The following is a 57526-nucleotide window of genomic DNA, read 5'->3' as shown; positions in this document are numbered from 1 at the left end:
TCTGGGGATCCTAGCCCTTTAGATCATCGAAGTCTCCCCCCTGTGCACATCGATGAGCGAAGCCCTGCTGAGCAAGTGGCTGCTGACCTATTTCCGCCAACGGCTGCCCTTTCCCAAAGAGTGGCTGCCCCAGGGGAGCTACTGGGTGGGGGGATCCCTGCGGGATGCCTATCTGGCTTGGCTGCGGGGCCAGGCTGGAGACTCCAAGGGGCCGGTGGATCTGGATTTAATGTGTCCGGCGGATCCCGTGGGGTGGGCGGCGGGGGTGGCGCGGCGGCTGAAGGCCGGCTTTGTGGTGCTGGATGCGGAGCGACAGATTGCCCGCATCGTGCTGGGCCAAGGAGGGGCTTCCACCCCCACAGCGGCGACGGTGGACGCGGCCCTGCAGGTGGGCCCCACCCCGGAGGCAGATCTGCGGCAGCGGGACTTCACCTGCAATGCCCTGGCTCTGGAACTGCAGGAGGGGCACCTGTTGGATCCCACGGGGGGGCGGGCAGACATTGAGCAGAGGTGTCTGCGCATGGTTCACCCCGACAACCTCAGTGCCGATCCGGTGCGGCTGTTGCGGGCCTATCGCCAGGCAGCTCAACTGGGGTTTGCGCTGGATCCGGCCACGGCAGAGGCGATTCGTCAGCGGGCCCCCCTTTTGGCCAGGGTGGCGGCAGAGCGGGTGCGGGCCGAGGTGGTGACCTTGTTGGAGACGGGGATCCCCGGCTTGGCCCACCTGCAGGTAGCGGTGGCGGCAGGTCTGCTAGCGGCTTGGCTGCCCCGCCTAGCGCCCCAGAGCCCCGGCTTTGCCCAGGCCCAAGCGGTGTGGCAATGGGCCGAGATCTGGCAGCTTCAGTATCCCCGCACTCTGGCGGAGCTGGCCCAGCCTTTGGCGGATCGGCGCGGCGGCCTGTTGGCAACGGTGTTGGCAGCCCTGCTGTGGGATCCGGCGGGCACCCCTGCCGAGACGGTGGAAGCCGAGCTGGAACGGCTGCGCTTTAGCCGCGCCGAGATGCGGGCCATCCAGAAGCTGCACCAGCTTCTACCCCTGTTGCAAACGCTTCTGACCCATTCCCCCACTCCCGGACAACAGTGGCGGCTCTATCACCAGGCGGGATCCCTCTTCGGCGGCCTGGCCCTGCTGGCAGCAGCCACCGGCAGCAGCCCCCAAGAGATAGAATCCTGGCTCCGGCGCTACGAAGATCCCCAGGATCCCCTGGCCCATTTGGTGCCCCTGCTGGATGGGAACGACCTGCTGCACAGCTTGGGTGCTAAACCCGGACCCTGGGTGGGCCAGTTGCTGCAGGCTCTACAGGAGGCGCAGGCCGCGGGGCAGATCCAAACCCGCGCCGAAGCCCTCTCTTTTGCCCGCCGCTGGCGTGAGAGGAGTTCCCAACCCTAGCCAAAGCGATAGCCGAAGCCGCGCACCGTCACCAAATACTCTGGGTTGCTGGGATCCAGCTCCAACTTTTCCCGCAGCCAGCGGATGTGGACGTCCACCGTTTTGCTGTCGCCCATGAAGTCGGATCCCCAGATGCGCTCCAAGAGCTGTTCCCGCGTCCAGACGCGGCGAGGGTTGGACATAAACAGCTCCAGCAGGCGGAACTCCTTAGGCGAGAAACTCACCTCCACTCCCCGCACCAAGACGCGACACTCTTGGGTAAACATGCAAATATCCCCGTAGCGGAGCACCGTGGCCTCGCTGGCGTGGGACTGCTGCCGACGGCGCAACACGGAGCGACAGCGGGCGATCAGCTCCCGCATGCCGAAGGGCTTGGTCAGGTAGTCGTCGGCTCCCAGCTCCAGGCCCACCACCCGGTCGGTCTCGCTGCTTTTGGCCGTCAGCATCAGGATGGGGATGGTGTTGCCCTCCCGGCGCAACAGCCGGCACAGATCCAAGCCGTTCAAGCCGGGCAGCATCAAATCCAAGATCATCAAATCCAGCCGTTCGGCCGTGTGAACCAGCTCCAGCGCTTGTCGACCATCGGCGGCCTGCAAAACTTGGTATCCCTGTTCTTCGAGAGCAACGGCAACGGTTTCTCGGATTGCATCCTCATCGTCCACCACCAGCAGAGTCTCCAGAAGGGGAGGAGCTTCCTTGACTTGAACTTCGGGAAGTTGACTGGTCATGGAAAGGGTTGCTTGCATGGCAGACTCCGTCTCGCTTGCGCGAACGGCCTCACAGGGGAAAAGCAGCAAAGTTCATCACCCTCAACAGCAGCCCCCCGCTAGGATATCAAACTTCTCAGGCTGGCCAATAGTGGGAAAAGAGGAGCCAAATGCTGGCCAAAAAGTAGAGACGGCGAGGGGGACGACAAGGGTTCCAGGGCGGGCCAGTTTAGGATGATTTAAGATCGGTGCGGAGCTCCATTCCTCTCGGCAACTGGCCCTCTTTCGACCTGGCTATGTCTGCCTCTCCTTCTGCACTCTGGGCCACTGGCGGAGCGATTTTACGGCTGTTGCGCTGGCATAAGCCGGCAGGGCGGCTGATCCTGATGATCCCGGCTTTGTGGGGGGCTTTTCTGGCCGGACGGGGAACGCCGCCTTGGCCGCTGGTGGGGATCCTGATTTTGGGCAGCTTGGCCACCAGCGGGGCGGGCTGTGTGATCAACGACCTCTGGGATCGGGATTTGGATCCCTTGGTGGAGCGCACCCGCAACCGCCCCTTGGCCAGCCGCGAACTGACCGTTGCCGTCGGCATCGTGATGGCGCTGCTGACCTTGGCCTGTGCGGCGGGGCTGGCGCTTTTTCTCAACCCGGTCAGCTTTGCCCTCTGCGTGGCGGCAGTGCCGGTGATCCTGCTCTATCCGGGGGCTAAGCGGGTGTTTCCCGTGCCCCAACTGGTGCTAGCCCTGGCCTGGGGATTTGCCGTGCTCATCAGTTGGACAGCGGTGAGCGGCCAAGATCCCCACACACCCCTGTGGGAGGAGGGGCTGGGCTGGCTGTGGCTGGCCACGGTGTTGTGGACGTTGGGGTTCGATACGGTCTATGCTCTATCGGATCGAGAGGACGACGAACGGGCCGGGATCCACTCCAGCGCCCGCTTTTTTGGGAGACAAACCCCAACGGCGGTGGGGCTGTTTTTCTTGGGCGCCGCCCTTGCCCTCTTGGGGGTGGGGATCAGCCTGCAGTTGCACGCGGTCTATTTCCTTAGCCTGGCAGTTGCCGCCGCTCTCTGGGGCCGGCAAACCTGGCAGCTTCACCAGGTCAATCCCCCTCCCACTCTCTACATGGCCATCTTCGGCCAAAACGTCCTCCAGGGCTTCATTCTCTTGGCAGGGATGATCGCCGGATCCCTGCTGGCCTGAGGAACCCTGGCTGGAGCTAGTTGGGATAGATGCGCAGGCGGCGGTTGGGCTCTTCGCCGAAGCTCTGGGCCCGCAGGTGATAGTGCTCCACTAGCTGGTGCTGCAGCTTGCGGATCAGAGGGGAGCGGGGCAGCAATTCCACCGGCTGGGACTTGGGAATGACGATCTGCTCTACCGCCAGCCGGGCCTCCTCCAAGGCTTCCGTTTCGTCGCCCGAGCTGGCCCGAATGAACAGCTCTAGGTCGGAATCGGAGCCGTCCTCGCTTTCGATGTTGAGGATGTGACGCAGGGCGCGGGCAAGGGCGATCAGGGTATTGGCCTTGACGGTGTGAATCGGGATTTGGCGGGCGTGGGCCAGTTGCTGGATCTTGGAGCGGCTGCGCACCTGGGATCGCAAAGCCAAAACAATATCTGCCTCATCCAGATCTTTGGTGACATCCGCCGACAGCTTCAAAGTCTGGATCACCTGCTCCAGATGGAAGCGGCTAACCCCGTAGGGATAGATCCTCAGCGGCCCATCCAGATCCCGTTGCCGTTCTGCCAGGGCAGCCGCAGCAGGTTCCTCCCAGTCGGCATCCTCTTCCGCCTCAGCCCTGGACTCTGCCTTGGGGCTGGCCATAACTTGAGGCTCAGCACGGGATCCCGCTGCTGCTGGCGGGACAGATTCCTCCCCCTTGGCCGAAGGCGAGCCAGATTCGCCGGGCTGGCGCAGACGAGTTTCACTTGGTTCTAGGGGCAGAGCTTCCATCCGCCCAGAACGGCGCCATCCCCCCCGCTCCCGTGTTGGGGACAGGGTGCTGCCGGCAGGGGGGGGCCACTGGGGCCCAGACAGGGTGGGGCGCTCGATCACCACTTGGCCGCGTTCGTCCAGGCTGCGCAGTTGCACCAGCGGCTCGCGGTTGCGCAGGAGGCGATCCACAGTGGCCGCCACATCTTCGTGGATGACCCAGCGATCCCGCTCCAGCATCTCCACCGCAATCTCAAACGTGGGGGGGGCCTTCCGCTCCAAGACGCTCTTCTGGCAGCCCCGCCGCCGCGCCTCTTCGTCTCCGAGCGTGACCGACTGGATCCCGCCAATTAGGTCGGAGAGGGTGGGGTTTTTGATCAGGTTGTCGATGCGGTTGCCGTGGGCAGTGGCCACCAGTTGCACCCCCCGTTCGGCGATGGTGCGGGAGGCCAGAGCCTCCAACTCGGTGCCGATCTCGTCGATCACCACCACTTCCGGCATGTGATTTTCCACCGCCTCGATCATCACCTTGTGCTGCAGCTCCGGGCTGGCCACCTGCATGCGCCTGGCCCGGCCAATCCCTGGGTGGGGCACGTCGCCATCGCCGGCAATTTCGTTGGAGGTATCGATGATGATGACCCGTTTGTGCAGCTCGTCCGCCAGCACGCGGGCAATTTCCCGTAGGGCGGTGGTTTTGCCCACCCCTGGGCGGCCCAGCAACAGCATCGAGCGGCCCTGCTCCACCAAATCGCGGATCATGCTGATGACGCCGATAACGCAACGCCCTACCCGACAGGTGAGGCCGATGATCGTGCCCTGGCGGTTGCGAATGGCGCTGATCCGGTGCAGAGTTGAGGCAATGCCGGCGCGGTTGTCGCCGCTAAACTCTCCCACTTGGCTGATGACCAGATCCAGGTCGGCGCGGGTGACCACCTCCTCCGAGAGGTAATCGGCAAAGCCGGGGAAGCGGGCTTCCGGGCGGCGGCCCAAATCCAGCACCACCTCTACCAGCCGATCCAACTGGGGATGCTGCTCCAGGCGCTGGCGGATGGAGGCGGGCAGAACGTCCAGCAGCTTGCCCAAATCGTCGTTGTAGAGGACTTGCCCGGGAAAAGAGGTGCGTTCGCTGGAGCGGTGCGGAGCACCTTCCCGATCCGCCGACGGGTTGAAGGGCTGTACTAAGAAACTCATGGTCGGGCAACGTTGTTAAACACTGGAAAAACAGGTTTGTCTGGGGGCCACCGCTCGTTGCTTCACTTGCTGCACCAACTGCTTGGCCACTGGGATCCCACCTGCCAATCCAGGCCCCCCCTCCAAGTAGGTGGCCACCAACTGTCGCGCATAGCTGCCGAAGGCCACCCCCGCCACCGGCCAACGGGGATCCAGCAGCGACACCGTTTGCCCATTGGTTCCTCCTGCCAACTGCACATAGCCGGGCAACCCCATGCTCAACACCTTTCGGGCCAACTTCAGAGTCGCCTTGCCGGCGCCAGCTCCAAGATCCCCGCTCATAGGCCGACCGTCCACCTGCCAGATCAACACCTCCGGCAAGGGATCCATCAAGGCCAGCAAATCCCGCAAATAGACCTCGAGGCCGGGACCATCGTTAAAGCTGATCGAGACGGCCCGCAGCCACCGCAGCCAGGGCTTTAGGGATCCCCACAATTGCGCGAATTGGCTCTGTCGACCGATACGGGTGTGGATTTCCACCGCCTCAACCCCCAGCTCTAGCAAGGACGGCAGGATCTCCGCCGCCGCAACCTGATAGCCTTGGGTGGCGATGCGTTGGTGGGGACACACCGGCTCACAGCGGCCACAGCCGTAACAGAGCTCTGCCCGGATGTGAACCTGGGTGGAAGTGCCTGCCCGGATCAGGGCGTGGGGCGGACAAACGGCTAGGCAGGGCTGCGGACAGTCGGCAGGACAGACGGGATCCGTCAGCACCGCCTTGCGAAAATGCACATCTTCGCCGTCGTTGACGCTGACCATCAACCAGGGGGACCCCACCTGGGGATCTTCTGCCTGGGCCCGCCGGATCCCTTCTTGGGCAGCTTGCACAATGGCTGGGTCAGCGGCGACGTCAATGCAATCGGCACCGGCAAGCGTGTAGAGGAAAGCTAACTCTCGAATCGACGGCAAGTGGTGGAAACTTGCGCCGCAGATCAGCTTAAACCAAGTACCCTGTTGCAGCGAGACGTTCGGCAAGGTCACAGGCACGGAAGGCCACCGGCAAGATGAGAGTCTGGGCTGCAGGCCGCCTACTTGAGATGGTAGCAAAGAATTTTCGAGGAATCTGAACAGATCCTCAGGCACTCTGCAGAGGTTGCCACCGAATTGACCGCTCTCGACCCAGCTCCACCACAAATTTCACGCCCTTATCTTCTTGGCTCAGCTTCACCAGGTAGGAGAGCTCTTGCCGGCTGAGCACATGCCCCTCGTAAAACCAAAACACCAATCCCTTGGCCTTTGGGGGCAAGGTGGCGCGGTACTGCTCGATCAACGAGGGGTAGAAATAGGTGCGCCGCTGCGATTTGCCCAGCGTGGCAGGCCGCACCCCATGGCTGGACGTCAGATAACTGGCCAGATCCCCAATCCCCTTGCTGGAAAGGGTGACTACCTCGTAGCCAGCTCCGCGCAGCCGCCGCAGGTAGTGCCCTTCCGATCCCCCTTCTGGGGTAACAAAGATGGCCAGAGCCCCACACTGCTCGAGCTGCTGCACAAACTTGGCGCCTGAGCCGACCAGCAACATGGCAATAACTCCGTCGTTTTCAGGGTTAGCAAAAGAATCCCCAGGCCAGCCCGCCTAGGCCGAACGGATCCCTTGCCTGTGCTCATTGTAGCGGGAGTATGTCCCCAGCCAGGGATAGAAGCTACAGATAGAACTCATAGAGAAGCTCGCCGACTCTTTGCCGCGCGGAAACTGCCGGCTTTGGCTGAGGGGTAGCCGACCAATGGTGAAGATACCCGTACCTTCGCCTTTGTGGGGAAGAAGACGTGAAGAAGAGTTAAGATACATACAAGCATCTGCTTGCAAGTCTCAGAAACAGCCGGACAGGGCAACTGGAGAGTCCGGCGGCGATGGCTTCACCCATGTCAGGACGGACAAACCGCTTATGCGACGAGGCAAGCTTTTGACTTGACAGTGGCCGGGTTCGTTACGGCACCCCTCAGCTTGACAGGAGAGCAACAGGCGATGGCTCAAGAAATCTATCCCGTTACCAAAACCGACGCTGAGTGGCGACAACTGCTCACCGAAGAGCAGTACTATGTGCTGCGCCAAGAGGGAACCGAGCCCCCCTTCCGCAACGCCTACTACGACAACAAGGCTCCAGGGATCTATGTCTGCGCTGGCTGTGGGCAGGAGCTCTTTTCCTCGGCAGCCAAATACGACAGTGGCACTGGTTGGCCCAGTTTTTGGGAGCCGATTGCTCCTCATGTGATCGGCACCAAGACGGATTGGAAGTTGCTTGTGCCTCGCACCGAGGTTCACTGCTCCAACTGTGGTGGTCACTTAGGGCACGTGTTTCGGGACGGTCCCCCACCAACGGGTCTGCGCTACTGCATCAACTCTGCTGCTCTGAAGTTCATCCCCGCCACCACCTGAGCCTCTCCTCAGGCAACGCTAGAATTGAGCCACCTGCCTGGGTGAACCTATGTCGGACTACACCTTTTTGGATGCTGCCTCGATTTTGCTGCGGGAGGGTCTGGAGGCGCTTTTGGTGCTGGTGGCTTTGCTGGCCCTTCTGCGCAAAAGTGGGCAGTCGGCCCCGCAGCGCTGGGTGTGGCTGGGGGGATCCATGGGTCTGCTGGCAGCGGTGATGCTCGCCTTGCTGGTGAAGTTGTTTTTCCAGCAGTTGCTGACCCACACCCGCCAAGAGGTACTGGAGGGGATGACTGGGCTGGTGGCAGCAGGTTTGCTGTTTTCGGTCAGCCTCTGGCTGCACCGGCGGGCCGCCCTTGCTTCCTGGCAGACCTTTGTGCAAGAACAAGCCCAGGCAGCGCTCGCCACAGGCCAGGTTTTTTCCCTAGCTTTCCTGGCCTTTGCAGCGGTGTTTCGCGAGGGGGCAGAAACGGTGTTGTTTTACGTGGGATTGGCCCCTTCCCTGGCGGCAAAAGATCTCTGGCTGGGGATCGGTCTGGGATCCCTGCTGCTGGTGGGGATGGCGGTCTTGCTGCTGCAGGTGGGGCTGAAGCTGCCCTTGGGGGCTTTTTTCCGGGGTTTAAGCCTGCTGATTTTTTACTTGGGCTTTAAGTTCCTGGGCAGCGGCCTCCATGCTTTGCAAGTGGCGGGCTGGCTTCCGATCACCCCCTTATCCGGGATCCCGAAGCTGCGCTGGTTGGGTTTGTATCCCACTTGGCAGACGCTGATCCCACAAATGGTGCTGCTGGGAACAGCCTTTGTCTTGTGGATGAGGCAATGGCGGCGGGCTGACTCTGCTCAAAAGCTTTCTCCGTGAGAAACTTTCTTTGCGAGCAGGGTACCTCCCACAACCCTCAAGTTCGAGGGGCTGGGGTTTCGAGGGTTGTTGCTCGAAGTAGCCGGCGATCCTCCCTCTTCCTGGGGTGAGCAAAGTGTCCCGGCTGGACTCAATTCTCGGTGCCCAGCTACGCATTCCGGCCCAGAAAGACGAAGCCCGCCAGCAGGGAGCTGGCAGGCCGCTGGATCTTGTCGGGGATCCCACTTGCGATCGCTGTCGATAAACCGAGACCGATCTGCAGGGTTACCAGAAATCAGGTGTCGTAAACACGGCACTCGACGGCGTCGGGGTTTTCAGCACAGTGCTGCTCAAGGCTGCTGGGAGCTTTGGGCTGGTGGCTGCGGGCTGCCAGCACTTCCTCAACAGCATCCCAAGCTGCACGGCAGTGAGGATCCCCTTCGCCGTACTCAGAACAGATGTTACGGGCGTTTTCCAGCTCTTTGGCAATGACTTCAGACAGTCCCATATTCTCAAGCTCCTTTCAACGAGATGGGGCCAGGGGCCCACGGGTATAATCTGCTGACGCAGATCCGCAGGGATCTAGCGCACTCGCGGATCAACAGGCAGAAACCTGCCGCTCCGCAGGGTAGATAAGTCCAGGATGATGCCTTGCTGCCAACCTATCGATCGCTGTGGATACATTACCATTCTAAGCAGCGACCGCCGGGGGTTGCAGCCACCCTTTTGCGATCTCTTCGGGATCAGCGGGGCTAAGACCTGAAGGCGCCAAACAGTTGTCCAAGCTGTTGCCGCACCTGCTCTGGGGATCCCTGATGGCGCACCTGTCCTTCGGAGAGGAAAATTGCTCCATCCGCCCATTCCAGCTCTGCCAGCCGATGGGTTACCCAGAGAGCGGTGATCCCCTCTTGATCCACCAGGCGGCGGATGCACCGCAGCAACTCCGCCTGGCTCTCGGGATCCAGCAGGGCTGTTGGCTCGTCCAAAAGCAGAACCTCGCTGCGCCGGGCCAGCGCCCCGGCGACTGCCACCCGTTGCTTCTGTCCACCGCTGAGGCCGTGGATGGGCCGGCGGATCAAGTGCCGCAAGCCCACCTGCTCCAAGGCCATTTCCACCCGCTCGGCAATCTCTTCCAACGTGAGGGGTTCTGCCCCCAAACCAAAGGCGACGTCTGCCCCTACCGTCGGCATGAACAGTTGGTGATCCGGGTTTTGAAACACGTGGCCCAGCCGCCCGCGCACCTCCAGGTGGCCCGCTAGGGGCTGAGGATGGGTGAGGGATCCGGACAACAGTTGCAATAGGGTAGACTTGCCGCTGCCGTTAGGCCCCAGCAGCATCCACAACTGGCCTTTGGGAATGACAAAGCTGCACTCCCGCAGAACCGGGGGACGCTCCGGCCAGGCAAAGGTCAGGCCCTCCACCCGAATGGCCGGCGGGGACTCCCTCTTGCCGCCGCGCAAGGACTCTGTCCCCCTCTCCGACATGAGAATCCCTCGCGAAGACCCGAAGAGCTGCTCTCAACCCTGCAACTGCGCCAAAAAGCCGGGACGAGTTCCTGGGGCACCAGGGCCACCCGACTTGGTGGTCATTTGCACGCCACACAGCTCGCCGGTGAGCAGGAACACCTTTTTGCCGGTGCGGTCACAGGTCAGCTCCAAGCTTTGGGGGGATCCGCTCTGGAGAGCGTTGACCACGCTTTGGTAGGCGCGGTTGGCCGCTTCCTCCTCTTTTTGGTGGACGACGATGGGGGCGGGATTCCCTTTCAAAAGCAATTCTAGGATATACATGGCTGACCGTTCGCGTAGTGGGCTGTGGACACCTGATCCCAGTATCGCAGGTTAAGGCGAGAGCTGGAGATCCCTGCCCTAGGGACAGGGGAAGGTGGGGGTGGGATCCCCTTCATTGAGACCGGCAAACCAGCTCGACAGGGCCGCCGGCAGGCAGAGGCCAGGGTTGCCCTCGATGTGGAGCCGTTCCAGCCGCGGCAGTTCTGCCAAAAAGCCGGGCAGCTCGCCCGTGAGCCGGTTACGGGCCAAGCGCAGATCCCGCAATTGCTTGAGTTGGGCCAGCTCCGGAGGCAGGGATCCGCTGAGGCGGTTGTCTGACAAGTAGAGGTTTTCCAGGTTGTGCAGTTGCCCCAGTTGGGGCGGAATGGGCCCAGAGAGCTGGTTGCGATCCAAAAACAGCCCCTTGAGGGAGCGCATCTGGCCCAGTTGGGCGGGAATGGCGCCGCTGAGCTGGTTGTTTTGCAAGCTGAGGTTTTCTAGGCGGCTGAGCCGGCCTAGCTCTGGGGGGATGGGGCCGGAGAGCTGGTTGTGATCCAAAAACAGGCCCCGCAGGTTGCGCAGTTGCCCTAGCTCCGGCGGAACGGGGCCGGAGAACTGGTTGTAGTCGAGAAAAAGCTGTTCCAACTCCCTCAACTGCCCCAGCTCGGCGGGGATGGGGCCAGAAAGCTGGTTGTAACTGAGAGACAAAGCCCGCAGGTGGTGGAATTGGCCAATCTCCGGCGGCAGGGATCCGCTCAGCCCGCGGCGATCCAACACCAACTGGACAAGGCACTGATCCCCATCAAACAGAGCCACTTCCTCCACCACCACCTCAGGCCGGCCCATCGCAGCCAAGACTTGCCGTAGGAGGAGAGGATCCCGCTCCCGACAAGAGGCGAAAGACCAGGCCATCGTCCCCCAGCTCAGCCAAGCCCCAATGGCCAGCAAGAGCAAAATCCGAGCTTGTCTTTTGACTGATCCCATTGCCCCTTCCCGGCCAACGTCTTAAGGGAGCATAACTCCCCTCCAGATCCTTGCCAACTACTTACTAGCTGGGGGAAGGGGCAACAGTTCTTCCAGAGCAGGGCGCCAGGCAGGAGCTAGGATTGGCTGCCTTGAGAGCGCTGGATCACCTCAGCTTCGCTTAGAGGGGTAGGGGCGTGGAAAGACAGGCACCAGGGAGTTTGGATTTTGCAGGGCGGGTGAAGCTGCTGCGAGGAGAGATAAAACTGTCCCACCTTTAAGACAGCCACATCTTCTCCGCTTCCTCCCCGCTGGGCAATTTGCTCGCGCACTACCTCAATGGCTGCCGGAGACGTGACTCGGCCAAAAAACTGGGTGGAGCAGTTGGCGATGACGTTGTGGTCGATGCTCTTGGGTGCTTGGGTAGCAAAAATGAGACCCAAGCCGTATTTGCGCGCTTGGGCGGCCAGGCGCAGCAGGCTCTGCTTGCAGGGGGTAGTCCCCTGGGAGGGCACAAAGTCTTTGGCCTCGTCGATGACCAGCAGCCCGCGCACTGGCGCTTCCGGCGGGGCGGGGTTTTTCTTGATCCAGGTAAACAGCGCCATGGCCAGTTGATTGAGAAATTGCTGCTGTTCCCCCAGGGTGGGAAGGCCCACCAAGTTGACAACCGACACCCGGGTTTTGCCGTAGTCTGAGCCCAGCCCCAACAAGATGGCCGGATCCAACGCCATCCCCTGTTGATGGAGCAACTTGTTGTTAACCATGGCAGCCTTGAGGAGATTAGCCATCTGCAGCGCCAGTTGCGGCGCCTTGCTGATACCGGCTCCTGCTTCCGGAGGCAGGTCCGCAAGGAACTCGGCAAAGTCAGCTAGAGATCCCGGCTGGTGGGTGGCAAAGTATTTCAAAGCTGCCTTGAGAACCCCCCGCTTCAGCTCGTCGCTGACGGTCTTGCCGGGGGCCACGATCTCCTGGAGGGCGCCCCAGGCCATGTCGACGGCCTGATCCAGCTCTTCGGGATCACCGGCCAGCGCAGCAAAGTCCGGCAGGGGGGCGAGGGTGAGGGGGTTGCCCGCCGCCAGCCCAGGGGTCCAAACCACCACCTCGGTTTGGGCAAAGTAGCGCTCTGCCTTGGCTTGATCCTCCTCTGTCCAGCCTTCGGGAGCGGCAGGCCAGGGATCCCCCAGCCGGGCCAAGTCGTTGGCTGCATCGATGACGATGGAAGGGATCCCCTGCAAGGCTGCCTCTTCCACCATTCGCCTCAAGAGCACCGTTTTCCCCGAGCCGCTGCCAGCCAAAATCACAGTGTGCCGCACCAGCTCTGGGACGGGCAGAAAGACCGGATCCCCTTCTCGATTGGCCACCCAACGCCGCCCGACCAACAAACCCGTTAGGTGCAGATCCTGCTTGGCTTGAGGGGCCTTGCCGTTCTCTACCCTAGAAAGTGAGAAATCCCCTTTTTTGGCAGGCTCAACTTTTGGAGTTTCCTGCGCAGGGATCCCTTCCTTCAGCCAGGCGAGGAGCTTGGCCAGACCCGAATCCGGCTCGGCGGCTGCCAGTTGGGCAAGGGGCTGCCGCTCGGCCAGCCAGTCCGTAAAACCGGGCCTGGATTGGAGCTGCTCTAGGGCCAGCAGAACCCTGATTTCCTCCTCGCTGGGCCGCCAGTGGATCCCACCCTCCTCAAGGAACTTTTGCCACAGTTTCTGAGTACGTTCGCCTCCTGGTAGGGAGGTAGTGCGCACCACTACCAACTTGCGAAATCGCAGGGCCGCGTCGATCCCGGCTGCCGTTCTAGCAGCTACTAAGCGAGTTTGGAAAGATCTAGGATTAGTTGATTGAATAGCTGTAAAACAAAGGTGCCTTTCCCGCTCGTTTGCCTCGTAGAAGATTAGCCGCAAGCGAGAATGCAGAGGCAAGAAACCTCTGGATCCAGGGAAGTCAGTTTCCACTTGGCTGCCAATACTAGCCGGCAACTTTTCCTGCCCGACGAGAAATTTGCACAGAGAAGCTAGGGGCTCTTTCCATATCTCGTTCTCGTTTTCCTGTAAATACGGGGAAATATCAACCTTTTGCTTGGCCTCCTCAAAGATTCGATCTAGTTCCTTCAGTGGAGGGGGACTTGGAGTGATAGGAGCAGAACTTGGGACACCTAACTCGATAACTATCCCTTTCTGTAGGCATTGCTCCCTGTGCTCATGACATTTCTGGAGGAGCTGCCGAGGATTGTTCCTCTCCGGGAAGGACTGGAAGAACTCCGGCTTAAACGGGTAGGAAGGATAGGGAGGGATAAAGCCCACCTTGTGGTAGGCAGCCTGCAGGCGAGGAACAACAACTGCCTCAGCGACACTGGCCGAAAGAAGATGCGTCAAAGTTAAAGGCTGCTCAAAGCGTCCTGTAAAGGTTTGAACAGCTGTTTTCGTTAGAATTTCCCAAGACTGGTCTAGGCACGAGATGATGACAAGGGATCGGGAGAGGCAGTCCCGTAGCCCAATGAGGCCACCTGCGATGTTATGAATGATGTTTTGGGAAGCTTCTTTTTCTGTCTCTGGCGAGAGCTCCTGCAAGGATGACGAAGGACTAGGACTTGTATGAGATTGCACAACAATGGGATCCAACTGATCCAAAGCAACTACAGTGGGTCCCCTTAGGCTCATCAGCCAAGAAAGCCCTGCAACAACTTGACTAGGATTTAAGCTGGCGTTGGTAAAACCGAATTGTCGGGCAACCTCTGATTCCACACCTAGGCCCTGTATCCAGCTAGTACCTATTGACGCCAGTAAAAAATCATTCGAATTAGCTAGAATGGCAGCTCGTACACAATCTTGGTACTTGATGGTGTGCTTGCGATCTTGAGTGAATAGCCATTGCAGAGTTTGTCTAATGACGTCGAGCAAAGATTCGTGGGAAAAACTGGCGATCTCCTTCGCCTGCTTGGGAGTAGAGAGAGCTCTCAGAAAGACCAGATCGAGAATTTTTTGGAGCTGGCTAGTGCCATCAGGCTCTTCCTGAAGCAGAGAGGTGAGGTAGCCCTGGATTACGGTTTCCCAAAAGTCTTTCACATCGGTCATGTCCACTAGGACAAACCCCACCCTTTTTTCAAAGCAGTGCTGTCTTAAGACCCTGAGAAGGTGGGTTTTGCCAGAGCCACCATTGCCAAGCACAGGGATTCCAAAGGGTGTCTCCATCTGGGGAGATTGGATTAACTTCTCCAGCCGGCTGAATAGCTTCTCCCTGACATCCCGGTTAAGCTCAGGAACGTCAAAATCCGGAGGTTGCCAGATTTTTCTAAGATGAACTGTCCAATCAAAATCAACCTCCTTGAGGGCTTCTAGAGCTTTTTGTTGGTTGATTGAGAAAGAGGTACTTTCCTTGGAAGTCATGGCTAGTTCCTAACACGAAGAACGTGCTTTTTGTAGCCGTACAGGTCAATAGCGGCGGCTTCGATTTCAGGAGTAATGGACAGAGGATCGTCCAGGTTCATCAGCACTATCTTGGCTTGGCGGTTCAAAGTCAGGAGCGCCTGATCCAATAGCCAGGAGGGAACATCGGGAAATCTTTTACGCAAGTCGGATAAGTAGACTAGGTAGTAGCGCCCTCCCATCTCCTCGCAGGTGCGAAAGACCTTCTCGAGGAAGTTAGGATCAACCTCCCCTTCGCTAACTTCCCAGGGCTGCGTTTGCCCAGTAGGAACAGGGGCTGCTCCACCGAGAGAGGGTCTGTTCGCGTCAGCGGGCCGTAGGCCTAGAATCCGCGCCAAGGGAACGTTCTCCCGCTGTGCGTAATCCACTAGGGTTGCCAACGCCTTTTGCAAAACAACTGCTGCCTCTGGCGACTTGGAGCGGGCGATGGCTGTTGGAGGTGTGGTAGAAGCCCAGTCCCAGGCCTTGTCAGTCAGCACAAGCCGGGTTATCCTCCTTCCCTTTTCGACTACAGTCTTGCATTCAATGAGGCCCTTTTCCTCCAACAGCTTGAGCTCTTTGGCCCTATGCTTTGGCTTCACTTGCGACTTGGTCGGTTCTTCCCCTGTTAGCAGGAGCTTCCAGAGCAAAATTTCGCTTTTGGGCAACAAATCGCTCATTTCCTCAACCTCCAGCCCTGCCTCAAAGCCGGCTCTGTTGCAATTGAACCACCTTGCGGATCATCTCCACCGCCCGCTCGCAGTCGGACATCACCAGCTCATTGGGAATCCGCAACACCAAGTAGCCGGAGATGAGCAACTCGTAGTCCCGCAGGCGATCCTGGTAGTAGTGGTTTGGCTCGCGGTGCTCTGGCCCATCCACTTCCACCACCACCTTACCCTCCCGCCAAAGCAGATCCGCTCGGAAAGCGCGTCCGTTAACACTCTGTACAGTTTGGTTGAATTCCAGCAAATTCTTTAACTGCGCATCTGCTGCCACCCGGTCGGCCAGCTTTCTCTCGGCGGGACTGAAGGGGTGAGGGGATCCCTTGCAACCCACCACCACCTGTACCGAGCTGTCGAACTCCTTTAGCCTCTCAGGAAGCGGCAGTCGAATGGCACCGTAGCTCACGGAGGCCAATTCGGGGTGATCAGTCAAAGCGCTCGGCACCACCAGCACCAGCCGTGCCTGACTGTTGTCGGCCAACCAGATAGCTGCCTTGGCCAAGCCGAGTAAGTAGCTGGGCGCCGGCTCTGTCTCATTGGTTGCCAAAGCCAAGGTCAGCTCGCGAGGGGCAATGGCCTTGGCCAGTTGCTGCACCTGGATCGCCCGCTGGATCCCTGGCACCACAGGCAGGCGTTGCTGCTGGCACAAGTGCATTGCTGCCCTAAGCCAGGTACTGGAAATGGCGGGATCCCGTTTTGCGGACAGCTCTCGGGCGCGGAGACGATTGAGAACCTGGGCCTCTGCCGTTCTGCCCGGCTCAAACTTTTCTCCATACCAATAGGGCCAGAGGGATAGGGCTACCCTCGCCAGCACCTGCAGACACTCATCGAGGATGGCATCCTGGGCAGGAATTCGGTGCCAAAGCTTGGAGACAAAGACCGTCTCTCGAGTTTCAGCCTCCTCCGCCAGGCTCGCTAGCGCCTCCTCCACGCACGGCGCCAGTAATAGCTTGACCTCCCCCTCTTTGCCTAGGTCTTGCCACGAAAGAACGGCCACCTCGCCTTTCCCACCTGCCTCCTGGAATCCTAGCCTAGGCCAGGCCGGGGGGAGAGGATATCGCAAGCTGGGTCGGCAGGGATTCGAACCCTGGGCCAATCGGTTAAAAGCCGAGTGCTCTACCGCTGAGCTACCGACCCAAGTTTGCAGCTCTGACAGAATAGCACAACTTCTGTCATATTAGCAGAAGGAAGCTCTAGCCAGATCCCCAAGGATTTTGCTATTCTAGGTTTAGCCAAACCCTGGGGCTGTAACGGTTTCGACGGGGTGGCGAACAAGGGTTCATGATGCAGGTCGGGATTGAGCTTATCCCGTTACCACCAGGCTCAACACAGTACGTGCGAACAACGTCGTACCTTTTGCTCGTAAAGCGGCCGCTCTGGCTGCCTAAGGCTCAGTAAGAGAAGTCTGAGCTCGAGGATCCTCCCACGACCCCGTTAAGTGGGCGGGTCACAACCCCAACGGGTGCAGCTCTCTTCTCCGGCTCCGTCGAGGGAGAGCCTAAGCTTAGGCGGAGAACTCCCATCGCCGGGATCTAAACGGCGATCCCTGCCTTGAGGGTTAGAGAGGCTAAGCCTGTGAAGGAGTGAACCCCCAGTACCCATCTCGGACACGGGTTCGACTCCCGTCAGCTCCATCTCCAGGTCAACCTGAGGTTATTGGCCCAGACCATCCTCGGTCAGGAGGGAGACGGGGCCTTTGAGTCCCTCTAGAGGTGAGTTCCTCAAGCGGCTTTACGGGCGGGGAAGCTGCCATGGCTGTGCCCTACAATCAGGGACAGTGGGTTGGAGAAAAGAGGGCCATGCGGCTCGTCGACCAACAGGGGCGTCTCCTGGGCAAAGTCAGTCTCCTGGATCTGGGGGCGCTGGCAATTGTGGTGGCGGCGATTGTGGCTGTCCTGTTTTTGCCAGGGCGGCAAGCGGGCAGCGTCGTCCAGGTGGGGGGTGGCCCTACCCTGCCGGTGGAAGTAGATATGATCGTGCGGGGGGTTAGCAGCCGATCCCTAGAACCTTTTCAAGCAGGTCAGAAGGCCGATTTGATCATCCGCAACCAACCCTACGGCCAGGTGGAGGTGGTGCGGGTGGAAAACGTCAGCCGCACTGTGCCGGTGGTTTTTCCCGATGGACGGGTTGAGAACTTGCCTGATCCAGAGCCCTACCGCTTTGATCTGGTGTTTACCTTGCGGGGACGGGGCCAGCAGACAGAAAATGGCATTGTCCTAGGCAACAACCGCGTCAAAGTCGGCGTTCCCCTGGAGCTCGAGACCTTTAGCTACAACTTGCGTGGAACCGTGATGGATGTGCGGCTGCTGCAATCGTAGAGGATCTCGAGCCTGATGCAGCTACAGGAGATCGCCCAAAAATTGGGATGCCCCTACGAGGGAGATCCCACCCTCGAGATCCACGGCGTAGCCAGCCTGGCGGAAGCTCGCCCAGGCGAGTTGAGCTTCCTCAGCGAAGACCGCTACCTGCCCCTCCTGGAGCAGACCCAAGCCAGCGCCGTCATTGTGGAGGAATCGCTGGTTCTGCCCCGCCCCATTGCTTGCTTGCGAGGGAAGGATCCCCGTCTGCTCTTTGCCCAGGCCATCGAGCTGTTTTACCAGCCCTATCGCTTGCCTGTTGGGATCCATCCCACCGCTGTGATTGATCCCAGCGTTGAGTTGGGAGAAGGTGTGGCCATTGGGCCGCATGTAGTGGTGATGGAAGGGGTGAAAATTGGCGACTACACCCAAATCCACCCCAACGTAACCATCTACCCCCACGTGCGGATTGGATCCCGCTGTCAGCTTTTCGCCAACTGCGTCATTCACGAGCGCACGGAGATTGGGGATGATTGCCTCATCCACAGCGGTGCTGTCATCGGCGACGACGGCTTTGGCCACATTCCTCTTCCCGACGGCTCCTGGCGGCGCATGCTGCAGGCAGGCCGGGTGGTGCTGGAAGACGGCGTAGAGGTGGGCAGCAACACCACCATCGACCGGGCCGCTGTTGGCGAGACCCGCATTGGCCGCGGCACCAAGATCGACAACCTAGTGCAGATTGGCCACGGCGTGAAGACGGGATCCCACTGCTTGATCGTGGCTCAGGTGGGCATTGCCGGCAGCACCCAATTGGGCCACCACGTCATCTTGGCTGGGCAATGCGGCCTGGCCGGGCACCTGCACATTGGCGATGGCGTACGCGTGGCCGCCCAGACAGGTGTAACCAGCGATATCCCCGCTGGTCAAACCGTGGCCGGCTACCCCCATCAGCCTATTGCCGAATGGCGCAAGAGCATGGCCGTCCAGCGGCACTTGCCTGAGCTGCAACGTACCTTGCGCAAGCTGGAAGCTCGTGTGGCCAAGCTGGAACAGAGCAGTGGGACATAGATGGGGATCCCTGCCGATGGCTAATTCACTTGCTTGCCCCCAACGCAAAGATGCTAGCCCAAGAGAAACTGCAGGAAATCACTCCCCTCACCCGCGAGCAACTGGCAGAGCTCATGCCTTCGGCCCAGGGGCTGCTCAGCGATGAGCCCGAAATGGAACACTCCCTGCATGCTCTGCAGCTTTTGATTCTGGTCAGCTGCCTCGCCCGCCTCTGGCAAGACCGCAACGACTACTTCCTCGCCTGGAACCTCACCGTCTACTACAGCCGAGAGCAACTCAAAAATAAAGACTTCCGCGGGCCAGATCTGTTTTTGGTCAAAGGGGTAGAAAACCGCCCCCGCCCTTCTTGGGTGGTGTGGGAAGAAGGTGGCAAATACCCGGACTTGATCATCGAGCTGCTTTCGGAATCGACTGCCAAAGTGGATCGGGGTGAGAAGCGGGAGCTTTACGAAAGGATTTTCAGGACACCGGAGTACTTTTACTATTCTCCGGAGACGCAGGAGTTTATGGGTTTGCGACTGAGGGGGGAGAAGTACGAGGAGATTGAGCCAACGGAGCAGGGCTGGCGCTGGAGCGAGATGCTGGAGCTGTATCTGGGGATCCATAACCAACAACTGCGCTACTTTTTCCCCAATGGGGAGCTGGTGCCTACTCCTGAAGAAGCTGAGAGAATCGAGCGCCAACGTGCTGAGCAAGAGCGACAGCGAGCAGAGCGCCTGGCCCAGAAGCTGCGGGAGCTGGGGGTGGATCCCGATACCTTGTAAGGGTAAAGAGAGGAGAACTGGCAATGACTAACCCGAACCCAATTACTGAGGTGCCGGATCCGATTTATCTAACCGAATGGCCCCCTACCCAAGACGAGCTCCCCTACGACGACGGCGTACCTATGGAAAGCTGGCGACATAAATGCCAGATGGACTTGCTCATCTCCGTCACCCAAACCTGGCTGCAGCAGCGCCCCGATGGCTTTGTCAGCGGCAACATGTTCCTCTACTACAGCTTGGAGCAGGCCCGCAGCCGCAATTTCCCAGGGCCCGACTATTTCGTGGTGCTGGGAGTGCCCAAGGGCGAGCGCAAAAGCTGGGTGATTTGGGAGCGGGGCAAAGGGCCGGACGTGGTGATTGAGCTTCTTTCTCCCAGCACTGCCCAGGAGGACAAGACAAGCAAAAAGCAACTTTATGAGCAGATTATCCGGGTGCCGGAGTACTTTTGGTTTGACCCGTTTGAGCCAGAGGACTGGGCGGGGTTTCGGCTAAGGGGCGGCCGCTATGAGCCAATTGAATTCGATGCAGAAGGTCGCCTGCCGAGCGAGGTTTTGGGACTGTACCTGGTGAAATGGAAGGGCAGGTTTCGGGACATCGAGACCACATGGATTCGGTGGGCCACTTCTTCTGGTGAACTAGTGCCCACCGAGGCTGAGCTGGAGCGGCAAAGGGCTGAGCAGGAACGGCAACGCGCCGAGCGCCTGGCCCAAAAGCTACGAGAACTAGGGGTGGATCCCGATGCCCTTTAAAAGTAGAGACCTTTCCCCCCAATTAGGTTGGGGATAAAGGGCAGGCAAAGGCAGAGAATGGGGCTCTCACTGGGCAATTAACAAAACGGGCAGCTTCTGCACAGCAGGCCGCAGTCCTTGAGGAAAACGCTCCCGCTTCAGCGGATAGCGATAGTTCATGTGCTGAATCAGCCTCTCCCACTGCCAGGCGTTTAAACCGGAGACCAGAGAACAGAATGGCTCCTCAGATATCTCGCGCCCCTCTTCCATCAACTTGAGAGTTACGTTCCCCGCCGCAATTTCCAGTGTCTCATTAGCTAGCTGTGGGCTTGGATCCCCTAGCAAAATAAGAGCATAATCTTTTGGATTGGGGCTAATCAGGATTTGCTGCAGTAGCTGCTCCAACTCTTGAATAAGTTGCTCTGTCTCCATCTCCCAGTAAGGGAAAAGAACGACGTTAAACTTGCTCAGGCGGATCCCGGCTTGGGGCAAAGTCACTGTTGAGCTATCTCTCACTATTGGCAGGTTCTCAGACAGGCTTACCCAGACCCCTGAGTAGTCAATGCTGTGTAACCGAAAGAAAGCCTGAATTTCTTGCTCAAAGTCGTGAACAGCGTCTCGGCATCCCTGCCAATGTCCATAGTCGTCAATTTGGATAAATCCTTGAGAGTTAACCTGACTGTAGAGATGATGAAAGATATCGACTGTGGACTGATACCAGTCTGCATCTGCATGTAGCAAAGCAATTTCGCCTACCTGGTCGCGGTAAGCTGGCAATGTGTCAGCAAACAATCCCTGCACAGGAACAATGAGATCCCAAACTCCTAGTTCCTTACTGATTACCTCCAAGTTCTCCGAGATAGGAGCACCCAAAGCTCCAGCTCCGTAGGGAGTATTATTGGCGAAAACTCCTCGATAATCTCGGTCTACTTCTGTTGGCTGAGGCATCCCGGCGAAAGTGTCAAAAGCGTAAACTTTCCGCGGTCGGCGGCTGTAGTTTTTGATCACCCAAGCCAGCAATGTAGAGCTGCCTCCTTTGTAAACACCACACTCAACAAAGTTTCCAGGGATGTCCTCTTGGCAGACTCGCTTGGCCAAAAGGTAGAGATTCCAAAGACGCTCAAAGCCCAGCAAGGTAAAAGCCTTAACCTTTTCCAAGACTCTCGATAGCTCGAGGTTGCATACCGGGTACTCCTTCAAATGCTCTGGCAGAGTCCAATCCATATTGGGATCCGGAATATGCTCCACAGGCTGGACGTTGCCTCGCCAAGCCACGCCCATAATCTGCATGGTTTGGTAGATCATCGTGTTCCAGCCTCGATCCCTTAGGTAGTTTAAGCCCTCAGCTACATCTGGTGAGGCAAGGTCGTGAAAGAGAACTAGTGCATCTTCAGCAGCGTAACGCTCTGCCACCTGAGCATCGCGAAGAGGAGCTGGCGCGTCATGATTTCCATCGATGTAGATCAAAGACCAGCGGCGGTCATTTTCCTGAGCAATCTCTTCTACTTTCTCTGGACTGTAGCCGGGATATAGGTTGACATTGGAGCGAACTCCCGCTGAGCGAAGAGACTGATCCACACTTTCATAAATTTGAGGATTAGTTAAAGCAGGATCCACCACATCAAGAACAACTCCTCCTGCAGCAAGGTGAGCAGTTGACCAGCCTAGCCAACACCCAATCTCTAAAGCAGGTTTTCCTTGAAACTTAAGCGCAGTATTGTACAAGATGTGTGCTTCATCTCGGCTAACAAAACCAATAGTTGGCTGACGTAAGTCTGTGTGCCAAAGATGGGGAACCTCTTTCCGCAAGTAGGGCCAGGGGTGACAGTTGGGATCCACTGCAGTCATTAAAGGGAAGCTATAGTCAAGATGTATTCTCCTCTGGTAAGGCGATACATAATCGTATCTTTTGATCGGTAGAGAGTTCTTGTCTGGATATCGCAAGCTAGCTTCAACCTTGAAACCTTCAGTCGTAAGTACAATATGAGTTAGCCTTGTCTTAACATCAGCCGTAAGATGTATAACTCCTATTGGATCATGAGGTGGAAAAGGATCTACCCAGAGCTTCCTTTGAGGATCCCACAAAGGTAGCTGGTAGTGAGCTAACCAGTTGCAACTCAATGGCAGAAGCTCAACTCTATCCAGACCTAAATCTTTATAGATAGAAACATTTAAAGCGAACTGATCTGTCCATAAATCAAGGTGTCTGGACATAGCTTGCTCTATCCTTCTTGCCCATGTTGACCAGTGAATAGACTGTCTAGCCCCGGAGAATACACCAGCGTTCAACAAAGGCTCTATTTCTAGGCGATTAAACTCGGTGTGATGGAAATATTTGTGGTAGTGCCAAGTTATCCAGGTTTGCATCCAGAATCTGTTGACATGCTTAGCTACTAACTCGGGAACTATTGAAAACCCTTTTCTTCTTGCTCCTAGAGTGAGCAGTTCAATTGCAAACCAATCTTGGAGCCAAGCGTCTGCATCAATCCAAATATAAACCTCATAGCCCGGAAAATACTTAGGTAGAAATGGTCTAGATACCAGAGCTTTAAGATAACTGGGTTGGCTACTACTATTTGGAACGTTATAATTCCAACTTGGCTCAACGATATGGTCAACGTACTGACTTATCCACTGCAACTGCTCTGGCGTGCAGCCTGTATCGAGGAATCCAATGTCCAGATAGTATCCCTGCGGCTTCTCTCGGATAGAGAGGATAGTCCCTTGGACTAATTCAAAAAACTTGCTGTCAGCACTCGTAACGATGATAGTTGAGTTCATGACTTTCGCATCTCCTCTCTTTTCAAGATTCTACTTCTAAGCTCTGCGCAGATAGCAGAGGGATCCTTTTTGACCAGCTATGATCTCCCCCTGCCAGATCATGTGAGAGGGATCCAACATCTGGTCAATCTGCTTGCGGTCTTGCTCCGAGCAAAACTCCACATAGATGACCTTGATGTCTTTGAGCCATGGCTCCAAACTGGCCAACACCTCCACCTCCTGCCCACCTGTTGCCACCCGGAGCACATCGATGCGCTCTAGACCTAGATCCCGTAGGGCTGTCCTGGCTTCCCGGAAAACCAGCACCCGCTCCACTCCCCACTCTGTCTGAGAGTCTTCCGGCCACAGACGACGAGTCTTGGAGCTATTCTGCCCCGCTAGGCCCACTGGATGCACATGGCAGTTGCCCAAACTAAGAGCATTCTGCTGCAGCAGGTGCAAAGCCAAGGGATCCGCCTCAAAACAGTGAATAACTGCATCCGGGCAAAATCCGCGAAAACAGACACTGGCAAGTCCTATGCCAGATCCAACGTCAATGACAGTCTTCACTTCGGAAATATCGGAAATAAATGAAGGAAAGTTAAGATAAGTCGCCCCATAAAAAAACGTCTCCTCGTAGAGGCGTATCACACACATAAACTGATTTATGGTAAAACGCTGCAGCCGCGTTTCCATCACCCGACTTGCCTCGGTAAAGAGAAGCTGATGATCTTCTCCCAAGACGAAGGCAAAGTTGGCCTTCACAGGTTGCCCCAGCCTCTGCAGGTCTTCAACCATGCACACAGCTGCATCAAACACAGGCCAGCTTGCTGGCTCCCCTGTTAGCTCGTGCACCCGCTCGGCCACACCCCGCTGCTGCAGCAAAGCACAGGGATCCGCAAAGCCCCCTTCCACATACAGCTCCAGCCGCGGCAAGTCCAGCAAGTCAGCAGCAATCACCCCAGGGCAGTTCCGGCTGAGAAACACCTTCAGCCGCTCTTGCACCCGATGCAGCTCCTGAATCGGCTCGTAAATCCCCAGGCGACTGTCCAGCAGCTCGGCGCTGGAGGTGCTGACAAAATGGCGCACCTCGGAACGGGGCGAGTAGCAAAAGGGCTCCGGCAGCTCTCCGCCAAATACCCAGTCCAGCAGATTCTGGATGCGGTGGCGGGGGTGCCACTGTTCATCGAAGGCGTGGTAGGCGCGGCGGGCAATTTCGATGGCCTCTTGCGGATGGTCGAGGTAGTAGCGAACCTTTTCCAAAAGTTCCCCTTCCGAGTCGTAGGTGTCGCAGTAAACTCCTGGTACCAGCAGCTCGTCGAAGCCGGAGGCAAAAGAAAGACGGTCTGTCAGCAAAAAGCCGCCTACCGAAATCACTTCCAAATTCCGAAGATTCAGATCTCCATTTTGGCTACAGTTAAACGAAATCAGCGAGCTGGCAAAGCGGTCGGCTGCTTCTATGCGATTGGCAGTTTTGATAAGGATAGGGAAATCAGCTTCCTTCAAAGCCTGAACAAGGCGAGAGCGTCTGGGGTGTCGAGAACCTTGCTGGCCAATGAAGACGATTTGGTTTTCTCTCACTTCTACCCACTCGTGGGCAATAGGGCGCATGGATATAAGGGGCAACCAGGCCAGGTTTTCCGCACCCGCTGTGGCAAACCAGTGCAGGTGCTGGCGGTTGTAGGCAGTGGCCACATAATCAAAGCCTTCGGTAGCCCAGTAGGCTAGCAGGTGATTGACGGGAAACTTCCAATGATGGGTATCACCCGCCAGTAAAACAGTTGGGCAGCCAAACTTCTTACTGTTTAAGGGAGTACTCTGGTCAAAGCTAGAAGTCCAAATGATTACTAGATCAAACTCCTTATCAGGAATCTTCTCAGAGTTGCCGACAAAGTCAAACAGGTCATAGTCTCCTTCGGGGCATTCCACCAAGTCTTCGGGGAGGTTGGCAAAGCCAAGGCCAAAACCTTTAGCTCTTGGACAAAGAGTAACCTGCTGGTCTGAAAGCAGAGGGGGCGGGATGTAGTCTGGCGGAGCTGGCCAGTTGAGAAGAACGCGCGGAGCTGTGGTCTTGGTATCCTTCATTTTTTAACCCTCTGCCTGGGCAGTCAGCTCTGGCAACCTCCGTAGGAGCTTAGCAGTCTTAGGTTATGAAACGGTTATAAGACCAACTCTACTCCTCCGGGATCCGTCAAAACCCTTGTTTAGCCTGCCCCTGCAGCTTTCTAGGCCTTGATCGGTAGCCAGCAATCTCAGCTTGCCCTGGAAGTCAGGCCAAATGAGAAGGGATCCTTTGACCCTATATCTAGAACAGGCCGTAGGCAGCCCTGCCGTTGATAGTCGGATCCCGCCTACCTTCCTAGCTGCCGAGGTTGAGCAGGAGCAACGGCGAGCGGAGCGCCTGGCCCAAAAGCTGCGGGAACTAGGGGTGGCTCCGGGTACATTAAGCTAGAGAGAACACCAGGGATCCCTTCCATGCAGTGCCAAAACCTTCAAGGAGATTTTGCCTCGGAACTGGAGCAAGTCCAGAGTCTTGCTCAGCTATTGGATTGGGCTCTGGAGTGCCTGCCTGAGCAGCAGATCTTCTGTCAAATTGGCTGGGAAGACTCAGGGGCCGTGCTAGAAGCAATGCTTCGCCATCCTGGAAAATTGACGATGATTCTACGGGATCCGCTCCAGAATCCGTCCAAAAAATTGGCCAGCACGGAGGATCTCCAAGCGCAAATTGTTCGGCTAGGACTGGAAGGACGGGTTCTACTGCTAGAAGGATCGATCCCTGCTCTTTTGGCAGATTTGGGGGAAGGGTTTCCCGATACCCAGATTGGCGTTTGCTTCTGGGCTGAGCTTGTGGACTATCGTACCCATTTGCTCCAGTCCCTGCTACTGCGGGATTATCTGGCTGAGCCGGCTCTGTACTTGGTCGATCACTGCCGCTACGGATCCCTTGCCCAATCGACCTTAGACTTGATGGGTGTGGATCCCGCTTTTCACCTGCAGAAAGCTTTTCCCAATCTCAGCCAAGGGATCCATCTCTTGAGGTGGGATCCTCAAAACAGAGCCCTAACCGAGCAAGATTTGGCTTATATTCGAGAACTAGGCCCAGGCTTGTTGCTGAATGCCAACCCGGTATCCCTGACCTTTTCGCAGCCGGATCCACGAGAGCCGACACGATTTTATCCGTGCAAGTACGTTAAGCTGGATAATTTCCTGCCTGCTGAGATCAACCAAGCTATCCTTCAGCATGCCATCGCCCATCAAGATAAGTTTATCCCTTCCAGAAGCTACAGCCCAAGCAACACTGAAGCTGAGTCTCTCAAGTTTCGCCGCTCTTTGCGTCTAGATTATGCGTACTTTCAAGAGTATGGATCCCTGTTGAGGGAAAAAATTGCAGCAGTGGCTCCCACAATCTTTGCTGAACTTGGAATTGAAAACTTTGATATCCAGATCTTTGAGATGGAGATGATCGCCAGCTATGATGGCTGCTATTTCGCTCCCCACACTGATAATTCTTATCCCCAAACTGCCTTTCGCCAGGTAAGTTGTGTGTACTACTTCCACAAGGAGCCCAAGCTCTACCGAGGAGGCGAGCTGCGCATCTATGACACGCAGAGGCAAAAGCCGCATCCACCAATCCTGTATGGAACCTACGACGAAGTGATCCCGACCAACAACAGCATTGTCTTCTTCTCCAGCAGTTGTCTACACGAGATCCTGCCGGTGTTCGGCCCCAGCCAAGCCTTTGCCGACAGCCGCTTTACCATCAACACTTGGTTAGGAACCAAGCGACTTGCCTAAAGGCTCGAATTCAACATGGCCAGAGTCTGTATTGCTACTACGGTTCGGGATCCAGGGGTGTGCTTGGAGTCGTTCATTCGCTATCACCTTGCTCTCGGAATCGCCCATATCTATATCTTCTTTGACGATCCGGAGGATCTCGCTGTTCAGGTAGCACTTAAGTTTTCCAATGTAACGGCTATTCCCAACGATGAAGCTTTGCAAGTCCAACAAGCACTGGGAAATGTTCTCTACCCAAAGTATGGCCCTCATGCTGGCTATGAGGTCATGGCTCGCCAGATTCTTAATGTAGAAACCGCCATACAACTCGCTCTTGAGCAAGGTATGGATTGGATTATTCATATTGATGGGGATGAGCTCTTCTATCTCGGCGAGGCGCTTACTTTAGACTGGTTTGACCAACTAGATAACGATATACTGCAAGTTCACTTCTTAAACTACGAGGCAGCTCCTGAAGCGTTTGAGATCGAAGACTACTTCCGCGAGGTCACTTTATTTAAGAAAAACCCTGCTATTTTGGATCCCGGATTCTATGCTGAGTTTCAGAGCATCTCCGGTAAGAGCCAATACTTTTTGGCTTATCAAAATGGAAAGTCAGCAGCTCGGATCCATCTCACTCTTTTGCCCAATAGCGTACACAGCTTTGATATTCCAGAAGATCATACCTTAGTAACATCATCCCCTTCTATTTTGCACTACTTAAACTGCGGATTTCAGAACTACTACAAAAAATACGCCCAACTGGGAAACTTTCCTGACTATTGGTGGCGCTCAAAATCTAATCCCATTCGAGTTCCCTTTCATCTGCTCTCAAGAGATGCCTACTGCTTAGGAAATACAAACGAGCTGGTAGACATTTATCAAAAGTTTATACTTTATGACGATTTCACAATCAACCAAAACCTCACAGAGAAGGGGATCCTCACTCGCATTCACTATCCTTCACAGTTGCTAGCGACTGTATCCACTCTGTCCAGTTGACCTATGGCTTAATCTACTCGTCCTGAGTGCAAAAATGCTGGCCCAAGAGAAAGTCCAAGAAAAGATCTCTTCCCTCACCAGCGAGCAACTAGCAGAGATCATGCTCTCTGCACAGGGGCTGCTCAGCAATGAACTCGAAGCGAGTAGCAATCCTTGCCCAAAGACTGCGAAACTGGGGGTGGATCCGGGTACATTAGAACGAGTAGTTTTGGGCACTAGGAATGAACTTCTCAACCTTGACTAGGTGAGAAGTCAAGCGGTCAGTAATGATACTTTCTACGATGGTCACACTTCCAAAAGAAATCCCTCTGCCTATGCCGGCTTTATGCGTCTCCAGGCTTCTTGATAGCTGTAGTATTTGAGAGCGTTTCTGTTGATCAGTTTAAGGTTTGGTTGATCGACCTCCATCCCTGAACTTCCCAAAGCAGTTTAAAGTTTCCCCTTAATCCGCCCACATCCTGGGTCGAGGTTGTCTGGAGAGGCAATAACTCAAGCCCGCCAACCGCTAGATCATCTTGCGTCAAAACTACAGAGCTGGGAATCTCTCCCGACATCATAGAACACTAAAAAAGCTCCCCGGTATGGGGAGCCAAATAGATGACCAAGTCATATAAAGTTAGCCAAGCAGGCCGCAGAAGCGATCTGCAACAAGGTATTGACTAGTCAGCGTCAAACACGTTGCAGGAGCGACCCACAAAGTATGGACTTTTCTGCTGAACTTCGGTGGCTTGATCCCCAAGACCAATCTCACACTTAATAGGTTTGTTGCCAAGGTTGACGTAGGCAGGCCCTTTACCAGTGTCAGCCTCCGTTGTGATCCTCACACCCGTCTGGCTTCCAGGTTTGTCCGTAAACACAGGCTCTTTGTAGATAGGGGTAATTGCAACCCACGGGTCATTCAGGAACTTGTCACCCTTTACCCCGCAGTAGTCAGGTTTAGCCCTGTCAGTGCTATTGCATTGTTCGGGGTCGATGTTTTTCCAGTCAGGGTAGACACTCGTGTCAAGGCGGTAAGCCTCGGAAGCACGGGAGACAGCCGTCAAGGCTGTTTGACCCTCAGCAGCGCGTGAACGACGGACTTGGTTCAAGAACTGCGGAATAGCGATCGCAGACAGCACGCCCACGATCACAATCACCACCAACAGCTCGATCAGAGTAAAGCCCTTGGCTTTGGAGAGAATTTGCTGAGCCAGTTTGGCCCGAAACAGAGACTGACGAGACTTCGCACTCATGGTACTCGATCCTTTGACAACCTAGAGAGTTAACCGTGCAGGTTACCTGCCGCTATTAACTTACCCCGCTGGCGGGCAGTTCATAACAGTCCCCTCCCACGGAGTGCAATTGCGGATCTCTGCTAGGGGCAGCCCAAAAACCGGTGGTCTAGCTGAGCTGGCTGCAGCGGGGCAAACTAGGACTAGTGATCTCCTTCCCACCCATGAACCCTACACTGCAAGCCCAGATCCTGGAAGCTAGGCAACTGCTTCAGCAGGCTCCCAATGCCTTTGCAGAGTGGCTGGTGGCTTTCTACCGAGAGCAAGACGCAAAGGGTTGGCGGGAGTTTTTGCGGGGCTTCTGTGACCTCCCCTCATCTTCATTGGCTGATGAGTCGGCTTCTCCCTCTGAGCCAGAGGCAATCACCCTATCGGCGCTGGAGCAGGCCCTGGTTGCCAACCGGCTGAACCTTGCCTACCAGCTCTACACACCTTTGGTAGAAGCAGGAATCCTGCCGGCGGAGAAGGTAGTAGAGGTGTTGCTATCCTTGGCAGAAAGCCTGGAAAAAAGCTCCACTGAAGATTCGCAGCAACAACGTTTCCAGGTTTGCCTGAAGCTGCGCGAGCTGGCTTTTGAGCTGGATCCATTCCGGCGGGATAACACCCAAGTTTTGCTGATGCGGGCTCTGCAAGCTCAAGACGAGCTGGCCGTAGGCTTTTACGGGCAGGCTTTGCTAGAGAGCCTGGCCAGTCTGGAAGACGACGAGACCTTGGACATCACCCAAGAGCCACTCCTGACCCAGTTGCTCACCCGACTCTGGGATGACGGCTACTTGGATTTGTTTTTTGAGCTGGCCACAGCCTTACAAGCTCATCTGCCGGGGAGTCAAAAATCAGGATTTGCTGCTTTGCTAGCCCAACTGGCTCATGCGGCAGATCCCGAGCAGGCGGGGCGCTATGAAGGTTTGTGGACGATAGAGAACCTGGTCGACGACTTCTTCCAAAAAGTAGCTTTTGCTCTTTTCGAGCACTCTACCAGCGATGGCTATTCCACCTTGGGGGAAGCTCTTCTCACAGCAGCCGAGAGCCCCCAGGTGCAAGAGAACTTTACCCTACGCCTAGCTCTTCTAGCAGAATCTTTAGGAAAGCTGATCTACGCCGCCCGATCCGAACGTGTAAACTTTGCTATCCAGAAGATCATGGATCTTCTTTCATCGACATTGATTGACTTGAATTCTCTAGAAGTAAGTGACGAAAATCTTCCTGAGAGCTTGACTGCGGCTAAGGTTGTTCTCTTCCGGGTTTGCGTTTGTTGGGGCTACCTAACTGATGATCGATCCCTAATTCGTTATTACCAGCAGCTTGCCGGTAGGATCTTTAGTGATTGTCTAAGCCTAATGGCTTCCCAGCGAGATTTTCTCTGGTCAGAGTATTGGCAGAAGAACCAGAAAGCCTATCAAAGAGCTAACCCAAGCAGTCGCAAACTGCGAGTCGGCTTTCTTGGCAAATGCTTCCAACGACACTCAGTAGGCTTTCTCAGCGAAGCCATTTTGCGAAACTTATCTCGTGAACTGTTAGATGTTGCTTACTACTGCTACCAAGGCCGAGAGAATGAAGAAGTGGCTAGCTATGACAACATGTATCAAAAGTTTCGCTCACATCAAAACCTTTACTTCCGCTTCTTTACTGAAGAAGTTAAACCTCCCCAGGTGGCTGCAAAAGCTCGTGAGGATCGCATCGATATTATGGTTTTCATGGACTCCATTACCAGTCAGGATGCCAACGTTATAGCGGCTTTGCGAACTGCCCCTATACAGATTGGTTGGCTGGGAGGAGATGCTGTTGGTCTGCCGGAGTTTGATTACTTCTTTGCCGACCCCTATATTCTTCCCGGAGATGCTCAGGCCGATTACCATGAGAAAATTATCCGTTTGCCTAGCTACTGCGCTGTCGAGCATCTGGACGTTATCCCTGCCGATGAGATAAACTTCGAAACCGAGCTTAGAATAAGCACGCGAGACGTCGTCTTTCTTACTGCGGCCAGCTCCTATAAGCGCACTGACGATTCTATCAATGCTCACTTGCAAATTCTAAAGGCTGTTCCCAATGGAGTCCTCATTGTCAAAGGCGCAGGGGAAATTGCTACGATTATCAGACACTATCAAGAAAGAGCTAAAGAATTAGGTGTTTTAGATCGCGTCCGGTTCCTGGCTAGAACCAGAAGAGCAGAAGAGCATCGCGGCCAACTGGCTCTGGTGGATCTGGTTTTAGATACCTTCCCCTACACAGGCGCAACCCACACTATGGAAGCTCTCTACATGGGCGTGCCAGTTCTCACCTTGGTAGGTCGCCATTACTACGGCCGCATGAGCTACAGTCTGCTCAAAAATATTGGTCTTGAAGACTGCATTACTTGGTCGGTAGAAGAGTTTATCCAGCGCGGGATCCAACTGGGTAATGATCCAGAGTGGATTAATCGGATCAAAAGGCAAATTAAGGATTCTCGCCGTTGGTCAGTAATTTGGGATCCAAGAGAACATGCTCGCAGCATGGAAGCTGCCTTCTTCCACATTCTAGAAGGTAAATCCCACGAAACTTATACGTTTCACCCCAACGACTTGTACTCAACTCCAGATGAATGGAACCAAGCTGGGATCGAGCTCATTCGATCCCTAAGTGCTGATGCTTCAGTCTCAACACGTCAATCTGCTTGGGAAGAGGCACTATCCCTGTGGCGAAGAAGTTTGGCTAAGGATCCCCGCCATGTTCCCTGCTGGCTAAATCGAATACATGCTCTACTGGTACTGGGCGATCGTCCTCGCGCCTTTGAAGATGCCTACGCTCTCCTGGAGTTTTTGTGCACCGAAGCGCAGGATCTACAACCTTCCCGGTTGACAGATGTTCCCATTTGGGTTCAAAGCAAAGGTTTTGCAAAACACACTTACCTATACTATCTAGCCAAGTGGATGGCCACCCACATTGGGGTTGTATATAGCCCCGAAGCCATGAGATTTTGGAACCTGACTTATTCTATAAACCCAGATGATATCCAAGCTGCCTTGGCAGTAGGAGTTGAGCTCCTCTCGCAGAGAAAGATAGAAGGGCTGATACCTATTAACCGTGTACTTACTCTTGACCCAGATCATCAACTAGCAAGTCTGGCCAAACAAATTGCGATGTGGGAAGTTGTGCCCCAAGTGCGTACAGCTTCTCTGCCTGGCCAACCGGAGCTCTATCTCGACTACGAAGGTTGTAGACTTTCACTGGAACCTTCCTTCTCAAGTATCGTGACCCGCGTCTTGCTGACTCAAGGGGAGTGGTTTGAGGAAGAAATGGATTTCTGCCGTCACTTCCTCAAGGCAGGCATGAATGTTATCGATGTGGGAGCTAACGTTGGGGTGTACACTTTCCTTGCTGCCCGCCGAGTTGGCCCTACAGGCAGTGTGATCGCAGTTGAGCCGACAACTTCCTGTATTCAACACCTGCAAAAGACAATCAGTGCTAGCTCCCTAGAAAATGTTGTTTCCCCTGTCGAGTCTGCCGCTGGAGACCATGAGGGCACCGTGCAGTTTCAGGAAGAAAGGGCTACCGTATTTAACTCCATCAGTGATCCAGGGCCGGTGCCAGAACAGAAATCGAGAGATGAGAAAGTAGTGAATCTTACCACTTTGGATTCTATCTGGCGCTCGAAGGGAAAGCCGCAAATCGATCTCATCAAGATCGATGCAGAAGGTGCCGAAGAGCAGGTCATATCCGGCGCGCTAGAATTGCTCGCTGCCACCCAGTCTATTGTTATCTTTGAGAATATAAGCGGTTCTAAAGTTACGGGATCCGCTACCGCGAAGGTATTGGAGCCGTTGGGATATGGGTTTTACACCTACAACCGTTTCCTGAATAAACTCACCAAGGTCAAGCCGCAGCAATATCCCGTTTCTGCCCTAAATATCATCGCAATCCACCCCTCAAACTTGGAAAAAGTTGCAGATATGATATCGGCTTAGACTTACCAAATTCCTTGATGAAGCAAGCCCTGAGCAAAATTAACTAACCTGAAGAGCGCAGCGCTTGCATCAACTGCTGGGGCGTCATCTGCTCGTAGGGCTCGAAGGGCTGATGGATCCAGGGATTATCCGGCAGGTAGTCCACGTAGTAGTCGGGCTGGTAGACAGAGGCCGCTTTGTACCAAAGTACGCCGGTGCGGATTTCCTCGATGTAGAAGCCGTAGTGGTGTTTGAGCCAGTGGACGGCCCGCTTCAGGGTCATGCCGGAGTCGACTAAGTCGTCCACCAACAACACATGGCTGCCCAGGTTGGCAGTGGTCATGGCCAAATCCCGCGAGAAAATTAGCTGCCCTCGCTGGCGATTGCCAGGGCCGGAGTAGGAAGAAGCGGCAAGAATTGCTAGAGGGAGATCGAATAGGCGGGCCAGAGTGTCGCCAATGCGCAGCCCCCCTTTGGCGATGCAGACAATTTGGTTAAACTCCCAGCCGCTTTCGTAAACTTTGACGGCCAGCTCCTCGATTTTGCGGTGGTAGTCGGCCCAGGTAATGGAAATCTCGTGCAAGGGATCCCTCTCCCGCAGTCTGGATTGGTCAATTCTAATTCTCCCCTTCGGCAGCCTGCCGATGGCAAGCTGAGGGTCTAGCTTTCTTTTAGCGGGATCACCTTCACCCAGTGGGAATAGGCGGGATCCCGATTTTCGGTGATGGCCGTCAGCTTCTGCCGCAGTTGCTCAGTGATGGGGCGAGAGGTGGGCAAGACGTACTGTTCGATCTGGCGGATGGGCGTGATCTTGGCCGCGGTGCCGGTCAGGAAGGCTTCCTCGGCAATGAACAGCTCCGACTTGTCGACGGGCCGCTCTTGGGTGGGGATCCCTAGGTCGCGGGCCAAGGTGAGGACGCTGTCGCGGGTGATCCCTTCTAGGATGTCCTGGTCGAAGCTGGGGGTAATCAGCACGCCGTTGCGCACGATGAAGATGTTCATGCCCGAGGCTTCGCTCACTTTGCCCTGGGAGCTGATTAAGATAGCTTCGTCGAAGCCAGACTGTACTGCCTCGGTCTTGGCCAGGGAGGAGGTAATGTAGGCACCAGTGATCTTGCCCCGCAGCGGTAGGCTGCGATCCTCCTGGCGGGCCCAGGAGCTGATGCGGCAACTTACCCCTTCCGGCGAGAGGTAGTCTCCCAATTCCAACCCGTACACGAAGAAGTCTTTCTCGATGTTGTGCAGCCGCGGTGAGATGCCCAGGTCGGAGGTGTACACCAGGGGGCGGATATAGAAAGAGGTGGAAGGGCGATTTTTCCGGATCAGCTCCACAATGACCTGCTCGATCTTCTCGGCGGGCAGATCGAAGCAGAGCAGGCGAGCACTCTGACTCAGCCGTCGGCAGTGGCGATCGAGGCGAAACACCAGCACCTGATCTGGGTTTTGCGGATCGGGGATCCCGCGTAGGCCGCCGAAGGCTGCCGTCCCGTAGTGCAGAGCATGGGTGGCAATGGAGATCTTCGCCTCGGCAAAGGGGACGATCTGGCCCTGAAAGTAGGCGTAGGGCAGAAAATCGGGCATGGTCGGCACCTACTGCGGTGGGAAAAGATGTAAGAGTAGGAATATTATCACCGATGGAGGCAGCGCCGGCAGCACTCGGGAAGATATATGCACCGCAGGGTTTTTTAGCCAGTCCATTTCTGCGAGGGCTGCGGCGGCAAATAGCTTCTAATCTACGAGGGGCTGACGAACTACACCCTATGACGCAAGGAGCCCACTCCCCTTGCGAAGGCAACAATGCTCTTTTTGGCAAGGCTTCTTTCACCCCGAGGGTGGTAGGGTAAGAATGTGGTTACTCAAACAGTTGGAAATGAAGCTTTCAAAACCTTCTGTTGCTTCCTTGCTTTTGCTGGGCGTTTTGCCCCTCAGCAGCCCGATGCTAGGGGTAGGCGAAAGCACAGAGGCAGCTTTTGCTCAATCTCCTGCTCCAGCCGTCCGCATTGAAGAAGCGATTCAGATTGCTCGATCTGCTGTTCCCAATGCTGTGATCAAAGAAGTTGAGTTGGAGCGCGAAGATGGGCGCTTAGTTTGGGAAGTAAAATTCACCAACGATGTTGAAGTCAAGATCGACGCCACTAGCGGCGATGTTGTCGATATCGATGACTGCACGAACTGGGGTAAGCGTTGCCGGAAAAAGCGGTAGTTGCCACTGCTTGATGAATGCTTGATGAAAAAGTAGCAATCTTGAGAACTGCAAAAGCTGGGGATCCCGTTCATTTGGGCAGGGGGAAGGTGTTCGCATAATAGCCGCCCGATGGCTGAGGCCAGTTTAACTGCTGGCCAGGGGCAGGTGGTCGAGTCGGTCTGGGCTAAAATGCTCTCTATCCGTCTTGCTGCTCCCCCTGATGGACGACCCTCCTTTAGCCTCGGCCCCCAGCCCTGAGTTCTCTTGGGGAGAGGCGTCTCTCAGTCTCCTCTGGGTTATCGCTCTTCTCCTCATCAACGCTTTTTTTGTGGCGGTGGAGTTTTCCTTGGTGTCGGCGCGGCGCTCCCGCATGGTGCAGCTGGCCAGCGAAGGGAACCGCCAGGCGGGGATTGTGCAAAAGGCCCAGGAACAGTTGGAGTATGCCCTCTCCACCACCCAGTTGGGCATTACCCTAGCCAGCGTGCTGCTGGGCTGGATTGGGGCCACCCAGGTTGCGCCGACGCTGTTTTTGGCCTTGAGGCAGTTGGCTTGGCTTCAGAATGTGGATCCCGCCCTTATCCGGGGAGTGGCAGTGGTGGTGGTGTTTTCGCTGCTCACCTATTTCCAAATTGTGGTGGGAGAGCTGATCCCGAAAACTCTGGCCATTCTCTACTCGGAGCCGATTGCGCTGCAACTGGCCTGGCTTAACCGCTTGGTGAGCCGCTTTTTGCACCCTTTCGTGGAGCTGCTCCGGTTCTCCTCCCGCTGCTTGTTGCAGCTTTTTGGCGTCCGCATCCCGGAGGCCACTTCTTTTTACAGCACCATGACAGTGGAGGAGCTGCAACTGCTGATTGCCTCGTCGGTGGAGTCGGGCAACATCGAGGCGGAGGAGCGGGAGCTGTTGAGCAATATTTTCGAGTTCGGCGAGACGGTGGCCAGCGAGGTGATGATCCCGCGCACCAGCATCGATGCGGTGCCGGAGACGGCCACGGTGCAAGAGGTGCTGGCCGAGGTGGCCGAATCGGGGCATTCCCGTTACCCGGTCTATGGCGAGTCTTTGGACGACATCCGGGGGCTGATTCACGTCAAGGAGCTCATTGGCGAGCTGGCCAAGGGATCCTTGGATTTGCACAGCCCCATTGCTCCCTTCATTCGGGAGGTTCACTTTGAGCCGGAAAACAAGCTGATCGCAGAGCTCTTGCCGGAGATGCAGCGGCACCACTGGCCGATGGTGGTGCTAGTGGATGAGTTTGGCGGCACGGCGGGCCTGATTACCATCCAAGACCTGGTGGAGGAGATCGTCGGCAAGCTCTCCGATGGCCCAGATCCCAAGGCGAAGGAGCCGGATATTCAGGAGCTGGACGAAAATACCCTCCTCATCCAGGCCCAGTTGGACATTGAAGAGGTCAACGAGCGCTGCCACCTCAACTTGCCCCTCCACGAGGACTACCAGACCCTGGGGGGCTTTTTGATCTACCACCTGCAGAAGATCCCGCGCGTGGGGGAAAAGTTTACCTACCAAGACATGGAGTTCCAGGTGGTGCGCATGGAAGGGCCGCGGGTGGATCGGGTGAAGGTCGTCCGCCACCGCCGCAGCTCTCCCAACCCCCTGCCTTCCCTGCCCCCTGCTCAGACGGCGCAGCCGGGCACTTGAGGAGCTAGGTTTTGACGACCTTGAGGGTCTGCAGCCGCACGTCTTCGGGGCCGTTGATGAAGCCGCCCGCCTCGTGCACCAGCAGCAGATAGTCCACTGCCTCTTGGGTCACCTCTTCGCCAGGCACCAAAATGGGGATCCCAGGCGGGTAGGGGGAAATGATTTCGGCACAGATGCGGCCCACAGCTTCTTGAAAAGGGATCCGCTCGATGGGGGCAAAAAAGGCCTGCCGCGGCGAGAGCCGTTGGGGCGGGAGGGGGGGGCGTTTCAATTCGGCCAGGCGCCGCAGTTTCTCGGCCATTGCCAGGGAAGGCGGGGATCCCTGGGCATACTTCGACAAAGCCGCAAAGCTCTCCACCAGCCGGTCGATATCCCGCTGGGTGTTGCCGAGGCTAACAATAAAGACCACGTTGTGCAGGGTGGACATCTCCGGCTGCACGTGGAAGTGCTCGTTGACCCAGTCGTGGGCGTCGAAGCCAAAGAGGCCCAGCCCCGACACCGTCACGGTCAAGCGGGTGCGATCCAAATCGAAAAAGCCGGGAGTGGAGCCAATGCGTTCCGGGCCAAAACAGAAGATCCCGGAAATACGGTTGAGGCGGGCGCGGGCCTGATCCGCCAAAGCCAGGGCTTGGCCCAGGAGAACTTCCCCTTCCAGGGCCATCTGCCGCCGCGCCACGTCCAGCGACATCATGAGCACGTAGTTAGGGCTGGTGGACTGCAGCAGCTGCAGGATGTTGCGGACTCGGTTGGGATCGACTCGGGATCCCTTGAGGTGCAGCATCGACGCCTGGGTCATGCCGGAGATGACTTTATGGGTGGACTGCACCACCAGGTCGGCGCCGGCTTCCAAGGCGGAGAGGGGCAGTTCTGGATGAAAGCCCAAGTGGGGCCCGTGGGCTTCGTCCACTAGCAGAGGCAGGTTGTGGGCATGGGCAATGGCTGCCAGCGCTTCTAAGTCGCAGCAAACCCCGTAGTAGGTGGGGCTGACCACCAACACGCCCTTGGCGTCGGGGTGCTGGGCCAGGGCCTGCTCCAGGCCGGCAGGAGTGATGCCGTGGGCAATGCCCAGCTCCGAGTCAAAATCCGGCTCAATGTAGACGGGCACGGCCCCAGAGAGGATCACGCCGGCGATGGCCGACTTGTGACAGTTGCGCGGTAGTAGGATCTTGTCCCCTGGGTCGCACACCGCCATCACCAGGGTTTCTACGCCACAAGTGGAGCCGTTGACCAAAAACCAACTGCGATCGGCGCCGTAGGCCGCTGCCGCCAGCTCTTGCGCTTCCCGGATCACGCCGTCGGGATCGTGGAGGTTGTCCACCTCCGGCAACTCGGTGAGATCGGCCCGGAAGACGTTTTCTCCCAAAAACTCCCGCAAGTCGGCGGCGATCCCGCGTCCCTGCTTATGGCCTGGCGTGTGAAAGGGAGCCTTGTCCAAGCTGCAATAGTGGCGGATGGCCTCAAAAAGAGGGGCCCGCTCTTGGGCTTTGCGGTCCAGCAGGCGCAGACGACGGGACGCTTTGGACAGATGCGACAGAACCATGGACCACTCCCCAACACACCAGCGTCCAGCCATTATCCATCCCCAGCCTAGCCAAGTCCACCCTCAAGGTCGCCTCAGGAAGTGTCTTTCCTGCTAGCCTGGGTTTCAGGTTGCCTTTTCTTCCTGTATGTTTGAAAAACTGCCTCTTCCCCTGAGCACGCTCGTGTTGCTGGCGGGCGTTGCCGCCACAGCTTGGGGCTTTGCCCAGTACAGCGATCCCACCCTCAATCTCATCGGCCTGTTTGTCGGGATCCCTCTGCTGCTGGGGGGGGTGACCATGAAGGTGGTGGAGCTCAAGCCAGTGCCTGCCCTGACGTCCCCTTCGCCAGAAGTGCTCCAAGCCCGCGCTCAGCAGGCCACGGAAATTCAAAAACAAGTCCGCGCCGACATCACCAAATATAGCTATGGGGCCAACGCCCACCTGGAAGAGGCCCTGGAGTTTCTCGGCCTGCGCGGCCCTCTGGAAGCAGACCTACCCAAAATCAAAGGCTACAGAGAAGAATTGCGGGATGGCCGCTACACCCTGGTGCTCCTGTTTGATTCGCCAGCCGTTTCCTTCCAGCAATGGCAGGAAAGCTACCAAAAAAAAATGCAGGGCTTCTTTGGCCGCGACGTGGAGGTGCAACTGGAGCAGCCCCGAGAACATCAGGTGGAGCTGGCGCTCATCGCCCGTCCCGGATCCCAGGCCACCTGAGCAAGACGGCGGGGCTTAGGTCCTTTGATTTCACAGTTTTGTTCTTAAGATTAGAACGACTCACACAGGTGTGTTCAGAACTGAAACACTAGAGGAAGGAGACTTGGGGATCCCTATTTTTTGAATGGTAAAAAGTTAGCAGGATTCCTCTCTGAGCGACACGAAAACAGCGCCAGCAATGACGCTAAGCTCTCGTCCTCAAGCTGGTTGCCAGTCGCTTGCCAAAAGCTTCTACAACCCACCTCATGCAATCCAAGGGATCCCTGGCAGCAGTTGTCACCAGTTGGTCTCGTAGGGTTTTGGTTCCAAGATAAGCAGTTGGTCAAGAAACTTAACATCTAGGTCAACTCATCTTAACTCAATAAAGACTCCCCGAGCCATCGGGTTAACTTTTGTGGGTCTCAGCAGCCCAATCCTGAATAATCCAGGTACGCAAGATCTGGATTTCCTCAGGGCTCAAGTGGCCCAAGCGATCGGTGCCGGTGCCGTTGCGGCGAATATAGGCCAATTCGGGAGATCCGCTGCGTCCAATAAAAGAGCCGGGAAATTCTCCTTGGGGATCACTCACGGGGGGTCTCGGCGTCGGCATGGCTCCTGTCCCAAGCTCCAACAAGGAACCGGGGGCGTCGGCCTCTTTTCCTTCCCCATTCAAGGGGATCCCTGCCGCCCGCTGAATAACAGCATGGCGAGCCAACCAGCGCGGTTTCAGCAACTCGCTATTTTCTGATCCGGGCGTTACGTAACGCATCACCGCGGCATAGCTATCCAAAGGGCTGCGCCGCATCCGACCGGCCTGCTGATGACAACCTACACAACTGGCTTCTAGCAAGGGCTTAATATCTCGCTGGTAGGTGTATTGAGGCTCGGTGCGGAAGGTCAACTCTATGGGATTTTGTAAATCGAGCTCTTTGGCAGCAGGTAAGAACACTCTGTAATCAGTGCTGTAGCTGAGTGGCTGTAAAGGCTGTACAATTAGCTCGTTGCCCTGGATATCAAAGGCTACTTCCAAAGGAGGCTGGATCCCAAAAGCCAAACTCGTTATTCCTGTCGGAAGCTCTCGGTCGAAACGCAGGCGAATGCTTTGACCAACTGGGATCCCTCTTTGGCCATTGGAAGGATTGCTAGAGACCAATGCGACTCCACCTTGAGGAAGAGGAGTAAATTCTACCTGAGCTTTTCGGGCCGGCACTCTTGGTTGTAAAAGAGTCAACGCATTGGGATAGAAAGTGGCATATCGTTCCAGTTGGGTTGGCAATGGGTTTTGCTGCCAAACACTGCGAGGCATTCGCACTGTGAATAGGGGCACCTGTTGTTCGCCGGCTTGCCCCCGTACTTCTAAAGTAAGCTGCTCCGCTTGCGGCTGTGCCTGAAATTGTTGTGCCAAGGTCTGCCAAACCAAAGAGCGCGATTGCTCGACAAGCTGTGAATAGCTCTGCCCCTGCACCCGTAGAGAGAGATGGTAGGTTTGCGGCCAGCCCACCTCACCCAAAGCTAGCACCCAGGCCAGCCCGAAGGCGAGCAACAGGGATCCCAGCTTTAGCCAAAGTCGGCGGCAAGAGTTCGATATCAGCATTAAGCAGCAACGTATCTTAGGTTTTAGCAGTTTCTATGAGTGTCTTCCATCTTTGACAAAGCAACTGATTTGGGAAAATGACAGTCATTGGTGGGGCACTCTTCTAGTCCTCTAGAATAGTTGGGGTAATCAAGGCAACGACTTCACTTCTAGTGTTCGTCGTGTTTTGCCTACGAAAGAGAGAGCCTAGCAGAGGGATCTCAGCAAGAAGTGGAACTTTATCAACAGACACTCGATCCTCCTCTTGTATCAATCCTGCCAAAAATAGTGTTTCCCTGTCTTTAAGTCTGATTTGCAAAGAGCCAACAGAACGCTGATTGAGTAAGCTAATTACGGTTCCGTCTGCTAAAGTAATTTGGCTACCAATAGATGAAACCTGGGGAAGAAGATTCAACGTAACGTAGCCATTGTCATCAATCCTGACGTTTTGAATAATTAAGTTGACTCCTGCGTTTCCTTTTTCAAAAACGACTGTTGACGTACCCGTTGCAGGGTCTGTTACCAACCTCCTATTGGTGATAACTTCTTGACCAACTACAATAGCCGCACCCGTGTTGTTAGCGACGACCACTTTTGGGTCAGCCAGTATCTTGGCTGTTCCTGAAGCAATAGCTGCATCTATGCGGGCCGCAAGAGATTGCTGGAGTCGGTTTAAGGTGTTGAACACAAGTGAGCCTCCAGTTCCTACGGAAGGAACTACGCCAACGTCAGGAACCGAAGACCCTGCGGGCTGGTTGAGGGGAGTTCCACCAAAGTTGGTATTATCTCCAGAGCCCAGTGCAAAGTTTCCGGAAGCACCGCCTAATGCAACTCCTAGATTAGAGTTATTATCGAGGTTAATCTCAATAAACCTAGCACTAACTAAGACCTGACGACTTCTAAGATCAATTTGGGCAAGGTAGGCTGCAATCACATCATGCTGGGCAGGTGTGGCAACAATAGTTAGTGAGTTCGTTCTTGGATCTGCTTGAATGGCTGACTCTTGAGCGAGAGGGATATTCGATGCTTCCAGAATAGCTAAAATTCTACTTCTGATTTCACTTGGAGTGATACTTAGTTGTCTAGCATTGATTTCGACTGTTGCTTGCCCGCCTCCGGCCCCAGCAGCAGTAAGGTTAAAAGTCTGTTCTGTCTCTTCAATTCTCAATTGATTAAGTCTATATGTTTTGACGATCCGCTGGCCGACTCCAGGGAGTGTAGTACCAATAAAAACTGTTTGCCCTACACGGGTTGCTTGCAGTTCCTTCAGGCGCAAGATAAAGTTAAATGTCTCTTGCAAAGGTGAGTCAGCTACATCCAAGGAAATCGTTAAGTCTGGAGGAACATCATTAAGGACTACATTTAGTCCAGCTCGACGCACCAAGAGACTCAACACGTCACCTACGGGAGCATCCCTCAGGGTTAAGGTGATCTTGGCATTTGAGCCCAAGTCAACTGGAGGGGGAGCAGGAATGATGCTGCCGACTGCAAGATCCCCTGCCGGAGGAGCTACTGCTCGACCCTGGAACGGAGAAGTGCTGAGATCAACAGATCCCGGTGGCAGTTGGGGTTGGTTGAGCTGTCCTACAGAGGGCACCTGAGAAATGACCGGCCTAGGAGAAGCTGGCTGAGGAGTAGGAGCTGTCTGAGCTGGCGGGGAAGAGGGGGAGTTTTGGGCAAGAGGCTGAGGAGTAGGAGCTGCCACGCGGGGAGAAGGAGAGTTTTGAGCAGCCGGAGAAGAGGCAGGGGTTGCCGGTGGGGCACCAGGCTGAGCTCGAGTTGGCGAGGCTGGTTGATTGGGCACTACTTCTTGGCTGGGCGCTGCAGCTACAGGAGCTGGCAGGGCAGAGGGCAAGCCCTCAAACTCGAAGACCAACTGCGTTGGGCTACGCTGGGCCAGCAAGCCTTGGGGAGCTGCCGCAACGCCGGCAATTTCTACCCGCACGCTGTCACTACCTATTTGCTTGGCTTCGATGAAGCGCACTCCCGGCAGGGGAGAATCCTGACGATAGCGGCCTTGACCTCTATCCAGTTGGGCATTGGCGATATCCCCAATCCAAGACCGGCCCTGCTGGGTAAAGAACACCTGAGGACGGGCGCCCCCCGTGGTTTGGATCTCCAGTCTCATGCGGTTGCCGTGGGGCACTAGCCGAATATCGGTGATACGGCTGAGGCTTTGCGGATGGGTGGAGGTCAATTGTTGGGCAGCAGCCTCATCAGGCCGGCTTTCTACGGCCAACAGGGGCAGAGAAAGGATCAAGCTCAATGCCCATCCCCAAGCAACTCGACGGCTCATTATCCTCACACCTCACTCCCTTGTCCAAGCGTGTTCCTGCTTGACCTTCAGCACAGGTCTAGGCCGTGCTTCCCTAATCAAAGCCGAAATTTTAGCTTTTGCCACTACCTGTAGAGGCTTTTTTCTCCAATCTTCCCTACAGTCACACCAGATAGATGTCCCTCACCTCTGGGTTGCCCCCTGCGACAGAGCCCGCTGTCAGCCACCAGAGCCTAAGCAGGGTTCAGGCTGACCTATTGACCGGGTGCTGGCTGCTCTGGTTCAGATTGAGTAGGGGCGGGCTGTTCTGGTGCAGGGGAGGGTTATCCTTCGGGCGCAGGGGCAGTACCCAAGGGAATGTCTTTGTTGTAGTAATAGGCGGTCAAGTCGAAGGCGACGTTCAGCTCCCCCCTCCCTTGAACGGGATTGAGGGAGAGGTTGCCCACGCGGAACAGAGCCCGAAAACGCTCGATGTCTCTCATGAGGTTGATGATGTCGGTGTAGGGACCCCGCAGGGTGACGCGGGTTGTCTGCAGTTGGATGGCTGGGGCGATGATGGCAGGCACTTCTGGGTTGTTCGAGGAAGCTGGCGTCAGAGGGGAAGGGCTGAAACTGAGCAACTGAGCATTGGGTTGTCCCCGCACCAGTCGGTTGAGATCGATCAGTTGCGTGTCGGCATTCTCGGGGGTGGCGAGCAAGGCGCTGATCTGTTGCTGCTGCACGCGAGCCCTCTCGATTTGGTTGGGCAGATCCTGTAAGCCGGCAATCTGGCCCTGTACCTCCTGCAACTGGCTGGTTTTTTGGGCTACCTCTCTTTCTAAGGCTTGCACCTCTCTAATCAGAGGACGGAGTTGGGTGAAGGCCAAAAAGCTCGCCGCGCCCAGGCCCAGGATCCCGATCAACAGGCCAATGCGAATAGGGGTCAGCTCGACCCCCAACAATACCGGCGGCCCTGCCGGAGGTGCCACCAGTTGTTCGTCGTGAAAACTTTCCACCGAGCCGGTCATCAGTTCCCCTCCACTTGACGCAAAATGCGGATCTTTTCCACCAAGCCTATCGCTCCCCGCTGCTCCAGCTCGCGGGTCAACTCCGGGTCGGGATCCCCTATGGTTCGAATAGTAACCGTTAGGCCGTAGGTGACGCTGGGTTCAGTTTCAGGGGTGCCCTCCACTCGAGAGGCACTGTTGAGAACGGCACTGGTTACGAAGTTGGAATCCAGCAGAGTGAGCAAAAAGTCGTTCACCAAGGGAAAATCCAGCGCCCCGCCTTGGATGTTCACAGTATCGCCAGAGGCGCTGATGTTGGTTATCCATACCCCTTGCCCAGGGATCCTGCGCCGCAGTTCTTCTAGAATGGCCGACCAGGGCTGGACGGATCCGAGAAAAGAGCGAAACCCTTCCGTCTGGGTGCGAATGGTTTGCAGTTCTTGGCTGAGGCCCTGGAGTCGGGTCAACTCGGCATTGGCTGTGCTGAGTTCACCGTCGAGGCGGGTTCGCTCTGCCCTCAGAGTATTCCGCTGACGGGAAAAGCTGTCTTGGAAATACAAGAAAGCCCCCATGGCCACAGCAGCCACGGCAACCCCCAGACCAATGGCCAAAGCCCAGCTCTCAGCTCCGGCGGCAGTTTCCGGGCCAGCCACCACTCCCCCTGTCTGAACTGTGGTGGGAACCTCCGGTCTTTCTTTCAGAAAGTTGATCTCTGGTGTGTACATCTCACCGCCTCGCTCATGGTTGGGTATTGCGCTTAGGGGATCCTCTTGGGCGGATCCCGAAGACTACTTGCTGGCTTCCCGCATGGCCAGCCCCAGGGCCACTCCCATCGCCGGTCGCTCCTCCAAGGGCACCTCGATTGAATCCGGTATCAGGATGCTGCCGAAGGGATCCGCTAACTCTACGGCCAGGCTCAGCGACTGCGACAAGAAACCATCCATTTGGCCAATAGCCGCCCCCGGCCCAGCCAACAATACCTTCACCACAGGGGAGTTACTCTCTGCGCTGGTAAAGAAATCAATGGAGCGCCTCAGCTCGTCCGCCAAATCGGAAACGACCCGCGCCACGGCTGCCACGCCCGGGTTACTGGGAACCGGTTGCTCTCCCGTGGCCAAAACATCGGCGGGGTTGATCAAGGGTAACCTTAGAGTTCGCAACAGGTCGCCGGTGCGGCTAACCGGCAAATTCAGGGCCTGGGCTAGCACCTGCCGCATGTGAATGGTGCCGATGTTGACGGTGCGGGTAAACTGCGGGATGCCGTTGACCAAGATGCTGATCTCGCTGCTGTCGTAGCCGATGGAGCTGAGCAACACCGCCTCTTGGGGGCTGTACTGGATGAGTTGGTCACGGATGGTGCGAATGAGGGAGAAGCTGGCCAGCTCCACACAGCGCGCCTTCAAGTTGGCCGCCTGCAGCACGGCCAGGTAATTGTCCACCACCTCTTTGGGGATGGCTGCTAGCAGCACCTCGATGCGCTCAATGCCATCCTGGGAAAGGTCTAGGCCCAGGGGCTGGTAGTCCACATCCGCCTGATCCCGGGGGTAGGGGATGTAGAGCTCCGCCTCCTGTTCTAGAACCACCCGCCGCAACTCATCGGCAGGCAGGTCAGCAGGCAGGCGAATGAGACGGACGATCGCCTCTCGCACCGGCACCGCGGTCGCCACTGGCAAGCTGGTGGGCACCTTGTATTCGTTTAGTAAGTTGGCCAATGTCAAGCCAACTGTGCTCGGATCAAGAATGCGCCCCTCGATCACTGCCCCCTCTGGCATTTCCACGCTGTGGTAGTGAACCAGACGATAGCGACCATTGCCCTGCTTCTTGACTTGGGCAACAGCAAGGCGCTCGGGATTGATATCTACCCCAAGCATGGTTTGAGTTTTGGAGCCACCAAGAAAGCCGAACACGCCCTGCCCTCTGCGCCACTGCTAGACGCATACTACCCAATTTGTCTGGGGGTTACCACCATTTGCAGTTGACTGCTGGCAAAGATTTGTGCTAGCTGACCCTCCCCTGCCAGGGATCCCAACCCGTTCCAAGCAAGCGAGGCTTGCCTGTAGCTACACCCTAGATGGGAAAGGCAGAACTTGCGGCTAGAATCGTAGTCTGTATCTATATATATGGACACTGGGCTGACCCTATCGCCCCTCTTTGAAATGCTGAGAACTTGTGAATTCGACCTGGCCATTCCGGCCCCAGGCCGGCTATACCGCGGCAGCGGCATCCTCGAGGCTGTCCCCCTGACAGCTCTGGGATCCCGCGTGTTGGTGATCGGGGGGGAGCGCTCCCTGGCCGTGGCCGAGCTGCCCCTGAAGCGCAATCTGGGGCGGGATCCCGCCGTTCAGGTTTACTGGAGCACCTATGGTGTCGACTGCAGCGAGTCGGAGCTGGCTCGCCTACAGGCCCTGGCCACGGCAGAGTCCGTAACCGGCATTGTAGGGGTGGGGGGCGGCAAGGCCCTAGACACGGCCAAGTTGGTGGCCCATCGCTTGGGGATCCCGGTGGCGACGGTGCCCACCTCCGCCGCCACCTGTGCCGCCTGGAGCGCCCTGTCCAACATCTACTCTGACACAGGTGCCTTTCAGCGGGATGTGGCTTTGGATCGGGCACCTGCCGCTTTGATTCTGGACTATGAGCTCATCCTGCAGGCCCCGGCGCGCACCCTGGTGGCCGGGATTGGAGATGCCTTGGCCAAGTGGTACGAGTCTTCTGTCAGCAGCGGCGCCTCGGAAGATGCCCTGGTGATCGGAGCTGTGCAGCAGGCCCGCGTTTTGCGGGATTTGCTCTTGCAACAATCGGTGGCGGCCCTGCGGGAGCCGGGTGGCACGGCTTGGAAGCAGGTGGTGGATGCCTGCATTTGCCTGGCGGGGATCGTCGGCGGCATGGGAGGGGCCAAGTGTCGCACCGTGGCCGCCCACGCCGTTCACAACGGCCTAACCCATTTGCCGGGACACCGGGCCACCCTGCACGGGGAGAAAGTGGCCTTTGGCATTTTGGCCCAGCTCCGCCTAGAGGAGATCCTGCAGGGAAGCCAGTTGGCGCTAGCGGCCCGCACTCAGTTGCTGGCGTTCTACCGCCAGGTGGGACTGCCCCTGAACCTGCGGGATCTGCACCTAGGCCACCTGGGATCCGCCGAGCTGCTGCAAGCAGCCCAGGTGGCCTGCCAGCCAGGCTCCGATATCCACCACCTGCCCTTCCCCGTCAGCCCGGAAGCCCTGCTGGTGGCTCTTACCACCACCGACCTGACCAGCTCCAGCCCCGCCTTGCTGCGGCTTTAGGCCCGCCAGCCTCTGCCACCTTAAACTTTGCCGGTACGGGCCTGAGTTTTCCTCACCCGCCGCCGCGCCTCGCCGTAGGCCCCGGAGGTGGCGCCTGCCAAGATCAGGGCTCCGCCCAGCCAGGTCCACCCATCTGGGAGCTCGGCAAATGCCCAGAAACCGATTAGACTGGCCCAGAGCAAGCGGGAAAAATCCAGAGGCAGCAGCATCGTCACCTCAGCCAGCTTGTAGGCTTGGGTGAGGGCCACCTGGCCCAGGCTGCCCAACAGCCCCATCGCTGCCATCCACAGCCACTGCTCCGGCGAAGGCCAGGTCCAAACCCAAACAGCAGCCAAGAAGGAAAGGGGGGTCTGCAACAGGCCCATGTAGGCCGTGATCGTGAGGCTGGACTCGGTGCGGGCGAGGATCTTGAGCACAATGGTTACCCAGGCAAAGAGCGCTGCCGCCGCCAAGGCCAGCCCCGTTCCCAAAGAGAACTCCCGCAAGCCCGGCCTCAACACCACCAAAGCCCCGACAAACCCCAGGCCCAACCCCAGCCAGCGGGAGGGGCGCATCTGTTCGCCCAATACCCAGACCGCCATCATGCCGGCAAACAAAAGCTGGACAAAGCTCAGCGCCGTGGCCTCTGCCAAAGGCAAGAGGCTGGCCGCCCAGAAGGAAAGCAGCATCCCCACCGTGCTGATTGCCGAGCGCAGGAGGTAGAAGCTCATCTTGGCGGTGCGCAGCGAGTGGATCCCTGCTCGCAAAAGCAGCGGTACCAGGGCAAGAAACCCGAATAGGTTGCGAAAAACACAATCTCAAAAGGGTGCAGGGCAGGCGTGTTGAGGCGGATGATCGCCCCCAGGCAGGCAAAGCAGAAGGTGGCCAGCAGCTTCAGGGCAACCCCTTGCCAAGCCCTCTTGTTTCTCCGCTCGGCAAGGTGATCCACCTGGTGGCGATACCCCGTCCCCAAAGTCACAGCTCACACCCAAATGGTTTAGGCACAGAGTTTTCAGCCTCGGGCTCTCAGCTTAACCAGGCTCCTAGGGATCCGGCTGCGCTTCTGGGCACTCCCTGCCGTCCACTGGCCCATCTGATCGGCGGGGCGGGGATCCCTGGGAGCTATGGCCATCTCAAATAGCCATGAACAAGTTGTTCCCTCGCTCCACAGCTCCCCTCTCCCAGAGGGAGAGGGGCTGGGGGTGAGGGGAGAGACGGGCTGGAAGGTCTAGGTCTTCTTCAGGATCTGTCGGAGGTAGGCAATCACTGTCTCTGGCTTGAGGTGGGCCATGCAGGGGTGGCCTTCCACCAGGCAGGCTTCGTTTTTGAACTTGTTTTCTGCACAGACCCGACATTTATAGGGAGTCTGGGTAACGTAAACATGGGGCAAGCGAGGTGCCCACAGTCGCACGGGGCTAGCTCCATCGCCGTCGGCATCGTTGCCAAACAGGGCAATGGTGGGGCAGCCCACGGCCGCCGCAATGTGCATCGGCCCCGCGTCCACGGAAATACAAACCCGCGCCCGCTTCAGGGCCCCGGCCAACTCGAGGAGGCCGGTCTTGCCCCGCAGGTCGATCATCCCCGTCTGGATCAGGAGTTGGTCTTCGCCGTCGCCGTGGTAGAGGGATCGCTGTAGCTCGGGGGCGCTGCCAATGAGCCCCACCTGCAAGCCCTGCCCCTGGCACCATTCGATCACCTGGCGCCAGTACTGCAAGGGCCACATCTTGGCACGGCGGGTGGTGGTGATGTGCACCAAGACTTCCGGTACTGCAAAGTCGGGATCCCGGCTGGGCAGCTCCAGGCGGAAAAAGTCGGTCTCTACGTAAGCCAGGCGGCAGAAGATCTCGGCGATGTAGTTGCTAGTGAGGATATCTTTGTAGCGCTGCAAAAACGCCAGGCTGTTCCAGTCGTCGTCCTGGAGCATGCGCTGCACCGGGTCGGAGCCGGGATCCAACTTGCGGCGAAAATCCAGGGTCAAGCCGGCCCCGGCAATGTACCGGGGTCGCAGGGCCGTCACCGCCACCAGGTTGAGCTCGCTGAACTCGTCGCAGTTGATGGCCAGATCGTAGGGCCCGGCCTGGGCCACCCGATCCCGCACTGCCGCCGTCAGGGCCTCGAGGTAATCGGGGCGGCGGCTGTAGAGGGGGAAGCTGAAGTCGATATAGGGACAGTGGAGCTCAAAGTCGCGGGTGGTCTCGCTGCCGAAAAAATCCAAGACACAGCCGGGGTATTTCTCCTTGAGGCCGCGCAAGAGGGGGACGGTGACCACGAAGTTGCCCACCTTGCTGGAAGAAAATACCGCTAGGTGGGGCCGTTCCCGCAGAGGCTGGTTGGCAAACCGTTGCATAGGGTTGGGATCCCCAAAAAAAGCCGTTTGCGTCGGCGGTGCGGAGCACGTTTGCTAGGCTAGCATCCCCAGATCCCCTTCGCGGCCAGCGCCGGGATCCCTGGGCCAGACTTTAAGGCCGGCTGGCTTGGCTGCCATCCCAGATGACCACCACGGCAAAGCGATCCAGAAAGCCGCTGCTGGCGTTCATCTGGCGCAGGTTGAAGGCGTCTTCGGCGGAGATCACCAGGTCGTAACCCAGCGTGCGCATGGCGCGAAGGCGGTGGGGCCGTTCTCCAATCCGGTTGACCAGCGAGCGGGCCTGCTCTTCCGAGGTGGTGTAGGCGGCGGTGCCCTCGCTGCCCACAAAGGCGGTGTTGAGGTCTTGGCCAAGGTTGATAGGCGGGTAAACTGGGTTGCCGTCGGGATCCAAAAGGCGCATCGACTGGCTGGGCAAAAAGTCCAGGCCCCGCGCATCGACAATTAACCCAGTTACCTGGGGCTCTCGCCGCCGGGATCCCGCCTCTAGGCCAGTTCCACCCCCTGGGCCCATCCCTGAGCCAGGGCTGGAGCCGCGCACCCCGCTCTGGCCGCTGCCGGGCCCGATCACGTCTCCCTGTCCAGAGCCAGAGCCGCCGCCGGGGCTGGTGCCCAACTGCCGCAACAAGTCCAGATCGAAAATCGGCCCTTCCGACCCTGCGTCCTCGACAGGAAACGCCGACTCTACGTTTTCTACCTGGTCGGGAGTGACCGGACGCCAAGGCGTTTCTTCCGGGAGGGGTTGTTTCTCAACCGCTGGGGCAGGGGATCCCCCCTGGAGGCGGTAGAGGGGAGGAAACAGGGTTTGCGCTTCAACAGCTTCCCCCGGCCAGACCAGGATCCCCAGCGCTGCCCAGATCGCTCGCATCCCTGCACCGTGAGTCCTATCTTTCCACCACCTCATGCCCACACCTCTTGGCCTGATAACCTGCGGCTCACCCTTCCCCCATGCTACCCAGGCAAGGCCGGTGCGGCAGGGGATCCCGCGCAGTCCTCTTTTGGACTGGAGAGCAGCGGCTGATGCTTGGCCGCCCATCCGCCGGCAAGGGCGGGCCGCAAGCCCATTTTGGGGATCCCTGACTCGAGATGGCGGGGAAAACGAGGCTTTGATCCCCAGCGATCCCCAAGCTCTTGACCAATAGGCAAAAATACGTGAACATAAGTTCATCATTCCTTTGATCCCCGTTGATCCCGACCTATGGTCATCAGCGGTTGGAAAACGCCAAGCAGGCTGTTACCCCAGTGGGCCAGGGGTTGCCCTTAGCCACAAGCTGGGATCGGCCTTTGGGTTAGCCAGTGGAGTGTGCGCACAAGCCCGATCTGTTGAGGACAGGAGACCCCGACCATGCCACAAGAGCGGATCCCGTTGGAAGAGATGACCATCCGGCAGTTGCGAGAAGAAGCTGCCCGCTACCAGATCCCCAAGTACAGCCGCATGACCAAGGATCAGCTCATCCAGGCTGTCCGGGAGGCCCAGGCCAAAGCTGGCCGCCCCGCCGATACAATGCCGGAGCCGAGCGGCCAAGAAGCGGTGACTGGCACCAAGTTTGTCGGCCCAGGGCGTAGCAATCCCGATCTGGTCGATGTGGACAAGCCGCTGGGGGATTTGCCGGATGGCTATGGCGAAAGCCGCATCGTTTTGCTGCCGCGGGATCCCCAGTGGGCCTACGCCTATTGGGATGTGCCCAACGAGGCCAAAGAAAGCAAGCGCCGCGAGGGAGGGCAGCAGTTGGCGCTGCGCCTCTACGACGTAACCGATATCGATTTCGAACGCCAGCCGGCCCACAGCATGCAGGAGTACCCCTGTGACGAGCTGGCCCGCGAGTGGTACTTGCCGATCCCGGTGAGCGACCGCTCCTATTTGGTGGAGATCGGCTACCGGACCGCAGATGGCCGCTGGCTGATGTTGGCCCGCTCGGCGGCGGTGATGGTGCCGCCGGTCTTCCCCTCCGACTGGTTTGAAGAGCACTTCCTGACGGTGCCCTTTGACATGCCCCTCCAGGGCCGCACCCTCTACCAGCTCACCGAGCCCTACAAGCGCAGCGCCACCGGCATGGGCGTGGTGGCCTACAAAGGCGACGAGCCGCAGCGGCAGAGGACGGCGGATCCCTTCCTGGAGATGGTGGGCGGCTTCGAGGCGATGCGGGTGGCGGGATCCCTGTTTGGCAGCCACCAGATGGGCAGCCGTCAACTGGTGCCCGAGCAGGCCATCAGCTCGTTTATTATCCCGTCGGGCGTGGGCATGATGGGAATGGCTATGGCCATGGCCGAAGTGCCTGCTGCTCCCTGGATGGCTTCCGGGTCGGGACTAGGGCTGTTCTCCGGCGCTTCCGAAGTCCTGCCGCGGCGCTCCCGCAAGTTCTGGCTGGTGGCCGATGCCGAGCTGATTGTCTATGGGGCCACGGAGCCCGATGCCACCGTCACCATCGGCGGGCGCAAGATCCAGCTCAACCCCGATGGCACCTTCCGCTTCCACATGGCTTTCCCGGATGGCAACATCGACTTCCCCATCTTTGCTGTGGCTGCCGACGGCGAGCAAAACCGGGAGATCCACATGACCTTCGACCGCCGCACCCTCTCCCGCCGCACCAACACCAAGGAAGAGGCTATCGAGGAGCTGTTGCCCTAAAGGATCCAACCTTCGGCTTCTCGCCCCCTGGAGCTGGCCGGGGGGCTTTTTTCCCTGGGCTGGAGAGCTTGACTCTAGTCATCGAAACAGGGGATCCCAGCCCTAGGAGAGGTCGATCACCCGGATCAGTTGTTTCAGCTTCTCCATCACCCGTCCAGAGCGAAGCAGGTCTTCCGCCTGTTGGATCCCTTCTGGCAAGGATGGGGCGTGGCCGAGGAGCCACAGATAGCTACCCCCATTCCAGAGAGCGGCTGGGGTGAGTTCACAGGGATCCCCGCTGAGCACCTGCTGCATCTGCCGGAGCAGCTCTTTCTCTCCGGAGAAGGGGATCTCCGGGCCTGCCAAGTGGCAATCTCTGGCCTTCAAGAGCAGCCGTTTGCCGCCCTGGTTGAGAATGGCCGCTCGCTCCCGTGGCAGGTCGCAACTGCCTTCCAGACCTTTGACGGTGGTGAATTGTCGAATCTCCCGCAGGGCAAACAGCTCCAGCATCGTGGCCTCGGTGGGAGGATGCACATAGCCGGCCACCAGGTGAAAGGGGCCTTGGTAGGGCGTCCAGACCAGTTCCAAGGTGGCCAAGGGGGGGCGCTTGCCGATTTGATCCCGGTAGTCCATCAGAGCCTGAGCCTGGGGAAAACAGGTGGGCAAATACAAAAATCCCAGCCCGGTTTGTTCCAGCAGTTGCCCCACCCGCTCCAGGGATAGCCCTCGCCAATCCACCCCCAAGCTCCGCCACACCGCTTCCAAGGGCAGCCCATACTTGGTGGGACAGAAGCCAGAGCCATGCAGCAAAACGGCTGACCCTGCCGCTGCTAGCAGCAAAGCCACCAGCACCCCCAGCGGTGCCGTCCGCGAGCGGCCATCGTAGGGATGGCCAAAGATGATCAAGGGATGGGGCAAATCCCGTTGGGGCAGAAGAGGGCCGTCTTCTGCATAGGCATCCAACATACCGGCCAGCTCCTCGGCAGTGGGGCGCTTGATGCGGTGGGCAATTAAAAAAGCCCCGATCTGGGCGGGAGTGGCCTCCCCCCGCAGGAGCATTCGAGCAGCGCTGGCGGCCTCTGCCCGGCTGAGATCCTGGTGGGTGTGGGTGCCGCTGCCGATTTTTTTCAACAGCTCGCGAAACTCTTGGCTCATAGCATCGGCGGTCGGGAGCGCTGGGCTACTCAGGATAGGGGGAGATAAGGGCGGAACACTTGAAACTACCGATATGGGTATTTGACCAGAAATTTCTACAAAAGGTCTCTACAAAACCGACAACAGCCCAGCAGAGGGCCAATGGGGATCTGCGCCGGAAGCAGGCTCAGCATTACCAGACTGCCTAATCAGCTGGGCGGCCAACTGCAAAAACCGGCGAATGGGAGGGATCCGATAGCGATCGCTGGTGGTAACCATAACCACCTGTCGCCTCAAGAGGGGGGGCTCGGTGGGTCGCACCTGCAAATCCGGATCGGCGCAGCAGTCCACCAGGGCCGACTCCGGCAGGAGGGCAATGAGCTGCCCCTGTCGCACCACCCCCCGAAAGGCATCCAAGGTGTTCAGTTCCAGGGCTGCTTTGAGGGGAAGCCCCTGCCGGGCCAGATGGGATCCCACCAAGGAGCGCATAGCATAGCCATCCTTGAACACAGCCTGGGGATACTCCGCCAGCACCTTCCAGGGGATCCGCTCGTAGCGGCTGAGGGGATGGTTGGCGGGCATCAACACTTGAATCGGCTCGGAGTACAGTGGCTCCACCACCAGCTCTGCCCCCCGGGTCATCAGGGGGTTCTCCATTACCAGGGCCACATCCACCAGCCCATCCCTGAGCACCTTTAAGGCGCGGTCGCTGCCCAGAGCGGTAACCCGCAACTGCACCTCTGGGTACTCCCGGCAAAACTGTTGCAGCACCGGCGGCAGTTGATGGGCGATCAGAGAATGGATCCCGGCAATGCAGAGCTCGGTTTGCTGGCCCTGCAGCCATTCTCGAATGCTTTCCTGAGCCCGCTGCCATTCTTGACAGATGCGACGGGCATGGGGCAAAAGCCGTTCCCCGGCCACAGTTAGGGCCACCGGGCTTTTGCGATGCAACAGCGGAGCGCCCACTGCTTCTTCCAGGGCCTGGATCTGGCGGCTAATGGCCGATTGGGTCAGACCGCTGAGGCGAGCAGCGGCCAAAAAGCTGCCCGTTTCCACCACGTTCAAAAAAGCTTGCAACAACTCCAGCCGCACTCGGGATCCCTTGATGATGTAGCCTGCCGTGGTGGCATCCTAGCTGGGGAAGCGGTAGGCTTTTGTAAACACCGTTACAAGTTGTTTGTTGGACTGGGGATCCCCAAGCCAGGAGGAGAAGCAGATGGGTTGGGATCCAGCCTTGCTGGAGGGGCTGCTCAACTCTGCCATTCCGCACCTTTTCCCCGCTGCCCAGGTGGTCATCCGCCACAAGGGAAGGTGTATCTACTCAAGGGCGGCAGGCCATCTCGACCCTGAGACCCGGCGCCAACCAACAACCTCGGCCACCCGTTTTGACCTGGCCTCGCTGACCAAGCTCTACACCGCCACCGCCTGCATGGCCCTGGTGGAAGCCGGAGCGTTGCTGTTGGATCAACCGGTGAGTCTCCTGTTGCCGGAGTTTCAGGGATCCCGCCCCATTGCCCCCTATGAAGATCCTCTGCAGCCGGGGAAATGGATTGCTGTGGAACCGGAATCCTTAGGCCAGCTTGTTGCAACAGAACAGGTGACGGTGCGACAGTTGCTGGCCCACACCGCCGGTTTGCCCGCCTGGCGGCCCCTGTTTCGACAGCCCGATGCCGAATCGGCCCGGCACATGGCCCTGCACACCTTTTTTGCCTACAGGCCGGGATCCCGCACAGTCTACAGCGATCTTGGATTGATCCTGCTGGGGCTGGCTTTGGAACGTCTGAGCGGAACCCCTCTGGATCAGATCTTGCATGCCCGGATCTTGCAGCCTCTGGGCCTGAGCCAAACTCAGTTTTATCCAGGGGATCCCTTTGACCCATCCTCTGTCTCTGGCTCTTGTGCCCCCACCGAGCTGTGTCCTTGGCGAAAGCGCCGCCTACAGGGGCAGGTTCACGACGAAAATGCCGCCCGCCTGGGCGGGATCGCCGGCCATGCCGGACTATTCGCCACGGCAGAGGAAGTAGCCGCTTTCGGAGAGAGTTTTTTGACGGGATCCCTGTTGCAGCCACAGACGGTGAGGGAAATGACCCGCGAGCAGTTGCCTCAGCAAGGGGATGCCCACCGCTGTCACGAGCGCCGGGGTTTGGGGTTTGCCTTGCGCTCTCCGGATCCCTTGGCCAGCAGCTCCCCGTTCAGCCCCAGCGCCTTCGGCCACACCGGCTTCACCGGAACCTCCCTGTGGATCGATCCAGAGCGGGAGCTGGTGGTGACGCTGCTCACCAACGCCGTCTACCACGGTCGGCAGGAGAACGGATTCCAGGCTTTCCGGGTTGCCTTCCATCAGGCCATCCTAGAGGGGCTTTCTTGATCATTGAGTCCCTGACCGTTCCCGCTAGGGTGCCGTAGGCATAACCGAGGCTGAGGTGGACGAGACCTTTTACCGACAGTTGGCAGACATGCTCTCCCGCGGGCCGCTGGTGGTGGCCACGGTGGTCCGCACCCAGGGATCTGTGCCTCGCCAGGCAGGGGCAAAACTGGCTGTGGGATCCGATGGCACCCTGTTGGGCACCATTGGCGGTGGAGCTGCCGAAGCGGAAGTCATTGCCCGAGCGCAAACCCTTTTGCAGGCTGCCGTTCCCGTTGGCGATGGCGATGGGGAGTCCTCGCCGGCTGGGATGCAAGTTTCCCTTGACCTCAACAGCCCTCCCCTGGGCGTTTGCGGGGGACGGATGCACATTTGGCTACAGCGATGGCAGGGATCCCTTGCCCAAACGTTGGTGGCCCAGATCCTCCAGGCTCTGACCCAAGGGCAAAGGGCTTGGCTGATCACTCCCCTCCATCCTCAGGGGTTCCCCTACCTCAGCCTTAGCGACAGCGGTGCGGAGCACTTTGCCCCCCTGCCATCCCGCCCACAGCTCCTCGCGGGATCCTGGGTCGAGCCCCTCCTCCCTTCCCCCACCCTGCTGATCGTCGGAGCGGGCCACTGCGGCCTGTCCCCGGCCCAGATCGCCCATTTGGCCGGCTTTCGCATTTGGGTTCAGGACGATCGCCCGGACTGGGTAACCCCTCAGCGCTTTCCCGTTGCCGAGCGGCTGTGCTCAGAACCCTTTGCCCAACTTATCCCCCATCTGCACAGGATCCCGCAGCTCTACATCGCTCTTGTGACCCGCAGCTACAGCCTCGATTGCCAAATCCTGCGGGCCATCTACCACTCCGGCCTGACCCCCCACTACCTGGGGATGATCGGCAGCCGCAAGCGGGTACAAACCGTACTGCGAACCCTGGCCCAGGAAGGGATCCCGGAGACCGCCTTCAGCTAGAAATCGCAGGAGCCCCGCACTGTACCCGTAGGGTCAGTGTCGGGAGGAATGCGGAAGTTACGATAGAACCATGACCCAAGTCCTGACCGTCTCCTGTAAGCTCAAGGTGTCCCAGTCGCAGGCCGCAAAGTTGGACGCGACCTTGGATGCCTTTGTGCAGGCGTTGAACTGGGTCAACCAAAACACGCCCGAGAAAGTCACCAACGCCGTTAAACTTCAATCTCTGTGCTACCGCGAAATCCGTGCCCGGTTCGGCTTGTCCAGTAACTTGGCTCAGCAGGTCTGCAGACGGCTGGCCGGTGCCCGCAAGGTTGCCCGACAGAAAAACCGCCCCGTCAAAGCGTTCAAGGGGGGCTTCGCGACCTATGACGCTCGTATCTTTTCGTTCCGCGAGAAAGACTGGACGGTGTCGCTGACCACGGTTGAAGGGAGAGAACGCTTTGAACTGGCCATTGGCCGTTACCAGAGAGAACAGTTGGCGGGCTCCAATCCCAAATCGGCCACTCTGGTCAAGCGCAGAGACGGCTCCTACTACATCCAGATTTGCGTAGAGAAAAACCCGCCCAAGCAACAAGATACCGACAGGGTGATCGGGGTGGACTTGGGCAGGACGGATATCGCCCATACGTCAGAGGGGGACAATTGGAATGGACAGCAGTTGAACCGAGTCCGCGACCACTACTCCAAGCTGAGGGCGGCACTCCAACGTAAAGCCAGTAAGGGCACACGCAGTTCGCGGCGCAGATGCAGAGAACTGTTGCAACGGCTGTCTGGCAAGGAAAGACGCTTTCAAACGTGGGTCAATCATCGCATCTCCAAAGCTATTGTCTCTAGGGCAAAAGCCACAAACAGCGCTCTTGCTCTGGAAGACTTGACAGGGATTCGGGAAAGGGTCAATCAACAGCCACGCAGCAAAGCCGAACGGCGCAGGGCCAACAGTTGGGCGTTTTATCAACTCCGTCAATTTTTGGAGTACAAGGCTCTGCGTGCGGGGGTTGCTCTGATTCTTGTTCCGCCTGCCTACACGTCGCAGACCTGCCACCGGTGTTTGCACATCCATCCCG

49 protein-coding genes, 1 tRNA gene, 1 other RNA gene and 1 pseudogene are annotated in these 57526 nt (G+C 57.5%); 22 read left to right on the top strand and 30 right to left on the bottom strand.

All coding sequences use genetic code 11. The annotated features are described in order from the left end of the window. The first annotated feature begins 52 nt into the window (after nucleotides 1-52). Complete coding sequence (locus tag NW848_RS08105) at nucleotides 53-1390, top strand: CCA tRNA nucleotidyltransferase (RefSeq protein ID WP_414508340.1); 1338 nt, start codon at nucleotides 53-55, stop codon at nucleotides 1388-1390. Here NW848_RS08105 and NW848_RS08100 read toward each other — a convergent pair. Further along, nucleotides 1387-2118: a response regulator gene (locus NW848_RS08100; RefSeq protein WP_049749731.1), complete on the bottom strand. Its 732-nt coding sequence runs from the start codon at nucleotides 2116-2118 to the stop codon at nucleotides 1387-1389. The two genes, NW848_RS08105 and NW848_RS08100, sit on opposite strands and share 4 nt — an antisense overlap. Nucleotides 2119-2393: 275 nt before the next feature. Here NW848_RS08100 and NW848_RS08095 point away from each other — a divergent pair, with 275 nt between their 5' ends. Next, nucleotides 2394-3296: a 4-hydroxybenzoate solanesyltransferase gene (locus NW848_RS08095; protein WP_011429910.1), complete on the top strand. Its 903-nt coding sequence runs from the start codon at nucleotides 2394-2396 to the stop codon at nucleotides 3294-3296. Nucleotides 3297-3312: 16 nt separating this feature from the next. Here the strand turns inward: NW848_RS08095 and NW848_RS08090 are convergent, their stop codons facing one another. The 3 genes from NW848_RS08090 to ndhN all read right to left on the bottom strand — a co-directional run bounded on the left by NW848_RS08090 (nucleotide 3313) and on the right by ndhN (nucleotide 6772). After that, on the bottom strand, nucleotides 3313-5214 hold the full coding sequence (locus NW848_RS08090) for a R3H domain-containing nucleic acid-binding protein (RefSeq protein ID WP_011429909.1): 1902 nt from the start codon (nucleotides 5212-5214) through the stop codon (nucleotides 3313-3315). 15 nt (nucleotides 5215-5229) lie between these two features. Next, nucleotides 5230-6240: an LdpA C-terminal domain-containing domain gene (locus tag NW848_RS08085; protein ID WP_011429908.1), complete on the bottom strand. Its 1011-nt coding sequence runs from the start codon at nucleotides 6238-6240 to the stop codon at nucleotides 5230-5232. Between the two features lie 88 nt (nucleotides 6241-6328). Further along, on the bottom strand, nucleotides 6329-6772 hold the full coding sequence (gene ndhN, locus NW848_RS08080; RefSeq protein WP_011429907.1) for an NAD(P)H-quinone oxidoreductase subunit N: 444 nt from the start codon (nucleotides 6770-6772) through the stop codon (nucleotides 6329-6331). A gap of 444 nt (nucleotides 6773-7216) precedes the next feature. On the opposite strand from ndhN, the gene msrB reads away from it, so the two are divergent. Together msrB and NW848_RS08070 are read left to right on the top strand one after the other, a co-directional pair. Next, the gene (gene msrB / locus NW848_RS08075; RefSeq protein WP_011429906.1) at nucleotides 7217-7627 is read left to right on the top strand and encodes a peptide-methionine (R)-S-oxide reductase MsrB; all 411 of its coding nucleotides are present in this window, start codon (nucleotides 7217-7219) and stop codon (nucleotides 7625-7627) included. A 49-nt stretch (nucleotides 7628-7676) separates the two neighbouring features. Further along, complete coding sequence (locus NW848_RS08070; RefSeq protein ID WP_099812250.1) at nucleotides 7677-8480, top strand: FTR1 family iron permease; 804 nt, start codon at nucleotides 7677-7679, stop codon at nucleotides 8478-8480. A gap of 274 nt (nucleotides 8481-8754) precedes the next feature. Here NW848_RS08070 and NW848_RS08065 read toward each other — a convergent pair whose 3' ends face one another. From NW848_RS08065 to NW848_RS08030, 8 genes are all read right to left on the bottom strand, one after another. Further along, nucleotides 8755-8967 (bottom strand): CP12 domain-containing protein, encoded by a 213-nt coding sequence (locus tag NW848_RS08065; protein WP_099835041.1) that lies wholly within the window; start codon nucleotides 8965-8967, stop codon nucleotides 8755-8757. A 244-nt stretch (nucleotides 8968-9211) separates the two neighbouring features. Beyond that, a complete protein-coding gene (locus NW848_RS08060; protein ID WP_099812251.1) occupies nucleotides 9212-9943 on the bottom strand; it encodes an energy-coupling factor ABC transporter ATP-binding protein in 732 nt (243 codons plus the stop codon). A gap of 33 nt (nucleotides 9944-9976) precedes the next feature. Beyond that, nucleotides 9977-10246 (bottom strand): hypothetical protein, encoded by a 270-nt coding sequence (locus NW848_RS08055; protein ID WP_011429902.1) that lies wholly within the window; start codon nucleotides 10244-10246, stop codon nucleotides 9977-9979. A gap of 78 nt (nucleotides 10247-10324) precedes the next feature. Further along, nucleotides 10325-11209, bottom strand: a complete 885-nt coding sequence (locus tag NW848_RS08050) for a hypothetical protein (protein WP_414510872.1) — start codon at nucleotides 11207-11209, stop codon at nucleotides 10325-10327. 116 nt (nucleotides 11210-11325) lie between these two features. Further along, complete coding sequence (locus NW848_RS08045) at nucleotides 11326-12927, bottom strand: ATP-binding protein (RefSeq protein WP_414508338.1); 1602 nt, start codon at nucleotides 12925-12927, stop codon at nucleotides 11326-11328. A 1640-nt stretch (nucleotides 12928-14567) separates the two neighbouring features. After that, the gene (locus NW848_RS08040; RefSeq protein WP_414402658.1) at nucleotides 14568-15263 is read right to left on the bottom strand and encodes a hypothetical protein; all 696 of its coding nucleotides are present in this window, start codon (nucleotides 15261-15263) and stop codon (nucleotides 14568-14570) included. A 22-nt stretch (nucleotides 15264-15285) separates the two neighbouring features. Continuing rightward, nucleotides 15286-16305, bottom strand: coding sequence for an endonuclease domain-containing protein (locus tag NW848_RS08035; protein ID WP_414508337.1), 1020 nt, complete (start codon nucleotides 16303-16305; stop codon nucleotides 15286-15288). A gap of 68 nt (nucleotides 16306-16373) precedes the next feature. Continuing rightward, nucleotides 16374-16445: transfer RNA gene (locus NW848_RS08030), tRNA-Lys, on the bottom strand. Between the two features lie 104 nt (nucleotides 16446-16549). Between NW848_RS08030 and ssrA the strand changes: the two genes are divergently transcribed. The 5 genes from ssrA (at nucleotide 16550) to NW848_RS08005 (ending at nucleotide 20186) form a co-directional block, all read left to right on the top strand. Further along, nucleotides 16550-16945: a transfer-messenger RNA gene (gene ssrA / locus NW848_RS08025) on the top strand. Between the two features lie 162 nt (nucleotides 16946-17107). After that, nucleotides 17108-17626 carry a DUF4330 domain-containing protein gene (locus tag NW848_RS08020; protein ID WP_011429897.1) on the top strand — a complete coding sequence of 173 codons (519 nt, stop codon included), beginning with the start codon at nucleotides 17108-17110 and terminating at the stop codon, nucleotides 17624-17626. A 15-nt stretch (nucleotides 17627-17641) separates the two neighbouring features. Next, nucleotides 17642-18673 (top strand): UDP-3-O-(3-hydroxymyristoyl)glucosamine N-acyltransferase, encoded by a 1032-nt coding sequence (gene lpxD, locus NW848_RS08015; protein WP_414508335.1) that lies wholly within the window; start codon nucleotides 17642-17644, stop codon nucleotides 18671-18673. A 50-nt stretch (nucleotides 18674-18723) separates the two neighbouring features. Next, the gene (locus NW848_RS08010; RefSeq protein ID WP_414508334.1) at nucleotides 18724-19437 is read left to right on the top strand and encodes a Uma2 family endonuclease; all 714 of its coding nucleotides are present in this window, start codon (nucleotides 18724-18726) and stop codon (nucleotides 19435-19437) included. Nucleotides 19438-19460: 23 nt separating this feature from the next. Next, entirely contained in the window at nucleotides 19461-20186 is a 726-nt protein-coding gene (locus NW848_RS08005) for a Uma2 family endonuclease (protein WP_414508333.1), read from the top strand. 66 nt (nucleotides 20187-20252) lie between these two features. Here the strand turns inward: NW848_RS08005 and NW848_RS08000 are convergent, their stop codons facing one another. Then, nucleotides 20253-22946 (bottom strand): class I SAM-dependent methyltransferase, encoded by a 2694-nt coding sequence (locus NW848_RS08000; protein WP_414508332.1) that lies wholly within the window; start codon nucleotides 22944-22946, stop codon nucleotides 20253-20255. A 36-nt stretch (nucleotides 22947-22982) separates the two neighbouring features. Beyond that, nucleotides 22983-25010, bottom strand: coding sequence for a glycosyltransferase (locus NW848_RS07995; RefSeq protein ID WP_414508331.1), 2028 nt, complete (start codon nucleotides 25008-25010; stop codon nucleotides 22983-22985). 193 nt (nucleotides 25011-25203) lie between these two features. Between NW848_RS07995 and NW848_RS07990 the strand changes: the two genes are divergently transcribed. From NW848_RS07990 to NW848_RS07980, 3 genes are all read left to right on the top strand, one after another. Beyond that, nucleotides 25204-25377, top strand: a complete 174-nt coding sequence (locus tag NW848_RS07990; RefSeq protein WP_414510871.1) for a hypothetical protein — start codon at nucleotides 25204-25206, stop codon at nucleotides 25375-25377. A 515-nt stretch (nucleotides 25378-25892) separates the two neighbouring features. Further along, nucleotides 25893-26720 (top strand): 2OG-Fe(II) oxygenase, encoded by an 828-nt coding sequence (locus tag NW848_RS07985; protein WP_414510870.1) that lies wholly within the window; start codon nucleotides 25893-25895, stop codon nucleotides 26718-26720. A 57-nt stretch (nucleotides 26721-26777) separates the two neighbouring features. Beyond that, a complete protein-coding gene (locus NW848_RS07980) occupies nucleotides 26778-27701 on the top strand; it encodes a glycosyltransferase family 2 protein (RefSeq protein WP_414343507.1) in 924 nt (307 codons plus the stop codon). A 659-nt stretch (nucleotides 27702-28360) separates the two neighbouring features. Here the strand turns inward: NW848_RS07980 and NW848_RS07975 are convergent. Next, the gene (locus tag NW848_RS07975) at nucleotides 28361-28933 is read right to left on the bottom strand and encodes a type IV pilin protein (protein WP_414508329.1); all 573 of its coding nucleotides are present in this window, start codon (nucleotides 28931-28933) and stop codon (nucleotides 28361-28363) included. 203 nt (nucleotides 28934-29136) lie between these two features. Here NW848_RS07975 and NW848_RS07970 point away from each other — a divergent pair, with 203 nt between their 5' ends. Then, nucleotides 29137-32913 carry an FkbM family methyltransferase gene (locus NW848_RS07970; protein ID WP_414508328.1) on the top strand — a complete coding sequence of 1259 codons (3777 nt, stop codon included), beginning with the start codon at nucleotides 29137-29139 and terminating at the stop codon, nucleotides 32911-32913. Between the two features lie 43 nt (nucleotides 32914-32956). Here the strand turns inward: NW848_RS07970 and NW848_RS07965 are convergent, their stop codons facing one another. Both NW848_RS07965 and NW848_RS07960 read right to left on the bottom strand, forming a co-directional pair. After that, entirely contained in the window at nucleotides 32957-33475 is a 519-nt protein-coding gene (locus tag NW848_RS07965) for a phosphoribosyltransferase (RefSeq protein WP_414402621.1), read from the bottom strand. Between the two features lie 77 nt (nucleotides 33476-33552). After that, the gene (locus NW848_RS07960; RefSeq protein ID WP_414402622.1) at nucleotides 33553-34473 is read right to left on the bottom strand and encodes a branched-chain amino acid transaminase; all 921 of its coding nucleotides are present in this window, start codon (nucleotides 34471-34473) and stop codon (nucleotides 33553-33555) included. Between the two features lie 265 nt (nucleotides 34474-34738). Between NW848_RS07960 and NW848_RS07955 the strand changes: the two genes are divergently transcribed. Together NW848_RS07955 and NW848_RS07950 are read left to right on the top strand one after the other, a co-directional pair. After that, nucleotides 34739-35095 carry a PepSY domain-containing protein gene (locus tag NW848_RS07955; RefSeq protein ID WP_099812263.1) on the top strand — a complete coding sequence of 119 codons (357 nt, stop codon included), beginning with the start codon at nucleotides 34739-34741 and terminating at the stop codon, nucleotides 35093-35095. Between the two features lie 202 nt (nucleotides 35096-35297). Beyond that, nucleotides 35298-36731 (top strand): hemolysin family protein, encoded by a 1434-nt coding sequence (locus NW848_RS07950; protein WP_414402623.1) that lies wholly within the window; start codon nucleotides 35298-35300, stop codon nucleotides 36729-36731. A gap of 4 nt (nucleotides 36732-36735) precedes the next feature. On the opposite strand, the gene NW848_RS07945 is transcribed toward NW848_RS07950, so the two are convergent. Beyond that, nucleotides 36736-38271: an aminotransferase class I/II-fold pyridoxal phosphate-dependent enzyme gene (locus NW848_RS07945; protein ID WP_414402624.1), complete on the bottom strand. Its 1536-nt coding sequence runs from the start codon at nucleotides 38269-38271 to the stop codon at nucleotides 36736-36738. Between the two features lie 127 nt (nucleotides 38272-38398). Here NW848_RS07945 and NW848_RS07940 point away from each other — a divergent pair, with 127 nt between their 5' ends. Next, complete coding sequence (locus NW848_RS07940; RefSeq protein ID WP_011429883.1) at nucleotides 38399-38965, top strand: DUF2854 domain-containing protein; 567 nt, start codon at nucleotides 38399-38401, stop codon at nucleotides 38963-38965. A gap of 385 nt (nucleotides 38966-39350) precedes the next feature. Here the strand turns inward: NW848_RS07940 and NW848_RS07935 are convergent, their stop codons facing one another. From NW848_RS07935 to pilM, 6 genes and pseudogenes are all read right to left on the bottom strand, one after another. Continuing rightward, complete coding sequence (locus tag NW848_RS07935) at nucleotides 39351-40487, bottom strand: Ig-like domain-containing protein (RefSeq protein ID WP_414510869.1); 1137 nt, start codon at nucleotides 40485-40487, stop codon at nucleotides 39351-39353. 154 nt (nucleotides 40488-40641) lie between these two features. Further along, complete coding sequence (locus NW848_RS07930; protein WP_414508347.1) at nucleotides 40642-41910, bottom strand: type II secretion system protein GspD; 1269 nt, start codon at nucleotides 41908-41910, stop codon at nucleotides 40642-40644. Between the two features lie 531 nt (nucleotides 41911-42441). Further along, nucleotides 42442-42813, bottom strand: a pseudogene (locus NW848_RS07925) (AMIN domain-containing protein); the annotation flags it as partial. 302 nt (nucleotides 42814-43115) lie between these two features. After that, nucleotides 43116-43799: a hypothetical protein gene (locus tag NW848_RS07920; RefSeq protein ID WP_414402627.1), complete on the bottom strand. Its 684-nt coding sequence runs from the start codon at nucleotides 43797-43799 to the stop codon at nucleotides 43116-43118. Beyond that, nucleotides 43799-44503: a PilN domain-containing protein gene (locus NW848_RS07915; RefSeq protein WP_011429876.1), complete on the bottom strand. Its 705-nt coding sequence runs from the start codon at nucleotides 44501-44503 to the stop codon at nucleotides 43799-43801. Before NW848_RS07915 ends, NW848_RS07920 begins: the two co-directional genes overlap by 1 nt. A gap of 63 nt (nucleotides 44504-44566) precedes the next feature. Continuing rightward, nucleotides 44567-45649, bottom strand: coding sequence for a type IV pilus biogenesis protein PilM (gene pilM, locus NW848_RS07910; protein WP_240530483.1), 1083 nt, complete (start codon nucleotides 45647-45649; stop codon nucleotides 44567-44569). Between the two features lie 285 nt (nucleotides 45650-45934). Here pilM and NW848_RS07905 point away from each other — a divergent pair, with 285 nt between their 5' ends. Further along, nucleotides 45935-47056, top strand: coding sequence for an iron-containing alcohol dehydrogenase family protein (locus tag NW848_RS07905; RefSeq protein WP_414402628.1), 1122 nt, complete (start codon nucleotides 45935-45937; stop codon nucleotides 47054-47056). Nucleotides 47057-47076: 20 nt separating this feature from the next. Here the strand turns inward: NW848_RS07905 and NW848_RS07900 are convergent, their stop codons facing one another. The 4 genes from NW848_RS07900 to NW848_RS07885 form a co-directional block, all read right to left on the bottom strand. Then, entirely contained in the window at nucleotides 47077-47802 is a 726-nt protein-coding gene (locus NW848_RS07900) for a DMT family transporter (RefSeq protein ID WP_414402629.1), read from the bottom strand. Then, nucleotides 47763-48014 carry a hypothetical protein gene (locus tag NW848_RS07895; protein ID WP_414402630.1) on the bottom strand — a complete coding sequence of 84 codons (252 nt, stop codon included), beginning with the start codon at nucleotides 48012-48014 and terminating at the stop codon, nucleotides 47763-47765. Before NW848_RS07895 ends, NW848_RS07900 begins: the two co-directional genes overlap by 40 nt. A gap of 249 nt (nucleotides 48015-48263) precedes the next feature. Beyond that, nucleotides 48264-49382: a glycosyltransferase family 9 protein gene (locus NW848_RS07890; protein ID WP_414402631.1), complete on the bottom strand. Its 1119-nt coding sequence runs from the start codon at nucleotides 49380-49382 to the stop codon at nucleotides 48264-48266. A gap of 112 nt (nucleotides 49383-49494) precedes the next feature. Continuing rightward, a complete protein-coding gene (locus NW848_RS07885; protein WP_414510868.1) occupies nucleotides 49495-50268 on the bottom strand; it encodes a hypothetical protein in 774 nt (257 codons plus the stop codon). Nucleotides 50269-50302: 34 nt separating this feature from the next. Between NW848_RS07885 and NW848_RS07880 the strand changes: the two genes are divergently transcribed. Beyond that, nucleotides 50303-50542 (top strand): hypothetical protein, encoded by a 240-nt coding sequence (locus NW848_RS07880; RefSeq protein WP_011429871.1) that lies wholly within the window; start codon nucleotides 50303-50305, stop codon nucleotides 50540-50542. A 203-nt stretch (nucleotides 50543-50745) separates the two neighbouring features. Next, a complete protein-coding gene (locus NW848_RS07875; protein WP_099812268.1) occupies nucleotides 50746-52029 on the top strand; it encodes a DUF4912 domain-containing protein in 1284 nt (427 codons plus the stop codon). A 102-nt stretch (nucleotides 52030-52131) separates the two neighbouring features. Here NW848_RS07875 and NW848_RS07870 read toward each other — a convergent pair whose 3' ends face one another. Together NW848_RS07870 and NW848_RS07865 are read right to left on the bottom strand one after the other, a co-directional pair. After that, nucleotides 52132-53163, bottom strand: coding sequence for an anthranilate phosphoribosyltransferase family protein (locus NW848_RS07870; protein ID WP_414402632.1), 1032 nt, complete (start codon nucleotides 53161-53163; stop codon nucleotides 52132-52134). 108 nt (nucleotides 53164-53271) lie between these two features. Next, nucleotides 53272-54234: a LysR family transcriptional regulator gene (locus tag NW848_RS07865; protein ID WP_414387804.1), complete on the bottom strand. Its 963-nt coding sequence runs from the start codon at nucleotides 54232-54234 to the stop codon at nucleotides 53272-53274. Nucleotides 54235-54358: 124 nt separating this feature from the next. Between NW848_RS07865 and NW848_RS07860 the strand changes: the two genes are divergently transcribed. From NW848_RS07860 to NW848_RS07850, 3 genes are all read left to right on the top strand, one after another. Next, nucleotides 54359-55510 carry a serine hydrolase domain-containing protein gene (locus NW848_RS07860; RefSeq protein ID WP_414402633.1) on the top strand — a complete coding sequence of 384 codons (1152 nt, stop codon included), beginning with the start codon at nucleotides 54359-54361 and terminating at the stop codon, nucleotides 55508-55510. Nucleotides 55511-55565: 55 nt separating this feature from the next. Then, complete coding sequence (locus NW848_RS07855; protein WP_414508326.1) at nucleotides 55566-56462, top strand: XdhC family protein; 897 nt, start codon at nucleotides 55566-55568, stop codon at nucleotides 56460-56462. A 70-nt stretch (nucleotides 56463-56532) separates the two neighbouring features. Next, nucleotides 56533-57526: RNA-guided endonuclease InsQ/TnpB family protein (locus NW848_RS07850; RefSeq protein WP_414510867.1), on the top strand; the 994-nt coding region annotated here is incomplete at its 3' end.

The organism is Synechococcus sp. RC10A2 (assembly GCF_047502605.1).
The sequence above is the reverse complement of the archived record's forward strand: the minus strand, read 5'-3'. Positions and strand labels throughout refer to the sequence as shown.

Bases quoted from the DNA above. Each gene is read 5' to 3' on its own strand.
- NW848_RS07880 (WP_011429871.1), top strand. From the start codon at position 50,303: ATGCCCACACCTCTTGGCCTGATAACCTGCGGCTCACCCTTCCCCCAT.
- NW848_RS08020 (WP_011429897.1), top strand. From the start codon at position 17,108: ATGCGGCTCGTCGACCAACAGGGGCGTCTCCTGGGCAAAGTCAGTCTC.
- NW848_RS08050 (WP_414510872.1), bottom strand. From the start codon at position 11,209: ATGGGATCAGTCAAAAGACAAGCTCGGATTTTGCTCTTGCTGGCCATT.
- NW848_RS08055 (WP_011429902.1), bottom strand. From the start codon at position 10,246: ATGTATATCCTAGAATTGCTTTTGAAAGGGAATCCCGCCCCCATCGTC.
- NW848_RS07950 (WP_414402623.1), top strand. From the start codon at position 35,298: ATGGACGACCCTCCTTTAGCCTCGGCCCCCAGCCCTGAGTTCTCTTGG.
- NW848_RS07860 (WP_414402633.1), top strand. From the start codon at position 54,359: ATGGGTTGGGATCCAGCCTTGCTGGAGGGGCTGCTCAACTCTGCCATT.
- NW848_RS08095 (WP_011429910.1), top strand. From the start codon at position 2,394: ATGTCTGCCTCTCCTTCTGCACTCTGGGCCACTGGCGGAGCGATTTTA.
- NW848_RS07985 (WP_414510870.1), top strand. From the start codon at position 25,893: ATGGGTGTGGATCCCGCTTTTCACCTGCAGAAAGCTTTTCCCAATCTC.
- NW848_RS08090 (WP_011429909.1), bottom strand. From the start codon at position 5,214: ATGAGTTTCTTAGTACAGCCCTTCAACCCGTCGGCGGATCGGGAAGGT.
- NW848_RS08100 (WP_049749731.1), bottom strand. From the start codon at position 2,118: ATGACCAGTCAACTTCCCGAAGTTCAAGTCAAGGAAGCTCCTCCCCTT.
- NW848_RS07890 (WP_414402631.1), bottom strand. From the start codon at position 49,382: ATGCAACGGTTTGCCAACCAGCCTCTGCGGGAACGGCCCCACCTAGCG.
- NW848_RS07940 (WP_011429883.1), top strand. From the start codon at position 38,399: ATGTTTGAAAAACTGCCTCTTCCCCTGAGCACGCTCGTGTTGCTGGCG.
- NW848_RS07995 (WP_414508331.1), bottom strand. From the start codon at position 25,010: ATGAAGGATACCAAGACCACAGCTCCGCGCGTTCTTCTCAACTGGCCA.
- NW848_RS08105 (WP_414508340.1), top strand. From the start codon at position 53: ATGAGCGAAGCCCTGCTGAGCAAGTGGCTGCTGACCTATTTCCGCCAA.
- NW848_RS08070 (WP_099812250.1), top strand. From the start codon at position 7,677: ATGTCGGACTACACCTTTTTGGATGCTGCCTCGATTTTGCTGCGGGAG.
- NW848_RS08060 (WP_099812251.1), bottom strand. From the start codon at position 9,943: ATGTCGGAGAGGGGGACAGAGTCCTTGCGCGGCGGCAAGAGGGAGTCC.
- NW848_RS08065 (WP_099835041.1), bottom strand. From the start codon at position 8,967: ATGGGACTGTCTGAAGTCATTGCCAAAGAGCTGGAAAACGCCCGTAAC.
- NW848_RS07885 (WP_414510868.1), bottom strand. From the start codon at position 50,268: ATGCGAGCGATCTGGGCAGCGCTGGGGATCCTGGTCTGGCCGGGGGAA.
- NW848_RS07970 (WP_414508328.1), top strand. From the start codon at position 29,137: ATGAACCCTACACTGCAAGCCCAGATCCTGGAAGCTAGGCAACTGCTT.
- NW848_RS07915 (WP_011429876.1), bottom strand. From the start codon at position 44,503: ATGTACACACCAGAGATCAACTTTCTGAAAGAAAGACCGGAGGTTCCC.
- NW848_RS07905 (WP_414402628.1), top strand. From the start codon at position 45,935: ATGCTGAGAACTTGTGAATTCGACCTGGCCATTCCGGCCCCAGGCCGG.
- NW848_RS08000 (WP_414508332.1), bottom strand. From the start codon at position 22,946: ATGAACTCAACTATCATCGTTACGAGTGCTGACAGCAAGTTTTTTGAA.
- NW848_RS08005 (WP_414508333.1), top strand. From the start codon at position 19,461: ATGACTAACCCGAACCCAATTACTGAGGTGCCGGATCCGATTTATCTA.
- NW848_RS07955 (WP_099812263.1), top strand. From the start codon at position 34,739: ATGTGGTTACTCAAACAGTTGGAAATGAAGCTTTCAAAACCTTCTGTT.
- ndhN (WP_011429907.1), bottom strand. From the start codon at position 6,772: ATGTTGCTGGTCGGCTCAGGCGCCAAGTTTGTGCAGCAGCTCGAGCAG.
- NW848_RS07945 (WP_414402624.1), bottom strand. From the start codon at position 38,271: ATGGTTCTGTCGCATCTGTCCAAAGCGTCCCGTCGTCTGCGCCTGCTG.
- NW848_RS08040 (WP_414402658.1), bottom strand. From the start codon at position 15,263: ATGAGCGATTTGTTGCCCAAAAGCGAAATTTTGCTCTGGAAGCTCCTG.
- NW848_RS07920 (WP_414402627.1), bottom strand. From the start codon at position 43,799: ATGACCGGCTCGGTGGAAAGTTTTCACGACGAACAACTGGTGGCACCT.
- pilM (WP_240530483.1), bottom strand. From the start codon at position 45,649: ATGCTTGGGGTAGATATCAATCCCGAGCGCCTTGCTGTTGCCCAAGTC.
- NW848_RS07870 (WP_414402632.1), bottom strand. From the start codon at position 53,163: ATGAGCCAAGAGTTTCGCGAGCTGTTGAAAAAAATCGGCAGCGGCACC.
- NW848_RS08010 (WP_414508334.1), top strand. From the start codon at position 18,724: ATGCTAGCCCAAGAGAAACTGCAGGAAATCACTCCCCTCACCCGCGAG.
- msrB (WP_011429906.1), top strand. From the start codon at position 7,217: ATGGCTCAAGAAATCTATCCCGTTACCAAAACCGACGCTGAGTGGCGA.
- lpxD (WP_414508335.1), top strand. From the start codon at position 17,642: ATGCAGCTACAGGAGATCGCCCAAAAATTGGGATGCCCCTACGAGGGA.
- NW848_RS07990 (WP_414510871.1), top strand. From the start codon at position 25,204: ATGAGAAGGGATCCTTTGACCCTATATCTAGAACAGGCCGTAGGCAGC.
- NW848_RS07960 (WP_414402622.1), bottom strand. From the start codon at position 34,473: ATGCCCGATTTTCTGCCCTACGCCTACTTTCAGGGCCAGATCGTCCCC.
- NW848_RS07975 (WP_414508329.1), bottom strand. From the start codon at position 28,933: ATGAGTGCGAAGTCTCGTCAGTCTCTGTTTCGGGCCAAACTGGCTCAG.
- NW848_RS07875 (WP_099812268.1), top strand. From the start codon at position 50,746: ATGCCACAAGAGCGGATCCCGTTGGAAGAGATGACCATCCGGCAGTTG.